This is a genomic window from Halopenitus salinus (assembly GCF_042662125.1).
In the GTDB taxonomy this organism is placed as follows: Archaea; Halobacteriota; Halobacteria; order Halobacteriales; family Haloferacaceae; genus Halopenitus; species Halopenitus salinus.
Map to the genome: position 1 here is coordinate 165,968 of NZ_JBHSXL010000006.1, position 53,921 is coordinate 219,888.

A 53,921-nucleotide genomic window follows, 5' to 3' on the forward strand; every position below is an offset into this window, starting at 1 on the left:
TGGGTCGACGGCGAGCGCGACGGGGAGGCGCTCGGTCGGCTCCGCGAGGGATCGTTCGCCATGCCCACGCTCGAGGAGGCGCTGGAGATGCTCGGAGCCGACTCCGAGGTGGCGACCGAGGCCGCTGCCGCGATGCGACGCGACCGATCGGACGCGGACGGGGCGTCGGTCCGCGGCGACGTCGTCTAGGAGCCGGCGTCCAACGGTCAACTCGGGACGCGGCCGACCGTCACCTCGAAGGGAACCACCTCGACGCGCTCGTACTCGCCGGCCTGCATGTCGTCGATCACCTCACGACCCATCGAGCGCCAGCGGCCCTTGAGGTCCTCGTAGGCCTCCGGGGAGAGCGCGGCCTCGAGTTCGGCGCGGTGCTCGTCCAGCCCGGACCCGCTCGCCTTCCGAACCGCCGCCTCCATCGACCGCTCGGAGTAGGGCGGCGCGACGCGCTTCTCGTGGAGGTACCGCCGAACGGTGACGTCCCGGAACCCCTCACGGCGGAACAGCTCGCGAACCCGGTCGCCGAGCGCGACGTTCGTTCCCACGCCATCGAGGTAGGCCTCTCGGGCCTCCCGTTCCAGTCGTTTTTCGCGTTCGACCGTCGAGGAGACGCCGACGTCGGCGTTGTTCGGCTCGACGGTCGCCACCAGGTCACTCGAGACGCGCGCAAACTCCCGAACCGCGGCTCGGGGGTCGGGAAGGTTGATGAGGAGCGCCTGGCAGGCGAGCAGATCGACGGAATCGTCTCGAAGGGGAATTCGGGTCGCATCGCCCACACACGTCGAGACCCGCTCCGGATTTCGGTCGCGGGCGACCCGAAGCAGGTCCCGGTCGGCGTCGATCCCGAGAAGCCGCGTCTCGGGGGACGTCTCCTCGGCGAGCACGCGGGTCAACTCGCCGGTCCCGCAGCCGACGTCGAGGACGGACTCCCGCGAGTCCAACTCGAGGTCCGAAAGCGCCTCGCGGTCGTCGGCCCACATGCCGCGGCGCGTGCGGTCGAGGTATTCGGGGGAGAACCGGCGCACGACCGGACGTTTTCGGGGCGGGGCGTTAAGCCCCGCGGATCGTCAGTTCCGAAGCTCGCGGACGCGCTCGATGTTCCACGCGTAGCTGCGGCCGTCCTCGGTGGGCGTCTCGAGCACGAAGGGCAGATTGCGGAGGTCCGGGTGGTTGACGATCCGCTCCATGCCCGCCTCGCCGATGTATCCCTCGCCGATGTGGGCGTGTTCGTCCTTGTTGGTGCCGCAGTCGTGTTTCGAGTCGTTGAGGTGGATACACCGCAGGTGCTCGAGGCCGACGACGTCGTCGAACTCCGCGACGGCGTCGTCGACGCCCGACGCCGTCGAGAGGTCGTAGCCGGCGGCGAAGGTGTGGGCGGTGTCGAGACAGACGTCGAGGTCGCGTTCGGTGAGATCGAGGACGGTCGCGAGGTGCTCGAACTGCCCGCCGAGCTTCGTGCCGGATCCGGCGTCTGACTCGACCAGGATCCGCACGCCTTCGGGTACTTCGAGTTCGTCGATGACGGACGCGGCGTTTTCGAGTCCCGCTTCGACCCCGGCGCCGGTGTGGGCGCCCAGGTGGACGTTGACGAACGGGATGTCGAGATCCGCCGCGGCCTCGAGTTCCCGCTGCATCGACTCGCGTGACTTCTCGCGGAGGTCCGGCTTCGGCGTACAGAGGTTCACGAGGTAGGAGGTGTGGATCACCCAGGGACCATCCAGCCGCTCCGCGGTTCCGGTTCGAAATCGTTCGGCCTCCTCGGAGTCGATGTTCGGGTCCTGCCAGACCTGCGGCGAGTGGGTGAATATCTGTCCGCAGGTGCCGCCGACCTCGATCTGGTTGTCGATCGCGTTGTCCACGCCGCCGGCGATCGACACGTGGGCTCCGACGTTCGGGCTCATGACGGAGGATGGACCGCGAGCGCAAAAGCCGCTTCGAACGGCGACGGACGGTGCGCGAACGGATCGGCCGGCGGACTCGGCCGAGCCGCTACCGCGACCCGGGTTGACGTCGGATCCACGAGCGGGAGCCGTATCGCTCGTCGACGAGTTCGCGCGCCCTGGCGAGTTCGGAGTCGCTCCAGGATCCCTCGTCGGCGTCGGCCCACTCGGCGAGGGTCGCCTCGAGGGCCCCGACTGCGGACTCGCGGTCGTGGTCGACGAGCTCGTCCATGCCCACGACGCGCTCGTGGAACCGGTCGGGAGTCGTCCGCGGGTCGTCGAAGACGCCGAGGTGGGTCTCGGCGTCGACGGCGTAGGTCAGCGAACCGTGCTGCAGGACCGCCTCGTTGCCGCGATGCTGTGCGTTGCCGGCGATCTTCCGTCGGTCGTCCGGCGGTCCGGCCACGAGGTCGTGTGCCGGATGGAGCTCGCGGAGGTAGCAGGCCGGCGTATGGATCGCCGGGCGGGACTCCTCGGCGTAGCCGGCGTCGATCCCGATCCGCGAGAGGAACGCGAGTATCGGCTCACAGAGCAGGTGATAGGAGTCGACGAGCTCGCCGGGGACCGCCCCGGCCGGGACGGCGATGGAGTAGGCGATGTCGCCGAGGAAGTCGTGGTAGATCCCGCCGCCGCCGGTCCGTCGGCGGGTCACGTCGATCCCCGACTCGCGACACCGGTCCCAGTCGACGGTTCCGGGGTCCTGGTGATACCCGAGCGTGAGACAGCTCGGGTCCCACCGGTAGACGCGAACGGTGTAGGGGCCGCCGTCGGCGGCGGTCTCGGCGGCGACCTCGTCAAGCGCCATCTGCATCGCCCCCGGCCGCGCCTCCTCGCGTATCAGACGCCACTCGCCGTCGGGTGCGTTCATGGGTCCCGTTCGGATCGAGACCGAAAAGCCGTTGCGTTCGCCCGGAGCCGACGGTGACATTCGCGTCGATTAGTGAGTTCTATATTGCATTATGGGATTTATCATGGCGATCGACCGGGATCGCATCGCCCTTTTAGGCGTCGCCGGAGTAGCCCCGACATGGTCACGAACATCGCGGGGGTGATGGCGGATCTCGAGCCCGAGGACTTCTATCTCCTCTCGGGCGTCGAGCAGGGGATGCGATTTTCGGAGTGGGTCCGCCGCGACAAGCTCCCCGAATACGCCGATCTCACGCCCGAGGAGGTCGACTACCGGATCGACCGATGCATGGACGAGGAGCTGATCGAGCGGCGGACGATGCAGTACGTGGGCTACCAGCTCACCTTCGAGGGCTACGACGCCCTCGCGTTGCGGACGTTCGCCGAACGAGAGACGCTCCAGGGGATCGGCGCACCGCTCGGGGTCGGCAAGGAAAGCGACGTCTACGAGGTGCGGTCGTTCAAGCCGCTGGCGTTGAAGTTCCATCGGGAGGGCTATACGAACTTCCGGGAGGTGATGAAGGAACGCGAGTACACCGCCGATCGCCAGCACGTCTCGTGGCTCTACACCGCGCGCAAGGCGGCCGAACGCGAACACGAGGCGCTCGAGACGCTGTATCCCGACGTCTCGGTGCCGCGGCCGGTCGATCAGAACCGCCACGCGATCGTGATGGACAAATTCGACGGGGTGGAACTGGCCCGCGCGAAACTGGAGTCCGAACAGGCCCTCGGCGTGTGCGATCTCGTGATCCGCGAGCTCGAAACGGCCCACGGGGAGGGTTGGATCCACGCCGACATGTCCGAACACAACGTCGCGGTCGCGGAGGGCGGGATCACGATCTTCGATTGGCCCCAGGCGGTCCGGCGGGACCACGAGAACGCCCGGGAGTTTCTCGAACGGGATCTCCGGAACCTCACCCGCTATTTCGTCCGGAAATATCCACGTGAGATGCCGGATTCCGTCGACGTAGCCGGGCTCGCCGACGCCGTCGCGGAGGGAACCTTCGAGACGGTCCGCGAGTTCGACGATTTATAAACCATATGGTGCGATAGAAAATCCGCCATAGCGAAAGTCCCGTTTTCACACCCGACGCGTCAGGTGGTCACGAACGGCCCGTTGACAGTCCCGACAGCGATCGACGAGGCGAGCGATCGTCGCCAACACCGGATGGGAGCTTTCGAAGTCCGCATAGAGGTGCTCGAGAAGTGACCGGTGGGTGATCCCGACGGAGCCGTCGTGGCTCGTCGTGCTCGCGATCAGCCGCTGGCGTTCGGCGGCGACGTGTTCACATCGCTCGCAGTGTCGATCGATGGCGTCGTGGCGGTCGGAGAGGGCATCGAAGTCGAGTCGAAGGAGCGGGGTTTCGTCGGCGCAAGCGATCCACTCGACGACGGCGTCGATCTCCTCGCGTGCGGCTCGAAGCGACCGACGCTCCCGGTCGAGGGCCGTCTCCATCGTTCGGAGCTTCTCGCGGCGGTCCGCGACGGCGGAGCGGATCGCCTGCTGGAGGTCTCGAGTCAACCGGTCGGGCGTGCCGGGAGCGAGGGCGAGCGCGACGCTATCGCCGAGCGACGAGCGAACTGCCGCATCCACGGAGTCGCCGTCGAGACCCGCGGTGGTATGGGGCGCGACGGTCTCGGCGAAGACCTCGCGAACTCGGGTCGTTCCGCCGGATCGAGCACCGGATTCGGCGGCCGCGCCCGGGATCGAGACGGTTCCACCGTCGGTCACACCGGCGGGGCTCGTGGTCGTGCCGGTTGGGGCGGGCGAGACGGGGTCCATCTCCCGAACGGTCGCGTCGAACCGCCCGAGCGCGCTCCGCTCTTTGGTGGCGCGGTCGCATTCAGACTCAACGCGATCGAGGGCCTCGTGGACGGGCGTTCGGACGGTCATCGATCGCCCCCCGACCGCTCGCAGACGATGAGGTCGTGGTGGGCGAGGCCGTCGTCGTACCGCCGAAGGGCCGAGCGATAGCGTTCGGCCTCGCGAGCGGCGTTGCGTGCGATCTCACGGCTCTCGAAGGAGAGACCGGCAACCGGGACGGGCGTCTCGCCGGTGCGCGCGCACACGAGACGATACCGCCCCACGTCACTTGCGAGCGATTCGATCCGATCCCGGACGTCACGGAGCGTGACCTGCATGATTTAGGTCGTCCTAAAACCCGAGAGTACAAGTAATTTAGGCATGCCTAAACGCCGGTCGGGCGTGCGCCGACCGTCGCCGGGGATCGGTTGATCCCTACGGCCGACCCGTTGGCACAAGGGCGCGTTTGAGCCTTCGGAACGGCTTTTGGTGGAACCCGAGTGGCCACACGTATGAACAGACCCTCCCGTCGGAGCTTTCTCGGTGGAAGCGCCCTGACGCTCGCCGCGTTGACCGGCACGCTCGATCCGGATCGCCACCTGCGACCGTCGGCGTCCGCGGGCGTCGCTGACCTGGCCGACGAGTACGATCTCCCGAGCGCGCTCGCGGACGCGCTCGAGGCGATCCCGGCCGAATCGGCCGTCGAGATGTCCTACCGGCTCGTCGTGGCCGAGGACGTCTCCGCGATCGACGAGGCCGAGAACCTCCCGCACCAGGCACGCGTCGCCGGACGCGAACTCGGCGTCGAGGCGGCCGACCTGGAGATGGTCGCAACGGCGATCGCACACGACTATCGCCGGCGGCTCACGGTGGCCGTCGGATCGATGGACCGCGAGGCGGACGGAGAGACGATCGAGACCGCCGAGGGATGGCGGCTCGCGGACGACGGCGAAACGACGGTCGCGAGCGTCGAGGGGCGGACCGCGTTCGTCGCCGGCGAGGACGCCGAGGAACGCCACGCCGACGCGCGGGCGGTCGCCGGAGCGGCGCGCGGCGAAGTCGACCGGCTGGTCGAAGCGGACGACCACGCCGGCGCGGCCTTCGAGCGACTCGTCGGGTTCTCGACGGTCCTCTTCGTCCCCGACGCCGCGGACTCCGGGTTCCGAACGCCCGCGATCGGGAGCCTCGAGGCGTTCGCGGGGGGATTCGAGGTGCATCCCGCGAATCTCGAGGATCGATCCGAGGCGGAGTACGTCCTGTTCACGGACGGAAGCGAACCGGACGAGGAGACGGTCCGGTCGCTGATCGAGGAGGTCGGCGCCGGTATCGTACGCGAGACGGCGATCGATCGTGAGTCGAGCGACGGGGACCTCGTCCACGTTCGGGCGGTCCTCGAGGCGCCGCCGGAGTACGACCGCGAGGCGGCCCCGGAGGTCCGCGTCCAGTCGTCGCTCGATCGCGACGAGGGGACGCTCGCCATCGAACACGTCGGCGGCGAGGCGGTCGAGGGCGAGGCCCTCTCCGAGCTGGAACTCTGGGTCGACGGGGAGCTCGTCGACGCCCAGCCGGGGGACCGGGTCGAGACGTTCGAGCCGGGGGACGCGATGGACGTTGCAGTCGACCCTCTCTCGCGCGTGATCCTCCGGTGGTTCGACGAGGACGGGAACCGCCAGTACGTCTACGTGAACGAGGCGATCGACGAGGAGGCGTTCAAGTTCGCATACGACCTGGAGGAGGGCGCCCTCGAGGTGACCTACGTCGGCGAGCGGGACGCCGACCCGGATCGCGTGGAGCTGGTACACCGCGGTTCCGACGGCGTTCGACTCCCGGACGGGTTCGAGGGTTCGACCCCGATCACGACGGGCGAAACCGCCACGGTCGAGGACGTCGCGGTGGACGACGTCGTCACGGTCGACATCGACGTTCCGGAGGTTCCCGGCGTCTCGGAGCGTCCCCTGCGTCGGTTCCACGTCACCCCGCCGCGGCTCCACCTGCACCGACGCGAGGGATCGGTGGCGGCCGTCTACCACGACGAGCGGGACCGGCCGGCCGCGGAGTTCCGGACGCTCGTCGACGGCGAGCCCGCCGACGTCCAACTCGAGGATCGAACGGAGACGCTCTCGGAGGGGGACGCGATCGATCTCGGCGAGATCCCGATCGGAAGCACGGTCGTCGTCGAGTGGCTGAAGCCGGAGGAGCCGGTGACGGTGGACGAACACCACGTGACCCCCGAGGCGTTCGTCGACGTGGAGTACGACGCGGAGTCCGGGACCGTTCGGGTTGAACACCGGGACGGCGACGTGATGGACGCGGAGAACGTCGAGCTTCGAATCGACGAGGAACTCGCCGAAACGCAGCCGAGCGACGAACACGACGAGTTCGGCCCCGGCGACGTCGTGACCGCCGAGGCGACGCCGTTCGCGACCGTCGAGGCCGTCTGGGTGGGCGAGGAGGCCGAGCGGGGACTCGGCGGGACGACGACCGCACGGAACGCGATCGAGGCGACCTACGACCCCGGAACCGGGGAGATGGAACTGACCTACGTCGGCGAACAGCCGGCCGATCCGGCGGGTCTCGAGGTGTCGATCGACGGTCCGAGCGGGTCCCGAACGGTCGTGGAAACCGGAACGAGCGCGAGCGGGAGTGGAGGCAGCAGCGGCGGAACGGAGAGCAGCAGCGGTGAGGAGAACGGCGACGGTGGGGGAGAAAGCGGTGAGGAGAACGGCGACGGCGGAAGCGGCGGTGACGCGAACGAAAGCGAAGGCGATGAGCCCGCGGAGCCGCCGTCCTTTGCCGAGGAGTACGAGGAGCTGACGGAGGGCGATTCGATCGTCCTCGAGGCGGAGATCGGCGACCGGGTGCGGGTGAGCGTGCGCCACGAGACGGCCAACACGGTCTCGGTCCGGTCGATCGGCCACTTCCCGACGCGACCCCGACACGCGTTCACCTTCCGACGGGGATCCGAAGGACCGATACCGGGAGTCAACCGTTCCGGCGACGGAGCCGAGTCGTCATCCGATCCGACTCCGGACTCGAGGAACCCGGACGAGCTGTACGCCGTCTACGTCGGCCGGGTCGACCGGGACGCATCGGAGTTCCGGCTGCTCGTCGACGACGAGCCCGCGGAGGACCAGCCGGCCGACGAACACGACATGCTCGAGGGCGGGGACGCGATCCCGGTCGGGAAACCGGAGGTGGGAACGACGCTCCGGGCCGAGTGGACGGTCCCCGACGAGCCCGTCGGGGTCGGAGCCGAGACCATCGCCCCGGAGGCGAGCTTCGAGGTGGAACGCGACGGCGACGACGGGGGACTGGTCGTTCGACACGCGGGCGGCCACCCGATCGACGCGGAGCGGCTCTCCGTACACGTTCCAGGGCACACCGAAGGGCCGATCCCGTGGAACGGCGAGGGGACGGTACGGGAGGGCGACTCGACGACGATCGACGCGGAGGACTCACCGGGAGAGGTGATCGTGCTCTTCGACGAGCGCGAGGTGCTCGATCACGCGACGATCGAATGACTCCGGTCGGGTGAGGCCGGTCGGGTGACGACAAGCGCCAGTCGGGACGACCGCGGACGGACGGTCCGTCACCGAAGGTGGCCGCTAAGGGGTTAGTCGTCCGCGGGGGCGACGCCGGCGGCACCGGCACCGCCGGAGCCGGCGTCGGCGGTGAGCGTGTGATAGAGCATGATGAGCATCGACACGATGAGCGCGCCGCCCCAAAGCAGCGTCGTCGGCATGAGGAACGTGAGCCCGGCGCCCTCGCCGATCCAGACCGTGAGCGGAACGCCCCACTGGCCCGCGACGAAGAGGACCGTCACGGCGGTCCGAAGGGTTCCGGCCACGCCGAGCGCCGGCACGGCAAAGCCCATCACGATGGCGAGGATGGAGAGGACGCCGAGGTGTGCGTGTCCGCCGATCATCCACGGCGGGACCGCGCCGCCGCTCGAGAGGATGATCGACTGGTGAAGCCCCACGGCCATCATCACGGCCAATCCGAGAAAACCGGACGATTTGAGCGCCTTCGTCATGGTTGGTCGGTACCACATGGCGAAACCTGTTAAATTTTGAGGAACTCGGGGAACGTGTTCGGGTCGACGGCCGCCCTCCGTGGTCGGCGTTCCTCACTGAAACCGGACGCCGAGCTCCGAGAGCCGCTCGTTGTGCATCGCGACGTTGACCAAAAGCGGCGTGAGCGACTCGACCTCGGCGGCGTTGTCGATCGATCCGGCGTCCAGCGCGCGGAGCCCGTCGATGGCCTCCGCGAGCATGGAGACGATGTCCTTCGCGTCGGGGTCGTCGCCGAGGATCAACGTGTCGATCCCGAGGTCGCGATCGAGGTTTGCCAGCCGACCGGCGGGGAGGTTGTGGAACGCGCCGACGACCGAAACGTCGTCGGGCGCCGCGTCCGCGGCGATCCGGGTGACGCTTCCGGCGCCGGGGCGGTGGTAGTGGAAGCCGTCGTCCTCGCGTTTCATCCCCACGGCCGGCGAGACGAGCACGTCGTCCGCCCCGAGACGATCGGCGACCTCCTCGACGGTGTCGCCGACGTGGTAGGGCGGAACGGCGAGGACGACCACGTCGGCGCGGTCGGCCGCCATGGCGTTCTCGAAGCCGCCGATCGACGCGTCGACGCCGCGGCTGTCGAGTTCGGTCTCGTACTCCCGGGCCTTCGAGCGCGCGCGCTCGGGGTCGCGCGAGCCGACGATGACGTCGTGGTTCGTGTGGAACGCCCACCGGAGCGCCAGGCCCTCCCCGACCTCCCCGGTTCCGCCGAGTATCGCGATTCGCATATCCACACTGGCGGCGGCGGCGTCTTAGGTGCGTCGCTCGAGGAGGTCGACGAGGGCGTTCACGTCCTCGACGACGGCGTCGGCGCCGGCCGAGGCGTAGGTCTCTCGCCCCGATTCGCCCGTGAGCCCGCCTGTCAACACGCCGATCCCGTAGTAGACGCGATCGGGGTCCGCCTCGTCGGCGTTGCGGGCCGTCCGAACGTCGTCGAGGGTGTCGCCGACGAACGCGACCACGTCGGCGTCGAACCGCTCGGCGAGCGTCCGAAGCGCGCGGGGGTGCGGCTTCCCCTCCTCCCAGTCGTCCATGGTGAACCGGCGGCTCGAGGGGAGATCGAGGCCGGCCCGGTCGAGCGCGATGTCGGCCTCGGAGGCGGGGCGACCGGTGAGAACGCCGACGTCGAAGCGCGATCGAAGCGTCGAGATCGTCCCGGGGCGAACGAGCACGGGCTCGTCGGCGATGAATCCGGACGTTTCGAACGGCGGCTCGCCGCCCTCCAGCTCGCGGTAGAGATCGGCGCCGAGATAGAGCGCCTGGAAGACCTCGCGGAGCCGGTCGGGATCCCACGCGTCGAGGACGGCCGCGCGCGACTCGTCGGGGAGCGTCTCGAGGACGGTTTTCGCGCCCTCGAGTCCGCCCCCGGCGTCCGCGATCCGGGCCGTGAACTCCTCGACGTCCAACTCGAGACCGTCCGCTCGCGCGAGCACGTAAAGCGCCGCGGCGTCCGTGAGCTCCCAGTCGTTGTTGAACCCGCCGGCGTTCTTGAACGCCTGGATGGCTCCGCGGTCGATGGTCCGCCCGTACACGCGCTCGATCGACTCCACGATCGCCCGCCGGTAGGAGTCGGCGACGTCGACGAGCACCCCGTCGACGTCGAGCACGACTGCGTCGACCTGCATACCCTCCCTCGCGCGGCGGCGCGAAAAACCGTTCCGACTGGCGCGTGCTCGCCGCGTGGCGAGCCGGTCACGACTGCCCGCGCGACTCGGAGACCACGTAGAGGGTGTCCGATCCGACGGTCCGCCGCTCGACGCGAAGCGAGGGCGAGGGATCCTCGAACCCGAGCGTCGTGAACGCGGCCGCGGCGTCGAGCCGTTCGGCGAGGCGGACGGTCGCCGGTTGGATCTCCGCCGGGAGGTTTCGACCGTAGACCAGGGCGACCGGGGCGGCGTCCGCGTCGGCCTCCGGGATCGGAAGCGACCGACGCGGCGACGCCGACATCGCGAGGTCGTGGACGTCGAGGCGAGCGAACGCGACCTCGTCGGGAACCGGCCGGTCGACGACGTCGATCGCGATCACCCGGTATCCGGTTCCCGCGAGCGCGCGGGCGACGTCCGGTCGACGTCCGATCCCGACCTCCAGGAGGACGGGAGAGTCCGAGAGGTTCCGAAACGAGTCACGGGCCGCCGAGCCGGTCGGTCCTCGGGGGTCCGACGCGGCGAGTTCGGCGAGCGCGTTCGGGAGCGAGCACGAGGGAGATCCGGTCACGCCGGGCCATTTATGCACCAGGGAGGCATAACGGCTTTCATGCTCGTGGACATCGTTCCCGTCGGGGAGGTGCCGGCCCGGGTCAAACGGGAGGCCTCCAGCGCGCTGCGGTCGGTCTACGACTGTGAAGTGACGGTACACGACGAGCAGTCGGTGCCGGCGAGCGGCTACGACGAGGGGCGCGACCAGTATCGCGCCGAGGACCTCATCGAGGTCGTAAGCCGGGTCGGAAGCGGCGAGAAGAACATCGGCATCACCGCGCGGGACCTCTTTTACCGCAGACGGAACTACGTCTTCGGGCTCGCCTACCTCAACGGGAACGGCTCGATCATCTCCACCTACCGGCTCCAGACGTCCTCGGACGGCGGCATCTCCTCGAAGCCGCAGACCGACGTCGTCGCCGACCGGGTCCGCAAGGAGGTCGTCCACGAGATCGGCCACACCCTCGGTCTGGAACACTGCGACAACAGCAAGTGCGTGATGTCCTTTTCGCCCACCGTCCGCGAGGTGGACCTCAAGGAGGAACACCTCTGTGGGTCCTGCTCGCGGAGCGTCCACTGACCGACGACGGAGTCGAAGACGCTCGCGGTCGGTCGAAGACGAGTCGAGGGATCGGAGCGTCCGTCGACCCGATCAGGCGGGGTCGATCGTCCGCTCGGTCCGTGACTCCGCGACGGCGAAGGTGAGCGTGCTCAACACGCCGAGAAGCGTCCCCGCCGCGAGCGCGAGCGCCAGATCGCCGAGCGTGAAGGTCGTGAGCCCCGCGATCGGCGGGAGGAAGAAGCCGGAGAGGGCGTACAACACGACCGCGATGGCGACGACGTAAAAGGGGGCGTTGAGGTAGCGCCACCGGAACTCGCCGGCGAGGTACTCGTCCGTGATCTGGCCGAGGCTGGAGGTGATTCCCGCCACCGCGGCCCACTGGACGAACCCCTGGACGAAGGCCGCGAGCGCGGTTCCGACCGTGATTGGACCGCCGTCACCGACCGCGGACCGGACGATCTCGAGCGTCTCGTAGCCCTGCACGCCGCCGACCACGAGGAGGGCGAGCGCGACGACGTGGGTGATGAGCATCACGCGACCCGCGTACAGCACGTTTCGAGCGCGGTCGGCCGTGGCGTCGATCGTCGACTCGAGCCCGAGGCCGCGAAACAGCGAGTAGAGACCGAGCAGCGCGGAGATGAGTCCGAGGACCATCGCGCCGGCGATCTCGAAGAGGTTCGCGAGGACGACGAGCGGGTAGATGAGGAGCAGGATGCCGAGCGGCACGAGGATCGTCCCGCGGGTCTCCGGGTCGGCGAGGACCTGCTTGATCGTGTAGTACATCGACTCAAGGTTCTGTGCCTGCCGAACGACGACGCGTCTGACCCCGTCGATCGGCATTCGCGAGCGGATCACGGGCAACACGGACTCGTCCTGCGCGCCGTCGGTGATGATCACGGCGCGGATCTCGTCGCTCGCCGACAGCTCCGCGAGCACGCGGTCGATCTCCTCGCCGACCTTTCGGTTGGCCTGCACGTCGGATCCGTCGACGCCGGTGACGGCGGCGATCTCGACCTCCTGGTCGCTCGTCCCCGACAGCTCCTCGTGGACGTTGATCCCCTGAAACAGGACGTTGACGTCGGAGTCCTCCGGGTCGACCGTCGCGAGATCCACGGCCGCCGCGGTCACCGCCTCGCGTCCGATGACCGGGGTCTCGCGGCCGGTCTTGCGACCGAGGTCGTCGTCGAGGTCGACACAGAGGACGAGCAGCATCGAGCGGGGCTACGCCACGGTCGGGCATATGCTTTCGGTCGCCGGCGGGCCGAAGAGTCCGGGAACGCGGGTGGAGACGGACCGGGGACGACGAACGAGCACACACTCGCTCGGACGGGCGGTCATTCGTTCGCGTGTTCGATCGCGTTCATCATCCGGCGCACGTTCTCGCCGTCGCCGAACGAGTCGGGATAGGCGGCCACCGGGACGACGAAGTCGCCGCCGGTCCCCACCGGATCGGCGACGTGAAGCTCCAGGTCGATCGAGATGTCGGTTCCCTGGACGTTCCCCTGGGCGGTGTAGACGACGACGGTCGCGTCGGTACCGAGGATGGACGTCGTGTACTCGGAGCCGCGCTCGGGGTCGGACGCGTCGTCGTATCGCGAGAGAACGACCTCGGCGAGTTCCGCGTTGTCCATGTCGGCGATCGGGTTGTAGGAGCGACCCAGAAGCTCGACGCGGGGCGTCGCGAGGGTCACGAAGACGGCCGCCTGATAGCGCTCGCCGAACAGATCGACGGCCTTGTCGTACTCGGCGACCCGGTTTTTCACCCGCACCGTACGCGTTCCGCCGGGGACGTCGACTTCGTGGGTCCGCGTCTCGGTCGTGACGTCGTTGAGCTCGTAGTCGGTCTCGGAGAGCGCGGCGTCGGCGACGGTCGCGGTGCCGGCCTCGAACTCGACCACCTCGCCGCGAGCGACGTCGAAGGTGGTACAGCCCGCGAGCCCGGCCATCCCGACCGCCCCGCCCGCGAGGAGGAACCGACGGCGAGAGGTTCCGCCGGAACGGTTCGAACGCCGATCGGAGTCGATCCGGGCGTCGTCGCGATCGGCAGAGGCGTCGTCGGGGTCGACCGAGGCGCCCTCGCGGTCGGTCGAAGCGTCCTCGCGGTCGATCGACGAATCGTGGCGGTCACTCATGAGGAGAGGCTTCCCCGTGGGAAGGTACATGCTTTGTGGGACGGGAAACGGACCGAGACGATGAGGACCCGTTCCGGAATTCCGGCCGCGACATCCGTTCGAGAGGGCGTGACACGCCGGAACGACGCTCCGCACGCTTTTTGAGTCCGGAGGCGGTAGTGTTCCGTAGATGATATCGAAGGGCTGTGAACAGTGCGCCAAGGGCGGGAAGATGGTGCTTTTCGTCTACGGCTACTGCGACCAGCGGGACTGCTTCTACTGTCCCCTCGGCGAGAACCGCAAGAACGTCACCGACGTCTACGCCAACGAGCGGCGCGTCGAGTCCGACGAGGACGTCATCGCCGAGGCCAAGCGGATGAGCGCGCTCGGGACCTCCATCACCGGCGGCGAGCCCCAGGAGGCCTTGGAGCGGACCTGCCGGTACCTCGAGCTCCTCAAAGACGAGTTCGGCGAGGACCACCACACTCACCTCTACACCGGGATCACGGGCGGTCGCGAGAACATGCGCCGGCTGAGCGAGGCGGGCCTCGACGAGATCCGATTTCACCCGCCGCTCGAGCTGTGGGGCGACATGCACGGCACCGAGTGGGAGGAGATCCTCCACGTCGCACGCGAGGAGGAGATCACTCCCGCCTTCGAGATCCCCGGGATCCGCGCGGAGCCCGAGTTCCTCGAGTTTCTGGACGAGGGGGCCGCGGAGTTCTGCAACGTCAACGAGTTCGAGATGTCCGACGGCAACTACCGGCGGATGCAGGAGGAGGGCTTCGAGCTGCAGGAGGGACACATGTCCGCCGTCGAGGGATCGAAGGACGACGCGATCCTCGAGGAGATGGCCTCCCACGAGAAGGTCTACTTCTGTACGAGCGTCTTCAAGGACGCCGCCCAACACCGCAACCGGCTGAAGCGGATGGCCCGGAACGTCCGTCGGGAGTTCGACGAGGTGACCGACGACGGCACGCTGGTCTACGGAAAGACGTACGCGTCCCCCGAGCGGTTCGAGGACCTCGGCGTCCCCGAGGAGTTCTACAGCGTCAAGTCGAACCACGTCGAGGTCGCCTGGTGGCTCCTCGAGGACATGATCGAGGACGACGACATCGAGGACGGCGAGATCGTCGAACAGTACCCGACCGTCGACGGGACCGTCGTCGAGCGGACTCCCGTCGCCTGAGGCTGGCCGTTCCTTTTGCCCGGGCGGATCCCCGTTCCCGCGAATCGCTATCGATCGGCGTCTTCCAGCAGCCGTGAGGCGTTCACGATCGACTCGAGGGTCACGTCGTGTTCGGCGAGCAGATCGCTCGCGCCCTCCTCGCGATCGACGACGACGAGCACGCGGTTCACCACGGCGCCGGCGTCCCGAAGCGCCTCGACCGCGTCGACGGCCGACCGTCCGGTCGTCGCGATGTCCTCGAGGACGATGACCTCCTCGCCCGCCTCGAGCCGCCCCTCGATCCGGTTCGCGGTGCCGTACTCCTTGGCCTTCTTGCGAGCGATGACGTAGGGGCGATCGAGTTCGGCGGCGGTCACCGCGACGAGCGGGACCGCGCCGAGGGCGACGCCCGCGAGCTTGGCGTCGGTGTCGGCGAGCCGGTCGGCGAAGGCCGCGGCGATGAGCCGGAGACACTCGGGGTCGGTCTCGAAGAGGTACTTGTCGACGTAGTACTCGCTCGTGCCGCCGTGCGAGAGCTCGAACTCGCCGAATCGAACGGCGTCGGCCTCCCGAAGCGCGTCGACGAGGGCTGCCGTGTCGTCGCGTCCGGCGGACGAATCCTCGGGATCGTTCATACCCGTGTGCTCGTCGCGGCGCGTATAAACCGGTCGGAACGGCACGCCCGAGACGGACGGCGTCGAACGGGGGTCGGTTCGCACCGAACGAAAGGTCTAAGTTAGTGGTACGCTATACCATACCGTGTATGTCGTCCGCACCCAGCACGAACGACGGCGTGTTCGACGAATTCCTCGAGGACCGCGGTCACGAAACCGACATCGTACGCTGGGAGCGATCGTATAACAAAAAGAAGTGTCCGGAGTGCGGCGGTCTCCACGACGAGTCCGCGCGCGAGTGTGGCGTCTGCGGCTGGACGCCGGCGGCTTGATCCCGGCAGTTTGACCCCGGCGACGGTTCGGCCCCGACGGGCCGTCCGAGACCGTCCCGGACCGGTCGCCCGAACGACTTCGATCGGACGGATCACGCGGGGGTTTTTAACCGATACCGAGCCACTTGGAAGCGATGGCTACGGGGAGACGACACGCGACGGTCGCCGAATCGAGGATCCGACGTATCGGTCGAAATCGGCCACGAAAACGGGCATACCGCCCGTTCGTCGAAGCGCGTGGAGCGGGTGGAGGACAACGCTTATGCGCGAAGTCGCCCTTCGGTGAGGTACCACCATGGGAGTGATCGAGGACGTCTACGCGGACCTCGAGGCCGACGTCGAACTCGAGGAGTTCGAGGCGGCCGTCGAGGACAAAGTCGAGCAGATGGGCGGCCTCGCGGACGAGGAGACGGCCGCGATGCTCATCGCCCACGAGCTTCGCGACGAGGAGGCCGAGACGATCGCCGACATCGAGCCGGGGATGGACGAGGTGAAATTCCTCGGAAAGGTCACCTCGATCGGCGAGATCAGGACCTTCGATCGCGACGACACGGAGGAGGACGGCCGGGTCTGTAACGTCGAGATCGCGGACGAGTCCGGCTCGGTCCGGGTCGCGCTGTGGGACGAGATGGCGACGGCCGCCCAAGAGCAGCTGGAGGTCGGCGACGTCCTCCGCGTGATGGGACGTCCAAAGGAGGGGTACAACGGGCTCGAGGTCAGCGCGAACAAGGTCGAGACGGACGAGGACGCCGAGGTCGACGTGCAGATCCTCGACACCTACCGGGTCGAGGATCTCACGCTCGGCGCCTCGGACGTGACCCTCGTCGGGAAGGTTCTCGATACCGACGCCGTTCGGACCTTCGATCGCGACGACGGCTCGGAGGGACGGGTCTCGAATCTCGTCCTCGGCGACGAGACCGGCCGCGTCCGCGTGACGCTTTGGGACGACCGGGCGGACCTCGCGGGGGAGTTCGACGCCGACGAGGTCGTCGAGGTCGTCGACGGCTACGTCCGCGAGCGGGACGGCTCCCTCGAGTTGCACGTCGGGTCCCGGGGATCGATCGAACGCGTCGAGGAGGACGTCGAATACGTCCCTGAGACGACCGACATCGCCGATCTGGAGATCGGCCGGACGGTCGACATCGCCGGCGGCGTGATAGAGACCGACCCGACACGGACCTTCGATCGCGACGACGGCTCGGAGGGGCAGGTTCGAAACGTCCGAATCAAGGACGAGACGGGCGAGATCCGCGTCGCGCTGTGGGGCGAGAAGGCCGACCGCGAGGTGGATCTGGCCGACGAGGTCGTCTTCACCGACGTGGAGATCCAGGAGGGATGGCAGGACGACCTCGAGGCGTCGGCGAACTGGCGGTCGACGGTCAGCGTCATCGAACGCGGCGACTCGCCGACCGCGGCCGGGAACCGCTCCGAGGGAGCCGCGCGCTCGAGCCCGTCGGATGCGTCGGGCCGATCCCCGGAGACGGGCCAAAGCGAGGGGCTCGGAGCCTTCGCCGACAACGGCGATGGCGTGGGTGAAAGCGCCACCGACAGCGATGGCGGGCCAGCCACGAACGGAGAGTCGTCGGGGGAGACGAACACGTCGGAGACCACGAAGACGCCGCAATCCCCGGAGGCGTCGGCGGACGGATCGCCCGGCGGCGCGACCGTGACGGCCGCCGCCGACGGCGCCGCGGTCGCCGAGAGCGTCGAGTTCACGGGAACGGTGGTTCAGGCCGGAAGCCCGGTGGTCCTCGACGACGGCGAGCGCACGAAGAGCGTGGAGACCGAGGCCGAACTCCGTCTCGGGGAGGAGATAACCGTCAGGGGAACCGAACGGGACGGCCGGATCGACGCCGACGAGGTCTTTTGAGGCCGGTTCGGAGCGCGATTCGGGACGGACGGCATCGTCGACGCGGATCCGGCTGGGGGACGGCTTGATGAGGCGGTTCGAAGAGGCGACTCGAGGAGAGCGGATATCGCTCCTCGTGGTCGGAGACGGCGGCTAACGGGCGCTAACGGAAAGCGTTATACCGGAAACGACCCCGAGTGTGTGTATGAGTGTCGAGTTGCCGTTCGCCCCGGTCGATCAGATCATCCGGCGGAACGCCGGCGACCTCAGGGTGAGCGCCGACGCGGCCGAGGCGCTCGCGCGCCGGGTGGAGGGACACGGCGCGTCGTTGGCCGAGGACGCGGCCGAGCACGCGACCGACGACGGGCGAAAGACGCTTATGGCCTCGGATTTCGGCGTCGAACAGGTCGTCGACCGCGAGGACCTCGTCTTGCCCGTGGCGCCGGTCGACCGGATCGCCAGGCTGGAGATCGACGACGGCTATCGGGTCGGCATGGACGCGCGGATCGCGCTCGCCGACGTTCTCGAGGACTACGCGGACAACGTCGCCGGCGCGGCGGCAACGCTCGCACGCCACGCGGATCGACGCACGATCCAGGCGGAAGACATCGAGACGTACTTCGCCCTCTTCGAGTGACATGCAGTTCGGATACAGCGAGGCCTGTCTGGAACACGACACCGGCGATCGACACCCCGAAAGCCCCGATCGCCTGCGAGCCATCCGCGAGGGACTCAAGCGGGAACACGGCGTCAGCTACGAGGAGGCCGCGCCCGCCGATCGCTCGGAGATCGAGGCCGTCCACGACGAGGAGTACGTAGAGGAGATCGAGGCGTTCTGTGCGGACGGCGGGGGGAACTGGGACCCCGACACCGTCGCCACGGCGGAAACCTTCGAGGCGGCCCTCACGTCCGCGGGGCTCGCGAGGTGGGCGGCGACGGAGGCGCTTTCGGGGTCGAACGGGCGTCGGACCCCGTTCGCGATCGGCCGTCCGCCGGGCCACCACGCGGTCGAGGACGACGCGATGGGGTTTTGTTTCTTCAACAACGCCGCCGTGGCCGCCCAGGCGATCATCGACGAGGGGGCGGCCGACCGCGTCGCGATCTTCGACTGGGACGTCCACCACGGAAACGGCACCCAGGACATCTTCTACGACCGGGACGACGTGTTCTACGCGTCCATCCACGAGCAGGGACTCTATCCGGGAACGGGGGCGATAGACGAGACGGGGACGGACGGCGCGGAGGGAACCACGCTGAACGTCCCTCTTTCCGCCGGTGCCGGCGATCCGGAGTACCAGTACGCGGTCGAGGAGACGCTTTCGCCCCTCCTCGAGCGGTTCGACCCGGAGCTCCTGTTCGTCTCGGCCGGCTTCGATGCCCACAGACACGACCCGATCTCGCGGATGCGCGTCTCGACGGAGGGATACGCGATGTTGACGGAGCAGGTTCGCGGGATCGCAGACCGCGTCGACGCCGGACTCGGGTTCGTCCTCGAGGGAGGATACGGCCTCGACACCCTCTCCGAGGGGGTCCGAACGGTCCACGAGACCTTCGACGGGCGCGATCCGATCGACGTCGAGGGAAAGATAAACGACTCGACTCGAGTGCTCGTCGACGACGTCAAAACGCAGTTCGACCTGTAGTCCGTCCCGTCACGGTCTCGGGTCGAAATACGACCGAAGCTCCGGACCGAACCCGTCTGCGAGGGTCGCCGTCTCGGCGCCGACGAGAACGTCCCGCTGCGACAGCGCGTCCGCGACGTGCGTCCCGAGACCGACGTCGAATATCGCGTCGCTCTCGAGGAACTCCGCGGCGCTCGTCACCTCGCGGTCGCGCTCGAGGACGTATCGATCGCCCTCGAGAAACGGACCGTAGGGCGGGCGCTCCTCGTCCGCGTAGGCCGCGTAAAATCCCTCGGCGTGTTCGCGGACCGCGACCGGCGGCCCCAGGTGTCTGGCGATCGAGGGGAGCGTCTCGACGAGCAGTTCGACGAACAGCACCGCCCGCCGGGGATCCGTTTCGGATCCGTCCTCGACCATCGCGGTCGATCGAAGCACCGGAAAGCCGTGATCCTCGAGCGCGCGGACGATCCCCGAACGCGACTTGCGAAGCTGCGGCCACAGCTGGTCGTCGACGAGGGAGGGCGCCTCGAAGACGACCGCCACGGGGGTCGTCCCGCGGCGCCGAAGGTGGTCGCGGACGCCATCCGAATCGAGCGGTTCGCGATCGGGCGGGAAGAAGACCTCCGTACGCGGCGTCTCGAGGAGGTCGCGCGCGTGGTGTTGGACTCGCGCGAGGTTTTCGGCCGAACAGACGGCGGCGACGTTCCGTTCCGGATCGGTCGGATCGATGACGACGAGCGGGTCGTCGAAGGCGGTCGCCGCGTGCGTCTCCGGATCGATCGTGATCGGCGGGCTCCAGTCCGCCGCCGCACGAAGCAGGGGCGCGAAGCCGCCGAACTCCACGACAAGCAGTTCGGTGAGATAGCCCGAGAAGCCGCGGGTCTTCAGGTCGCTGCCGTAGGCGCCGATGCCCTTGAGGAAGCGTTTCGCCAGCAGGACCTCCTCGGCCAGCGTCGGTGTGAGCCGCTCGGAGAGGTAGGCGTCATGAAAGGGGGTCCGATCGACGGCCGAGCGGATCTCGGTCGCATCCGAAACGGCATAACACGGGACGAGATCCACCTCGAAGCCGTCGACGGTCCCCTTGACGTAGGGGTGTTCGGCGTACTCCTCGTGGCCGTCGGGCAGAACGGCGTGGCCGATCGCCAGGCCGTACCGTTCGAGCTCCGATCGCGGGAGGTCGGTGGGAAAGCGAACGAAGAGGTCGATGTCACGATCGCCCGCGAGCCAGGTTCCCCGTGCCGTCGAGCCGACGCGAACGATGTCGACGTCGTCTTCGATGTCCGGATCCATCGCGAGATCGGAGAGCGCCTCGTGGACCCGATCGACGAGCCGTCCCGAGGTCGCCTCCAGCCGCTCGCGCTCGTCGGGTCCCGGTTTGACGCGGTCGAGAACCGACTCGCGGACCGCATCGAGCTCGCTCATGGGGACGGGTTCAGCGGGTCGACCCGAAAGGATGTCGGTCGAAAGCGGCGGGGCCGTGGCCGTCGACCTCGAGCGCGTCGATCGGTCGCGTCCGACGAACCGAGAACCCCGCCGTCGGGCGAAAACGAAAGCCCTATCAAAAGCAGCCGAATACCATAGGGTGCACGCCGAAGTAGCTCAGTTGGTAGAGCGCCTCGCTGTTAGGACGACCGGCTCGCCCGCTCGTCGCAGATACGAGGCGGTCCCAGGTTCGAGTCCTGGCTTCGGCGCCTCCTTCGTTTCGACGCCGACCCGGAAGCGACGCCGTCGGGCGTCCCGACGTCGAAACCGGCCGAACCCGATACGCTAAAGGGTCGCGCCGAGAGACCACCTCGTGAGGGCCCTTAGCTTAGTCCGGCTTAAAGCGACTCGCTCATAACGAGTTGAGCGCTGGTTCAAATCCGGCAGGGCCCATCCAGCGGACGAACGGGCTCTCGAGAATGTCGACGATCGCTCCCCGAGCCATCGGTATCGCGAACCGGCGGGCGATCCTATAAGGCGCCGCCCCACGAACCCGCCAGCATGGACCCGATCAACGTCACGGCCGACGCCGAGGAGTTCACCTGCAACGCCTATCTGGTTCCGGGCGAGGTGACGACCCTCGTCGACGCCGGAACAATGCCCGGCGTCGAGGACGTCATCGCGGAGCACGTGGAGGCGCTCGACCGCGTGGTGGTGACCCACCAGCACACGGACCACGTGGCGGAACTCGACGCGGTGCTCGACGCCTTCGACGCCGAACTCTACGCGTACGCGGAGCACCCTCGCCGCGACGTCGAACTGGTGGACGGATCGACGGTCGAGATCGGCGATGAGACCTGCGAGGTGGTCTACACCCCGGGTCACGCGTCCGATCACGTCTCGTTCGTCGGCGACGAGCGCCTCTACAGCGGCGACGTGGTGGTCTACAACGACGGAGCGTTCGAGGACGGATCGTTCGGCCGCACGGACATGGCGGGCCAGTCGCGCGAGCGGCTCATCGAGAGCCTGGAGGACCTCCTCGACCACCTGCCCGAGGGCGTCTCGGGAATGTACGCCGGCCACGGTGACGTCTACCGGCCGTCGGAAAACGAGGACGGCGTACGGGAGGTCATAGAGCGCGCGCTCGAGCGTGCGAAGCGGCGGCAGCCGAAATATCCCGAGTAGCCCTTGGGACCCGATCCGTCCGGAGACACGGCTCACCGGAAGACGCGTGATGGGGACGGAAGCGAACCCGACGATCTACGCCGCGCGGCGTTCCTTCGCCTTCGGGCGGAGGTTCCCGTAGCCGCACTTGCGGCATCGCTCGGCACGCTCGGAGTTGCGGGCGTTACAGCGCATGCACACCATCTTCTCGAGAAGTCGGTCCTCGGCGGCGTCGAACTTGGCCATACCGACACCAGAGCCGGCGTGCTGTAAAAGCTTGCGAGACGAACGCGCGCGGATCAGGCGCCGGCCTGCTCGATGGCGGCCTGGATGTCCTCCTTTTGTGTGACGCCGACGAACCGGTCGACGACCCCGTCGTCGGACTCGACGATGAGGGTGGGAAGCGAGCGCACCTGATACTGGTTGGCGACGTCCTGCTGTTCGTCGACGTCGATCTTCTCCAGCTCGAAGGCGTCGCCCAATTCCTCCTTGAGCTCGTCGAGGATCGGGTCCTGGGTCTTACACGGGCCACACCAGTCGGCGTGGAAATCGAGGAGTCGAACGGTCATTGCTCTACGCTCGGTTGTCGCGGCGAGCGGATAAGAGTTACCGACGCGGCCGACGTCGCCGACGATCGGCTCGGGATTACCGACGGAAGATCGCCAGTCGAAACGTTTAGGCGAGTGGACCGGCGAGTGGAACCATGAGCAGCGGACAGAACTCCGGCGGGCTGATGTCCAGCGCGGGGCTCGTTCGGTACTTCGACTCCGAGGACCGAAACGCGATCCTGATCGACCCGAAGACGGTCATCGCGTTCGCGGTGCTCTTCGGCGTGTTCGTCCAGATCATCTCGCTCACCGTGTGAGGACGGGACGTCCGAGGGAACCGAAGAGCGCGCACGCCGCGACGGATCGGCGCGCGTCCCGAAGAACGCGCACTTTTTCCGGACTGCACCCCCAGCTACGGGCATGAAGGCAGGCGTGATCGCCGTTCAGGGGGACGTCTCCGAGCACGCCGACGCGATCCGGCGCGTCGGCGCGCGACGCGGCGAGGAGACGACGGTCGTGGAGATCCGCGAGTCGGGAATCGTCCCGGAGTGTGACGTGTTGTTGGTCCCCGGCGGGGAGTCGACGACGATCTCCGGGCTCCTCCACCGGGAGGGCATCGCAGGGGAGATCCGATCACACGTCGCCGCGAACAAGCCGGTTCTCGCGACGTGTGCGGGGCTGATCGTGTGTTCGCGGGACGCCAAGGACGACCGCGTGGACACGCTTTCGGCGATCGACGTCAGCGTCGATCGGAACGCGTTCGGCCGCCAGCGCGACTCCTTCGAGGCCCCGCTCGACGTCGAGGGGCTCGAGGACCCGTTCCCCGCGGTGTTCATTCGGGCACCGGCGATCGACGAGGTGGGCGAGAGCGTCGAGGTGCTGGCCAGTTGGGACGGACGACCCGTCTGCGTTCGCGACGGACCGGTCGTGGGAAGCGCGTTCCACCCGGAACTCACCGACGATCCGCGGATCCACGAGCTCGCGTTCGCGCCCGAACGGGAGGTGGAGGCACGATGACGGACGAACCGACGGAACGACCGACGAGCGAGGCCGAAGCGGCAAGGGACGCCGATCCGGACGTTCTCGACGAGCTGTTCGAGACGATCGAGGATCGAAAGCGGGAGCTGCCGGAGGGATCCTACACGGCGTCGCTTTTCACCCACGAGAAGGGTGAAAACGCCGTCTTAGAGAAGATCGGCGAGGAGACGACGGAGGCGATCCTCGCCGCGAAGGACGACGACGACGAGGAGCTGCTGTATGAAAGCGGCGACCTCGTCTACCACCTGCTCGTGTTGTTGGCGATGAAGGACCTCGATCTCGAGGACCTCCGCGAGGAACTCGAGTCGCGGTTCGGCTAGCGGGCCGCAGGAACCACGGGCTCGGGGACGGACGGGCCGGTCCAACCACGAGGAACCCGTAGGTCAAAGCATACTTACCCCCAGCGCGGCGAGTGTTCCGTAATGAGTACCGAGACGGAAGAAACGAACGACGACCGTCGCAAATACGAGTTCCGGAAGGTGATAGAGGAACTCCAGGAGTACGAGGGCTCCGGAACCCAGCTCGTCACGATCTACATCCCCGAGGACAAACAGGTCGCCGACGTGGTGGCACACGTCACCCAGGAGCACAGCGAGGCGGCGAACATAAAGTCCAAACAGACGCGGACAAACGTCCAGGACGCGCTGACGAGCATCAAGGACCGCCTCCGGTATTACGACACCTTCCCGCCGGAGAACGGGATGGTCATCTTCTCGGGTGCGGTCGATTCGGGCGGCGGACGGACGGAGATGGTGACGAAGACCCTCGAGTCGCCGCCGGACCCCGTCGAGTCGTTCCGCTACCACTGCGATTCGGACTTCCTGACCGAGCCGTTAGAGCACATGCTCGCGGACAAGGGCCTCTTCGGGCTCATCGTCCTCGATCGCCGCGAGGCCAACGTCGGGTGGCTGAAGGGCAAACGCGTCGAGCCCGTCAAGTCCGCCTCCTCGCTCGTCCCGGGCAAACAGCGCAAGGGCGGACAGTCCGCCCAGCGGTTCGCCCGGCTTCGACTCGAGGCGATCGACAACTTCTACCAGGAGGTCGCGGAGATGGCCAACGACCTGTTCGTTCCCAAGCGCCACGAGCTCGACGGGATCCTCGTGGGGGGCCCCTCGCCGACGAAGGACGAGTTCCTCGACGGCGATTACCTCCACCACGAGCTGCAGGACAAGGTCCTCGGCAAGTTCGACGTCTCCTATACCGACGAGTCGGGACTCTACGACCTCGTCGACGCCGGCCAGGAGGCACTCTCCGATCAGGCGATCGTCGACGACAAAAACCAGATGGAGGAGTTCTTCGAGAACCTCCACACCGGCGAGCAGGCGACCTACGGGTTCGAACCGACCCGCCGGAACCTCGTGATGGGATCGGTCGACCGGCTGCTGCTCTCCGAGGATCTGCGGTCGGACGTCGTGATCTACGAGTGTCCGAACGGCCACGAGGAGTACGAGGTCGTCGACAGCCGTCACTCGACGCCCGACCACGAGTGTTCGGAGTGCGGCGAGGACGCGGAGATGCGGGAACGCGAGGACGTGATCGAACACCTGATGGAGATCGCGGACCAGCGCGGGACCGAGACGAAGTTCATCTCCACGGACTTCGAGAAGGGCGAGCAGTTCCAGGACGCCTTCGGCGGAATCGGCGGCATTCTGCGGTACTCGACCGGCGTCTGAGGCCGCACACGTCTCGGAAGGTCTGTACGTCTCAGAGATACTGCGCGAGTTGGCGAGCGCGGCGGTCGACGTCGAAGTGGGGATCCTCGAGTTCGTCTCCGAGTCGATCGAGAGCGAGCAGGACGTCGACGCCCTCGCGTTCGGCGTACTCCATCAGCTCGACGACCGCCGGACGGTTGACCGCGAGCGAATCGAGCTTGCCACAGGCCAACAGGAACGCGACGCCGCCGTTCCCGTCCGGGATCGCGTCGTTCACCGCGGAGGGATCGGCGGTCGGGTCGTGGTTCACGTCCGCCACGTCGCCAGCGGACGGGCGAACACACAGGCAGCCGGGACAGACCGCGACGACCGTTTCGGGGGCCGGATCGACGAACTCGCGCAGCTCGGGAGGCACGCGAACCGCGAGCGTCTCGCCGTCACAGTCGGGACAGTCCATGTCGGCGAGTGGATACGATGTGGGATAAAGGACCGCGATCGTGTAGCGGGACCGACTCGAACGACCCGGAGCCGGAGCGTCAGTCCGCGGAGACGGCTTCGGACGTCTCGGAGTCGGCTTTGGCCTCGGCTTCCGCCTCCTCCTCTTTTTCCTTCTTCGCTTTGATCTTCTTGAGCCGGAAGATCTCTTCGCGTTCCTGCTCCTCGAGCTTCTGTTCGATGTACTCCTGGTTCTCGTACAGCTGCGGGAGCAGCGTGAACTCGAGAGCGTTGACGCGGCGTTTGGTGGTCTCGATCTCCTCGAGCATCTTCTTCATCGCCGTCTCGACCTCCGCGGCGAGGATGATCGTCTCCAACAGCTCCTCGTAGGCGTCGGCCGCCTCGTCGATCCGCGCGGAGGAGCCGAGCAGACCGTACCCGCGCTCGTCGAGCGACTTCTTCACCTTCGAGGACTCGATCTGGGGGACCACGACGCCCATGATGTTCTTCGATCGCGTCGTGATCTCCGGGTGTTCCTTGAGCGCCGCGGCCGCGCCGCGGACCGCGACGTCGCCCTCCATCGCGCGGGCCATGTCGATCTTGCGTTGGGCGGTTTCGTAGTCGTCCGACAGGTCCGAGCGGACGTCCTGGGCCTGGTCGAGGATGTCCATGAACTCCATGATGAGGCCGTCGCGCTTCTGCTCGAGGGTGTCGTGTCCCCGCTCGGAGAGCTCGATGCGATCCTCGATCGCCATCAGGTTCTTCCGAGTGGGTTTGACGTCCTTGGCCATCTCTTGGGCGAACGTTGCTCCCCTAGGAGGTTAATAGTTGTCTGTTTGGCTCGTGTCGGGGGTCCGAGCGATGCGGACGGAGACACGAACCGCAGACTGGTGGAACGCGAAAACGAGCCGAGAACGGTCGAATCCGAAGGTGGAATCGAAACGAAGCGATCGGCGTCAGTCGGCCGCCTCGACGATCTTCCGCTCGGAGTCGTCCTCGCGGTAGTACTCCTCGATGAACTCCTCGTCGACGCGGTTGAGTTCGTCCTTCGGCAGCATCGAGAGGAGGTCCCAGCCGATCTCCAGGGTGTCCTCGAGATCGCGGTTCGTCTCGAAGCCCTGGTCGACGAACTCCGTCTCGAAGGCGTCCGCGAAGTCAAGGTACTTGTTGTCGCGGTCGGAGAGCGCCTCGCGACCGACGATGTTCACGAGGTCGCGCAGGTCCTCGCCCTCCGCGTATGCCGCGTACATCTGGTCGGAGACGTCGCCGTGGTCCTCGCGGGTGAGGCCCTCGCCGATGCCGTCGTCCATCAGCCGCGAGAGGCTGGGCAGGACGTTCACCGGGGGTTGCAGGCCCTGACTGTTGAGGTCGGGGTCGACGTAGATCTGGCCCTCGGTGATGTAGCCGGTCAGATCCGGGATCGGGTGGGTGTCGTCGTCGCCCGGCATCGTGAGGATCGGGATCTGCGTGACCGAACCCTCACGCCCCTCGATCCGGCCGGCACGCTCGTAGAGCTGTGCCAGGTCGGTGTACATGTATCCGGGATAGCCACGTCGCCCCGGAACCTCCTCGCGGGCGGCGCCGATCTCGCGGAGCGCCTCACAGTAGTTCGTCATGTCCGTGAGGATGACGAGGACGTGGTAGTCCTTCTCGAAGGCGAGGTACTCGGCGGTGGTGAGCACCATCCGCGGCGTGACCGTCCGCTCGACGGCGGGGTCGTCCGCGAGGTTCATGAAGACGACCGAACGCTCGAGTGCGCCGGTACGCTCGAAGTCCTGCATGAACTCGTTGGCCTCCTCCTGGGTGATGCCCATCGCGCCGAAGATGACGGCGAACTCCGAGCCCTCGTCGTCGTCGCCGTCCTCCTCCTCCTCGGGCACGCTCGCCTGGCGGGCGATCTGCATCGCGAGCTCGCTGTGGGGCTGGCCCGAACTCGAGAAGATGGGAAGCTTCTGTCCGCGAACGAGCGTGTTCATGCCGTCGATGGCGGAGACGCCCGTCTCGATGAACTCCTCGGGGTACTCCCGGGAGTAGGGATTGATCGCCGCGCCGACGATGTCCTGTCGCTCCTCGGGGACGATCTCCGGGCCGCCGTCGATCGGCCGACCGGAGCCGTCGAGCACCCGACCGAGGAGGTCCTCGGTGACGGGCATCTTCATGGTCTCGCCGAGGAAGCGAACCGACGCGTCCTGGTCGATGCCGGAGGTGCCCTCGAACACCTGGATGGCCACGAGGCCCTCCGAGGATTCGAGCACCTGACCGCGCAGCGTCTCCCCCTGTGCCGTCTCGATCTCGACGATCTCGTCGTATCCGATCGCCTCGTCGACCTCGGCGTACACGAGCGGGCCGCTGATCTCGGTGATCGTTTGGTATTCTTTCATGGTTAGTAGAGACTCCGGAGTTCCTCGGCGATGTCGGCTTTGAGCTCCTCGACGTACTCCTCGTAGTCCTCCTGGACGCCGATCCGGTTGATTCGGGGAGCGGACTCGATGTCGATGATCTCCTCGACCGGGACGCCGGCCTCCAGCGCGGAGAACGCCTCGTCGTTGAACGTCTCGATGGTCGTCAACATGAGGTAGGTCTTCTCCGGCGGACAGTAGGTGTCGACCGGGTGGAACGCGTTCTGCTGGAGGTAGGCCTCACGCAGGTAGCGTGCGACCTCCAGGGTGAGCTGCTGGTCGTCCGGCAGCGCGTCCTTGCCGACGAGCTGGACGATCTCCTGCAGCTCGGTCTCCTCGTCGAGGACGTCGACGGCCCACTGGCGCTTTTCGGGCCAGTCCTCCGAGACGTTCTCCTGGAACCAGGGGTCGAGCTGGTCTTTGTACAGCGAGTAGGACTCGTTCCAGTTGATCGACGGGAAGTGGCGGCGCTCCGCCAGGTCCGCATCGAGCGCCCAGAACGTCTTGACGATGCGAAGCGTGTTCTGGGTGACCGGCTCGGAGAAGTCGCCGCCGGGGGGGCTGACCGCGCCGATCGCGGAGACGGAGCCCTCGGTCCCGTTGACGTTCTCGAAGTAGCCGGCGCGCTCGTAGAACTGCGCGAGCCGGGCGGCGAGGTACGCGGGGTACCCCTCCTCGCCGGGCATCTCCTCGAGCCGCGAGGAGATCTCGCGCATGGCCTCGGCCCACCGCGAGGTGGAGTCGGCCATCAACGCGACGTCGTAGCCCATGTCCCGGTAGTACTCGGCGATGGTGATCCCCGTGTATATGCAGGACTCACGCGCCGCGACCGGCATGTTCGAGGTGTTGGCGATGAGCGAGGTCCGGGCCATGAGCGGGTTGCCGTTGGCCGGGTCCTCGAGCTCCGGGAAGTCCTCGATGACCTCGGTCATCTCGTTGCCGCGCTCGCCGCAGCCGACGTAGACGATGATGTCGGCGTCGGCGTACTTCGCGAGCTGGTGTTGGGTGACCGTCTTGCCGGACCCGAACGGACCCGGAATGGCGGCCGTCCCGCCCTTCGCGATCGGGAAGAGTCCGTCGAGGATGCGCTGGCCCGAAACGAGCGGCTGTCGGGGCGTGCGCTTCTCGACGGTGGGCCGCGCCTCGCGGACCGGCCACTCCTGTCGCATCGTGACCTCGACGCCGTTGTCGAGCTCGGCGACGGTCTCGGTCACGTCGAAGGAGCCGGCCTCGATGGAGACGACCTCCGCGGTCTCGCCCTCCTCGAGGGCGTCCGGCGGCACCATGACCTTGTGGTCGATGGTGACCGTCTCCTCGACGACTCCGACGACGTCGCCGCGGCCGACCTCGTCGCCCTCGTCGACGGCGGGTTCGAACTCCCACGTCTCCTCGAGGTCGATGCCGGGCGCGTCGACCCCGCGATCGAGGTACGGACTGCCCATCTTGCCCTCCAGGACGTCCAGGGGACGCTGGACGCCGTCGTAGATGGCGTCCAGCATTCCCGGACCCAGGTCGACCGACAGCGGCTCGCCCGTGTTCTCGACGGGCTCGCCGGGGCCGACCCCGGAGGTCTCCTCGTACACCTGAATGGTCGTGATGTTACCCTCGATCTCGATGACCTCGCCCATGAGGCCTTCCTCGCCCACGTAGACGACGTCGTTCATGCGGGCATCGAGGTCTCGGGCGCTCACGACCGGACCGCTCACGCTCTGGATGACACCGTGTTCGGTGGTCTCCGTTGTGTCTGCTTTGCTCATGTTAATCGTCCTCCTCCATCAGGTCGATCCCGATGGCTCGTTTGATCTGATCGCGCAGCCCGCCGCTTCCGGCGCCCGATGCGCCGAGCGTCACGAGGACGGGCTCGATGCTTCCCTCGACGCGCTCGCGAACGGGACGCGAGAGGTGCGAGAGGTCCTCCTCGTGCATCACGATGATGCCGACGCTCTCGTCCTCGAGGGTCCGCTCGACGGCGTCGTCGAGCGCCTCGTCCTTCTCGTCGTCCGGCACGTTCTCGAAGGCCCTGACGCCGGCCAGCCGGAATCCGGTCGTGAAGTCCGGACTGCCGATGACGGCGATCTCCTGGCTCATGTTATCACCAGCTCCTCCTCGATGTCCGCGTCGCTCAACCCGGCCTCCTTCCCGCGAGCGATCGCGCGGATGTTCTCCACCTCGCGCTCCTTGGCGAGGATGTAGGAGATGACCGGCGTGACCGAGACGGGGTGGATCGTCCCCAGCTGGTCGCCGTAGGCCAGAAGCGCCGCGTCGGTGGCGTGTTCGAACGCGATGAGGCTGTCGGCCTCCTCGAGCTCGCGAAGCGCGGGTCCGAGGTCGTCGCCGTACTGACTCTCGGCGACGTACTCGACGAGCTCGTCGAGGTCGCGGGCGAGCCGCGCCAGCGTGTCGCGATCGAAGAGGTCGCCCCCCTCGATGAAGTACTCCGCCGGATCGAGGTCGGCGCCAGAACGCGCGAGCCGGAGCGCGTTCCGGGCGTTTCGGAGGTCGATCTCGGCAGTCAAGAAGGACTCGTACTGGCGGGTCGGCTCGTCCCGACCGAGATCGGCGAGCAGGCGCTCGTAGAACGCCCGGTCGACCGCGTTCTCGAGGGGCACGAGCACGTCGGACTCCTCGTAGTCGGCGTAGGCGTCCTCGAGGGCCGGGCCGTAGATGGTGTCCTCGAGGACCTCCACGACGCCCTCGATCGATTCCGCTTCGAGGAGCCGCCGGATCCGACGGTCGTCGAACTCGCCCGCGCGGATGAGGTCGACCTCGACCGCCTCGGTCTCGGCGCCGGCGTAGATGCCGCGGATCACGGTCTTGACGTTCCAGGCGTCGAACTTCCGGAGGTAGCGGGCGATGAGCTCGTAGAGACGCCCTTCGCTCCACTCGAGGATCTCCTCGAATTGCTTGGCGAGGTTCCGGTTCAACGCGTACTCGATCAGGTCGACGCCGCCGTGGCGGCTGCCGAGCGCGTTGATCTCCGCCTCGTAGGTCGACTCCTCCATGAAGCGGGCGATCTCCGCCGGGCCCATCCGGGTGAGCTTGCGGTACTCCTCGTCGCTGTACAGCATGCCGCGGCGGGCGCGAACCCTCGCCACGACGTACTCCGGGTTCGAGCTGCCGACGGCACTCATTGGTCGAACAGTCGCTCCGAGAGGTTCTTCAACTCGTCGTCCCAGACGGTCTCCAGGACGGAGTCGAAGGTGTTGTTCACGCGAACGCGGGAGGTCTCGCTCTCGCCGACGACCCCGCCGAGACAGTCGACGTCCTCGCCGACCTCGGCGTCGCGGTCAGCGACCAGATCGGCGAGGAGGTCGGCATCGGCCGACCGGGTCGAGACGACCACGTCCTCCCCGTCGTCGAACTCCGCGAGGGTCGCATCCAGAAGCGTCTCGGTCAGATCGCGGCGTCGGTCCTCCTCGAGGGAGGCGATCGACTCCTCGACGCGGTCGCGAACGTCCTCGAGGACGTCGCGGCGAGCGGCGAGTCGCTCCTGTTTGGCCTCGAGCTTGGCGGACGAGAGCGCCTGTTCGCGCTCCCGTTCGATCTCGCGTTCGGCCTCCTCGAGCCGCTGTTCGCGGATGCGCTCGGCGTCGGCCTCCGCCTCGGAGACGATCTCCTCGGCCTCGGCCTCGGCGTTTTCACGGATCTCCTCCGCACGCGCGCGGGCCTCGTCTCGTATGTCCTCAACGACGGTGTCCAGACTCATTGTAAAAGGGGAAGTCGTTGTTACAGGAACAGGAAGACGACGACCAGTGCGAGGATAACGATGGTCTCAGGCAGCACCGTCAGAATGAGACCGTTAACGAACAGGTCTTCGTCCTCAGCCATCGCGCCGACGGCGGCGGAACCGATACCGCGTTCCGCATAGCCCGCACCGAGCGCCGCGAGCCCGACCGCGAGCGCGGCGGCGGCCGCCGGGTTCGTGAGCGTGCCCTGACCTTCCTGCAGTACGACGTTCCCGAGTTCGCTGGTAGCTTCAAACATTGGTAGTAGTTGCGGTTGCTCGTCTCCGAACAGTTGGTGTTCTCCCTACTGGAGACATAAAACTTCCCAAAACGAACGAGGAAAACGACCGCGAGAAACCCTCAAAGCGACGGTTGTGAGGGTTACACACACCCACCAGTTCAATCGGGACACCGGTAGCGATCCGGGTCAGACAGATCAAGGAAATAGCCGAAGAGACGGACGGAAGAGCACTCAAAAACGATGCAGAGAAGCTCCAAACGGACGGCAGCGATCGGTTATTCGTTCGCCGTGTACTCCCGATCGTAGCCGAACGGAGAGTACGCTTCGCCGCCGCCATTGTAGAACTTACCAAAGAACTCGACGTACTCGAGACGAACGCTCTGGATGCCAGCGGACGTGATTCCGAGCAACAGAACTACGATATGGCCCACGACCGCGATGAGGACTCCGGCGATCAGTGCGACCACGCCGATCGCACTCGGCTCGAACGCGGTCGTCATTCCTGCGAAGATGATGTCGTACGACTCGGGGTTCGATTGGACATACGCGAGGTACTCCGGCGTGAAGATGAAGTGGAAGTACCCGTCGTTGTCCATATACGCGCCGAACGCAAGCAGATTCACCGCGAGCGCCATCCCGGCCTTCGCGAGCAGGACGGCCATAATCCGGGCGTACGAGACGACGTTGACGAGGGGTTCGAGAACCTCAGCGATCTCAGTCGGTTGGCCGATCGCGAGCAGGAGGAAGCCGAGGACGGCAAGCGCGATCCCGAGGTATCCAACGGCAACCGGGAGCCCGGAGAACGACACCATCCCCAGCGTCAGCACTCCCACGGAATCGAAGAGGAACCCCGGCTTCGGCCCCTGAACGTGCTGGCTGAAGATCCACAGCCAGGTCCCATTGAGCAGCAGCAGCCACGAGCCGCTCTCGTAGAGCGCGTGCTTCAGGTCGTGGATCTGGAAGTTCTTCACAAACGAGAGCACGTAGCCGACGTTGAGGTGCACGATTCCGAACAGCACAGACAGCACCAAGTACGCCAGCGCCCAGTGGGAATCGCCGGGGCTCAGCCCCTTCGCGACCGGCCAGTGTTCGAAGAACAGCTGGTACCCGTGGTAACCGAACACGTCGATCCCGTAGTAGAGCCCGAACAGAACCGTGAAGAGTCCAGACCAAATCGCGATTGCGCCGAGTTCGCGAAGCGTATCATCGAATCGGCGGTACATAAACGCTCCAATGCCGACGTACAGGATCCCGTACCCGACGTCCCCGATCATGAAGCCGAACATGAGCGGGAAGGTGAGGAAGACGAGGAGCGTCGGGTCGAACTCCGAGTACTGCGGCCGGCCGAAGCTCTTGACGAGCAGCTCGAAGGGGCCGGCCACGTCGCCGTTGTTCTGGACGACCGGCGGGGTCTCGTTGCTCGCCTCGTGGCCGCCGTCGGTGGCGGCCTCGTGGCCCTCGGCGTCGACGGCCGCGTTGTGGTGGCCGTTCGGGGTGAACTCCGCGCGTTCGAGCTCCTCGACGTCGGCGTGGTCGCCGACGGTCTCCTCGATGGCGGCCGCGAACTCGTCGTACGTCGAGGTCGGGATCCAGCCCTCGGCGACGAAGGCGTTCTCCGTCGTCGCGAACGAGAGCGGTGCCTGTTTCTTTTCGGCCTCGATGGTGAGCTGTTCTTCCGCACGCAACAGGAACCCGGCGGCGTCCTGTTTGACCGACTCCAGCTCCGATTCGACGGTCTCGAGTTCGGACTCCAGCTCGGCGCGTTCGGACTCCAGCTCGCTTACGTACTCCGCAGGGCTGGCGTCGGCGTCGGGCACCTCGAGCAGGGCGATGTCGACTCCGACGAGGGCGTCCTGTAACACGCCCTCCTCGGCGTCATCGGCCGGATACGCGAAGGCCGCGACGACGCCATTGCCGGAGAAGACCTCGTATTCGCGAACGCCCGCGGCCTCCGCGAGCGCGTCCTCGACGGCGTCGGCCTTGGCCTCGCCGACGACGACCTCGAGGGAGTCGTACCCGCGCAGGAGGTCGAGTTCGATCCCGAGGTCGGCGAACGGTTCGATGCGGTCGATCTCGTCGTCGATCTCGCGGATCCGGTCGCGCAGATCGTCGCGCTCGTCGGTGAGATCGTTGACGCGCTCGCGGACGGTCTCGAGTTCGGCCTCGAGCTCCTCGTCGTCGAGAACGCCCGTCGGTCCCGCGTCGCCGTCGTCGACCTCGAGGATGCTCTCGAGGGAACGCACGGTGACGAGCCGCTCGTTGACGTCCTCCGCGCCCTCGAGGGACGAGCCGGGGTCGAACCCCTGGAAGTCGCCCTCGTAGTCGGTGACGTGAAGCGAGTGGTGCTCGTAGGCCGTCTCGATGACCTCGTCGATGACGCGTTTCGAACCCGTCACCGACACCTTGCTCATCCGCTCAGGCCTGAGCATTCACCGCCTCCTCGAACCGATCGATGGCGTATTCGACCGCCTCGTCGATGCGATCCCGTGCGTCGGACTCGAGCGCCTCGCGGTCGGCGCGGCCCTCCGCGATGATCTCCTCGCGCCGGGACTCGATCTCCTCGCGGGCGGACTCGAGCCGCTCTTCCGCCTCCGCCGCGGCCTCCTCCTCGGCGGTGGCGCGGATCTCCTCGGCCCGCTTTCGGGCCTCCGCGAGGGTCTCCTCGGCGTCGGCTTCCGCCTCGGCGACGATGTCGTCCGCCTCGCGTTCGGCCTCCGTCACTCGTTCGAGCACCTCTGGTCTCGGCATACTCACTAATCGTTGGAGAATCCCACAGCGACGTATAAGGTGTTTGCGAAAGTCGACGGAACGACCACGACGGGCGCGGACGTCGACGAGCCGGATCGAGGGAGCACGAGGACGAAATCGGTCGATCCTCGCGTACCTTTAAGTGGTCGCTGGCGGTCCAACGAGGTATGACAACGGTCTATGCGATCGCTTCGGCAAAGGGGGGCGTCGGGAAGACGACGACGACCGCGGCGCTTTCGACCCACCTGGCGGACGCCGGCGAGGACGTCGTCGCCGTCGACGCCGACATCGGGATGGCGAACCTCGCCGGCGCGCTCGGGATCGACGTCGGCGAGACCACGATCCACGACGTTCTCGCCGGGCGGGCGGAGCCCGAGGACGCAGTCCACGAGGGGCCGAACGGCCTGTCCGTCCTGCCGGGCGAGACGGATCTCGACGCCTACGCGGAGGCGGATCCCGCCGGCCTGCGGGACGTGATCGCGGCCTTCGAGGACGCCGATTTCCTGTTGATCGACGCGGGCGCCGGTCTCTCACACGACTCCGCGCTGCCGCTCGGGCTCGCCGACGAGACGCTGCTCGTCTCGACGACGGGGACCGAGGCCCTGCGCGATACGCGAAAGACGGGCGAGCTGGCCGAACGTCTCGGCGGGACGGTCGCCGGCGCGGCGATCACTCGAGTCGACCCCGACGACCCGCCGTCGGACGACGGGAGGATCGCGGAGCTGATCGGCGAACCCATCCTGGGACGGATTCCCGAGGACGCGGCCGTTCCGGACGCGGTCGAGGCCGGCGAGCCGCTCTCGACGTTCGCCCCGACCGCGCCCGCCACCCGCGCCTATCGATCGCTCGCGAGCGAACTGACCGGGGTGGATGTTCCGGAGGTGGACCCCGACGTGCTGGAGGCGGACGAAGAGCCGGGGTCGACGGAGGATGAGGGGGACGAAGGAAAAGCGGAAGCGGAGGACGACGACTCGGAAGCGAAAGCGGCAGACGACGGATCGGAGGCCGAAGCTGACTCGCCGGCCGCCGATCCCGAGAACGGATCGACCGCCCACGTCGAGATGACGAGCGGGGATCTGAGCGACAGGGCGGAGGAGGGAGAGAGCGCCGAGGAGACGGGCGATCCGGACCCGGGCGTACCGCCGATCGACGAGGCCGAGCCCGACGGGAGCGAGGAGGCGAACGACGACGAGAACGACGAGAGCACCGAAGGTTCGGACGACACGGGCGAATCCGACGACATGGACGACATGCCGAACGACGGGTCGGGGGAAGTCGAAAGCGTACCCTTCCAGACGGCCGGCGGGGACGAGAAGTCCGACGACGAAGTCGGCGTCGATGAGGATGACGATGGATCCGAAAGTGAGGATGTATCGGAAGATAGCGACGGCGGAGCGGAGGACGACGACGGAGCGGAGGACGAGTCGACGGGGACCGAACCGAAAGCGGAGCCGGAGGACGGAACGGAAGGGGACGACGAGACGGAAACGACGACCGGGGGCGGCGACGAAACGGACACGGCGTCCGAGAGGGACGAATCCGACGGCGGTGAAGACGACGAATCCGACGACGGGAACGAGCGTAAGGGGTTCTTCAGCCGACTGTTGGGGCGGTGACGCCGGGGGGTGTCGGAAGGGCGGTGTTGTTGCGGTTCGATCCCGCTCGCGCGTCGGTGACCTAACGGAGGGAGCGGACGGTCACATCGACTCGGGCGCTTCGACGCCGAGGACCGAAAGCGCGTTCGCGACCGCGTGCTTCGAGGCGCAAACGAGCGCGAGCCGGGCGTGGCGCAGCTCATCGGTCTCGGCCGAGAGGACGGGACACTCGCGGTAAAAGGAGTTGTAGGCGTCGGCGAGCTCGCGGGTGTAAGTGGCGACGACGTGGGGTTTGAGGTCGCTCGCGGACTCCTCGATCACGGCGGGGAATCGGGCGATCTCACGGAGGAGGGTTCGGGCCTCGTCGGTCTCGAGGGCGGCGGCGTCGAAGGACTCGTCGCCCGTCGGTGACGGAACCGAAACGCCCTCGGCGTCCGCCTCCTCGAGGATGCCACAACAGCGCGCGTGGACGTACTGGACGTACGGAGCGGACTGGGCCTCGAAGTCGAGCGCGCGGTCCCACTCGAAGGTGATCGCCTTCGCGGGCTGTTTCGAGACGACGTCGTATCGGACGGCGCCGATGCCGACCTGGTGGGCGATGCGTTCGACGTCCTCCTCGGTGAGGTCGTCGTCGCGGATGCGGTCGTCGAGGCGGGTCTCGACCTCCTCGCGGGCGCGGTCGATCGCCTCGTCAAGGAGGTCGTCGAGCATCACGCCGGTACCGCGGCGCGTCGACATCTTGCCCTCGGGCAGGTTGACGTACGAGTAGATGACGTTCTCGAGCCGGGAGACGTCGTTTCCGAGGATCTCGAGGGTCGCGTTGAGCTGGTTGGCCTGGAGCTTGTGGTCCTCGCCGAGGACCGTGACCGCCCGGTCGTAGTTCTCAAACTTCCACTCGTGGTGGGCCAGATCCCGGGTCGTATAAAGCGAGGTGCCGTCCGAGCGGAGGAAGACGAGGTTCTTGTCGATCCCCCACTCGTCGAGCTCCAGCTGCCAGGCGTCCTCCTCGTAGACGGCGTGGTCGCTTTCGCGGAGGCGTTCAGCGATCTCGTCGGTCGATCCGTCGCGCATGAACCGCGTCTCCTTGACGAACTCGTCGAAGTCGGCGGGCAGGCGCGCGAGACACTCCTTCATCCCCGAGAGGACCTGGTCGACGACGGTCCCGACGCGCTCGTAGGTCTCCTCGTCGCCCGCCTCGAGCCCCTGGAGGATCGACTGGATCTCGGCTTCGGCCGCCTCCACGTCCTCGGGGTCGGCCTCCTCGAGGTAGCTGTTGCCCTTGCGGTAGTACCGCACGAGATCGTACTCGATGCGGTCGCGAGCCGGAGGATCCTCGAGGTCGTCCTCGTCGAACGTCTCGAAGGCCCAGGTGAACACGGCCATCTGGCGGCCGGCGTCGTTGACGTAGTAGTGACGCTCGACGTCGTAGCCGGCCAGCTCGAGGACGTTCGCGACCGCGTCCCCGACGATCGGGTTCCGGGCGCGCCCGACGTGGACCGGCCCGGTCGGGTTCGCGCTCGTGTGCTCGACGACCACGGACGTGTCGCGGTCCTCGAGCGCGCCGTACTCCTCGTCGACTCCCGCAGCGAGGGTGTCGTGCAGGTACGCGTCCGTCGTCTCGAAGTTGAGATACGGGCCGGCGACGGCGACGTCGGCCAGATACTCGAAGTCGCCGTCGTCGATCGTCGCCTCGACGGCGGCCGCGAGCTCCTCGGCCACCTGGGGCGGAGCGGCACCGAGCTCGCCCGCGAGTCGGAAGGACGCGCTGGAGGCCAGGGTCGCGTCCATCTCCTCGGGCGGCTCCTCGACGCCGAGATCGTCGGTCGGGAGGTCCAGGCTCGCCAGCGCGTCGGCGAGCGCGGTCTCGACCTCCGACCGGAACTGTCGGAACATGCCCGCCCGTTCAGGGGCCGTCTAAAAGGCCCTTGCGAAGCGACACGTCGGTGGGGTCGGCCGGCGTGCGACCGACGCGTCTTTGTAGGGCGCGGCGGTGGATCGAACACGGACGGTTCACGATCACGGTCCGAATCCCGATCTCGATACGCACCGTCACGATTTCGTGACGTATTCCGTATTCGTTATGCTTTTACGCGAACGGGTCGAATCCGTCGTGTATGTCAGAGACGGCGCCCCCGGACGCGCGGACGGGACCCGACGAGCTCGCGGCGCTCAAGGCGGTCGCGCTCGCCGGCGGGCTGCACGAGACGAAGGTGTCGTGTGCGGCCCTCGGCGAGGACCTCGACGCGTCGGCACAGACGGCCTCCAGGCGGCTCCAGCGGCTCGAGGAGGCCGGGCTGATCGACCGCGAGGTCGTCGGCGACGGCCAGTGGGTCTCAGTTACGGAGGCCGGGGAGTCGCGGCTCCGCGGCGAGTACGCGGACTACCGGCGCCTCTTCGAGGAGGAGAGCGACCTCACGCTCGCGGGCGTCGTCACGAGCGGGATGGGCGAGGGACGACACTACATCACCCTCGAGGGATACATGGAACAGTTCCGAACCCGGCTCGGGTACGAGCCCTTCCCCGGAACCCTCAACGTCGAACTCGAGGAGGCCAGCGTTCGACGACGCGGCGAACTCGTCGGGATCGAGGCGATCGACATCGACGAGTGGGCGGACGAGGACCGCACCTACGGCGCGGCCACCTGTTACGGCGTCACCGTGATCACCGAGTCGAACGCTGACGGCGACGAGGCCAACGACGCCGACGCCAACGACGCTGACGCCGACGACGCCGCCGAGCGCGAGTACGGCGGCGCACACGTGATCGTCCCGGATCGCACCCACCACGACGACTCGCAACTCGAGGTGATCGCGCCCGTGAAGCTGCGGGACGAGCTGGACCTGGTCGACGGCGAGACGGTCCGGCTCCGCGTCGAGCCGACGAGCCGCGCGGACGAGCGGGCGCCGGAGGCCGATCGCTGATGCGCGTGGATCCGGATGCGGACGTCGAGCCGGCGCTCGAGGCCTTCCGATCCGGGGGGCCGATCTGCGTCCACGACTTCGCGGACAGGGAGGGAGAGACCGACATGATCTATCCGGCGACCGCGGTCACCCCGGCGGCCGTCTCGCGGATGCGAAACGACGCCGGCGGGCTGGTCTGTGTGGCGGTCGGCCACCGGGTCGCCGAGGCGTTCGAGCTGCCGTTTCTCGCCGACGCGCTCGATCACCCCGCGATCGACGACGACCCCGCATACGACGACCGGTCGTCGTTCTCGCTTCCGGTGAACCACCACGAGACGTTCACGGGGATCACGGACGTCGACCGGGCGCGCACGATCACGGAACTCGGCAACGCGGCGGCGGCCGTCGACCGCGATCCCGACGCCTACACCGCCGAGGACTTCGCGGCCGAGTTCCACACTCCCGGACACGTCCACCTTCTCCGGGGCGCCGCCGAGGGGTTGCGCGAGCGGACCGGCCACACGGAGTTCGGGCTCGCGCTGGCCGAGGCGACCGACATGCCGCCGGCCGCCGTCGTCTGCGAGATGCTCGACGACGAGAGCGGCGCGGCGCTTTCGCCCGCCGACGCGAGGGCGTACGCGGAGCGACAGGGGATCCCGTACGTGGAGGGCGAGACGTTGGTGGACGCGCTCGCGTGAATCAGGTGGGGTCGAAGCGGCCCACACGAGCGGAAGCCGGAGGGGCCGAAGCGGCCGTCGCGTCCGGACGCGAATTCCCCCTGATTTATGACCGGCGGCGACGACCGGGGAGGTATGAGCTTCGAGGAGATGGACGTCGACACCATCTGGAAGAACGGCGAGTTCGTCGATTGGGAGGACGCGACGACCCACGTCCTCACCCACGCGCTCCACTACGGGACGGGCGTCTTCGAGGGCGTGCGGTGTTACGACACGGAGAACGGCCCGGCGATCTTCCGGTGGGATGAACACCTCGATCGACTCTTCGACTCGGCGAAGCTGTACGATCTCGACATCGACCACTCGCGCGAGGAGTTGACCGAGGCGACCATGGACCTCCTGCGGCGCCAGGACCTCGAGAGCGGCTACATTCGACCGATCGCCTACTACGGCTATCACTCGCTCGGCGTCTCGCCGAAGGACTGTCCGACGGACGTCGCGATCGCGGCCTGGCCGTGGGGCACCTACCTCGGAGAGGAGGCGCTCAACGAGGGCGTCGACGTGATGGTCTCCTCCTGGCGGAAACACGCCTCCTCGCAGATCCCGACGAACGTGAAGACGACCGGGCTGTACGTCAACTCCATGCTGGCCGGCGAGGAGGCCCGCCGGAACGGCTACGTGGAGGCGATCGTCTTGAACAAGGAGGGCAACGTCGCGGAGGGCCCCGGCGAGAACGTCTTCCTCGTCGAGGACGGCGAGATCTACACCACCGGACGCGCCCAGTCGATCCTCGAGGGGATCACCCGGGACACCGTCATCACGCTGGCGCGCGAGCGGGGCTACACGGTCCACGACGAGGCCGTGCTGTCGCGGGGACAGCTGTACACCGCCGACGAGCTCTTCTTCACCGGGTCGGCCGCCGAGGTGACGCCGATCCGGTCGGTCGACGACACCGAGATCGGCGCCGGCACTCGCGGCCCCGTGACCGAGGAGCTCCAGCAGGCGTTCTTCGATCTCGTCGAGCGCCAGACCGACGAGCACGACGACTGGTTCACGTATCTCTAGGCGCGATCGGTCACTCCGTGTTGGCGCGATCGCCGTCAGCGGCGTCCTCACGGCCGCCACCGCGAGCGCTCCCTTGACCGTCGCCACGAGCGTCCCCTTGATCCCCACCGCGGGCGTCCTCTCGACCGTCACCACGAGCGTCTCCCCGATCGACGGCGTCGGCGATCGACTCCTCCTCGACGGGGACCTGGTGGGCCGATTCGGCGAACCCGGCGGAGAGGACCCGAGTCATGGCCTCCTCGACGCTCTCGCCCGTCTCGGTGACGCGTTCGGGTTCGACCTCGATGACGAATCCCGTGGTGATGTTCGGCGCCGTCGGCATGAACAACACGAGCCGGCCGTCCCGGGTCTTCTTGCCGGTCTTGAACGCGGTCATCCGGATCCCCTGCCAGGTCTCGAGGTGGACCGGTTTCTGTAGGTCGTCCGTCCCCGAGAGGGCGGTCTCGACGGCGAGCTTCGAGGCGTTGTAGACGACCCGCAACGCGGGCAGGTGGTTGATCGCGTCGTCGAGTCTGGCCTCGAGAAACCGGCCGAGGGTGGTCCGCATGAAGTAGCCGACCGCGAGGACGAGCGTGGTGAAAAGCGCGAGGGCGATGAGCACGCGGTAAAGCGGGAGGGCGGGCGCCACGAGCCACTCGGGCTCCAGGGTGTCGATGAGCGGAAGCGCGACGATGTGGCGATAGATCCATCCGACGACGAGAAGCAGGACGATGAGCGGGACGAGAACGATGAGCCCGCTCGCGAAGTCGCGTTTCCACGTTGACATCCGATGTGGGAACATGCGGCGGCCGCGCTTAAAAGGTTACAGACCCGCCGGGAGGGCGGACGACGCAGCTCGTCCGGAGCGTCCCGCGCCCGGTCCGCCGGGAGCCTCACCGTCCCAGGATCGCCCGGATCGCGAAGGTCGCGTTTGCCCGACGTTCGCGAACGCGGCGCCAGAAGTAGTCGGCCCATCGGGTCCCGTAGGGGGCGTACTGGGCGACGTCGACGCCCTGCTCCGCGAGATCGCGTTGGGCGTCCTCGCGAACGCCCATCAGCATCTGGATCTGGTAGTCGGTTCCATGCTCGTCCGCGAGCCGACGCGCGAGCCCGATCATCGCCGGATCGTGGGTGCCCACGGCGACGCCGCGATCGCGGTTCGAGAGGAGGAACTCGACGTCCCGCCGATACGCCTCGTCGACGCGCTCGCGGTCGACGTAGGCGATCGACGACGGCTCGTCGTAGGCGCCCTTGACGATCCGGATCCGACCGGGGACCGCGAGGAGGGCCTCCAGATCCGCTCGCGTGCGTTTCAGGTTCGACTGGAGACACTGGCCGACCGACCAGGGGTATTCCGCCGCGATCTCCCGGAAGGCGTCGAGGGTGTCGTCGGTCGTCGCGGACCCCTCCATGTCACACCACACGAAGACGTCCCGGTCGCTGGCGTATTCGACGACGGACCGGAGGGTCTCGACGTAGCGGTCCGCCGAGAGGTCGAGGCCGACCTGGGTGGGCTTGATCGACAGGCACGCGTCGAGTCCCCGACGGTCGATGGCGTCGGCGAGCGAGCGATAGGCGGCGGCGTCGGATTCGACGTCCTCGGGAGTCGTATGGTGCTCCCCGAGCCGGTTGAGGATGACGGAGATGCCCTCGTCGTTCACGCCGCGAGCGTGCGAGAGGGCGGAAGCCGAGGTATCGCCGGCGACGAATCGGCGCGCGATCGGCGGGATCATTCGATCGAGTATCCGGGGGCGAACGCCATCAGCGTTGTCCCCGAACCCGAGGGACGACAACACCACAGGAGCTAACACGGCCACCCCCGTCGGGCCGGTATGGTCGGATCACTCGTCGCGACCGCCCTGTGGGCCATGCTGCCGGCGTACGTCCCGAACAACGTCGCGGTGTTGGCCGGCGGCGGACGGCCGATCGACGGCGGGCGAACGTGGAACGAAAAGCGGGTGCTCGGCGACGGCAAGACCTGGCGGGGGACCGCCGCGGGCACCGTCGCCGGCGTCCTGCTCGCGGTGGGGCTGAACGCGATCAACGGCCCCGCGTCGTCGGCGATCGGCGTCGAGCTGCCGACCTTCCCCTATCACGCCGCGTTCGCGCTCGCGTTCGGCGCGATGTGTGGCGACATCGCGGCGTCGTTCCTCAAACGGCGGTCGGGCCGCGAGCGCGGGGCGTCGTTTCCCGGGCTCGATCAGCTCGATTTCGTCGTCGTCGCGCTGCTTTTCGCGTGCCTCGTCGCGCCCGGCTGGTTCGGCGAGTGGTTCACGCTTCCCGCCATCGCGGTCGTGCTCGTGATCACGCCGGTATTGCACGTCGTCACGAACGTGATCGCGTTCGCGATCGGCGCGAAGAACGAGCCGTGGTGAACTCGAGGAACGAACTGTGGGGAACCTGAAGGGCGAGCCCTGGTGACGTCGATTCCGACGGGTCGATCCCTCGCTCCTACGGCGTGGCGATCCCTCTCCTCTACGGCGTGGCGATCCCTCTCCCCTACGGCGAGACGTCGTACAGCTCGCCGTACTTCGACTCGACGTAGTCCGTAAACGCCGCCGCCGAGAGCGGCTCGCCGGTCGCACGGCGCACGAGTTCGTCGGTCTCGTAGCGTGCGCCGTGTCGGTGGACGTTCTCGTGGAGCCACTCGTGGAGGGCCTCGAAGTCGCCGGCGGCGACGCGCGCGTCGAGATCCGGACCCTCACCGGCGTCGATCTCGGCCTCGGCCGCCGCGTACAGCTGGGCGGCCATCACGGATCCGAGCGAGTAGGTCGGGAAGTAGCCGAAGTTGCCGTGGCTCCAGTGGACGTCCTGGAGACAGCCCTCGGCGTCGTTTTCGGGGCGGATGCCGAGGTACTCCTCGTAGCCCTCGTTCCACCGTTCGGGGACGTCCGCGACGTCGAGGTCGCCCCGAACGAGGTCGCGTTCGATCTCGAAGCGGACGAGGACGTGCAGGTGGTAGGTGAGCTCGTCGGCCTCGACGCGGATGCGGTTGTCCGGGTGGACCTGGTTGACCGCCTCGTAGGCGTCCTCGACGGTCGCGTCCGACGCGTCCGGGAAGTGCTCGCGGAACGTCGGCAGGAACCGCTCCCAGAAGGCGCGACTGCGGCCGACGTGATTCTCGAAGAGCCGCGACTGGGACTCGTGGACCGAGAGGTCCCGGGAGTCCCCGAGCGGCGTCCCGAAGTGCTCCCGTGGAAGCCCGTGGGTGTACCGCGCGTGACCGAACTCGTGGATCGTCGATCCGACCGCGGAGAGCGGGTCCGACTCGTCGAACCGGGTCGTGATCCGGCAGTCGAACTGGTTGCCCGCGGTGAAGGGATGTGCGGAGACGTCGAGGCGGCCTCGTTCGAAGTCGTATCCGAGGAGATCGAGCGCCTCCCGCGCGAGGTCCTCCTGGCGTTCCTCCGGAAAGGTCCCCTCGAAGGTGTCGACCGCGAGGTCGACGTCCGACTCCCGAATGGCGTCGATCAGCGGGACGAGCGTCCCGCGAAGCTCCTCGAGGATCGCCTCCGCCCGCTCGATCGGGAGACACGGCTCGTACGCCTCGAAGAGCACGGCGTAGGGATCCCGGTCGGGATCGACGTGTTCGGCGTACTCGCGTTTGAGCTCGACGAGACGCTCGAGGTGGGGCGCGAAGGCGTCGAAGTCGTCGTCGGCCCGCGCGCGTTCCCAGACGGAGAGCGCCTCCGAGGAGGCTTCCGAGATCTCCTCGACGAGATCGCGCGGCACCGCGTCAGCGCGCTCGTACGGTCGCCGGATCTCGCGGACGACCGCGGCCTGCTCCGCGGAGAGGGTCTCGCCGCGATCGTCGCTCCGGTCGGCGGCGTGGTCACCGCTCCGCTCGTCGATCTCCTCAAGGAGGTCACCCGTCTCCTCGGCGGTGAGGAGGTCGTGCTCGAGCGAGGAGAGCGCGGAGAGCTGTTTCGACCGGGCGGGCGTGCCGCCCTCGGGCATCATCACCTGTTGGTCCCACGAGAGCACGCCGGAGGCGCTCGAGACGGCGTTCCACCGGCGACAGCGGTCGAGCAGCGCGTCGTAGGCGTCCTCGAGGCTCCGATCGGAGCCGGGATCGTCGGGGCGTTCGTCCGAGTCGGCCGGGGTGGCCGGGTCCGTGTCCATGCGCGACGTACCACGCCGAGGCTAAAGAACGCCGTGGCTCCGGCGACGGCTCCGGGAAGCGCGGCCCTGGAGAGAGCGGCCCCGAGGAGTGCGCACCCGGGGATCACGGGGGTTCTCCGCCGTGCCCGTCACGCACGTGCGCCGCGAACTCGCGCTCGGCGAGCGTGCGGTAGAGCCGTCGACACCGTTCGAGGACCGGGATCGAGACGCTCTCATCGTCCGTGTGTGCCTCCCCGGGCTCGGCGGGACCACAGACCACGCAGGCGGTCCCCGCGGCCGCCAGCCAGCCCGCGTCGGTCGCGTGTGGTTTGGTGACGCGTTCGGGCGTGCCGACGTCGGAGGAACCGGTCGAACCGCCGGCGGAGGAGGTCGCTTCCCGCTCGTGGGCCGCTCGGGCGGCGGCGACCGCGGCATCGGCGAAGGGCTCGCTCGAGCACGCCATCGGCGGGAGGTCCCCGTCGACCGTCCACTCGACGCCGTCCATCGCCTCGACGCGCTCGAGACGGGCGCGCTCGTCCGGGACGGTCCGCTCGTCGACGGTGACGGTACAGCGGTCCGGAACCACGTTCATCGCCGTTCCGCCCTCGATCTCGGTGACCGCGAGCGAGCCGGAGAGGGGCGTTCCGAGAACCGTGGTCTCGGGGACGGAGAGGTCGCGAACGACGTCCACGGCGTCGCAGGCGCGGTAGACGGCGTTCACTCCGGCGCCGGACTCGGAGGCGTGTGCGGACTCGCCGGAGGCGACGATCGTCGATCCCCGGCGACCCCGGTGGGCCACCGCGACGTCCGTGACGGTGGCCGACGGTCGATCGTCGGGCGCCGAGTAGCCGGTCGACCCCTCGGCGACGACGGCGAACTCCGGAGCGAACCCGCGGTCGATCGCGGCCCTGGCGCCGATGCCGCCCTGCTCCTCGCCGACGAAGGAGGCGAACACGAACTCGAGATCGGGCGGGAGGTCGGCGTCCCGAAACGCCAGCAGACAGGCGGCGACCGCACCCTTCATGTCCGCGGTCCCCCGCCCGTGGAGCCGGCCGTCGCGCTCCTCGAGGACGTACCCGCCGTCGTCGGTGAGCTGTCGGTCCGCCGGAGGGACGACGTCGTGATGGCCGACGAGGGCAAGGGCTGTCGACCCACTAGGGTTCCGTCGAGCGATCACGTTGCCGTCGGGGTCGCGCTCGACCGCGGCATCCGTCTCGGAGCGGAGCCACGACTCGATCGCGTCGCCCGCGGCGGTCTCGTCCTCGTGGCTCGGGATCGTGACGAGCCGCCGCGTGAGATCACGGAGTTCGCGCTCGCTCATGGTGACGTCTGGCGTCGTCCTCCGGTAAAAACGCGAGGGTCGATGTGGGCGTTGGGCGCGAGGGATCGAGCGGGCGTCGCCGGGAGGGTGGAAGCGGGCGCCCGTCCCCGAGCATGTCGGTCGATCGGGGACGATCCGCGGTCGAACACGCTTATACGCGTCCCGACCCCAGGTCGCGTATGAACGTTGTACCGGACACCAGTTCGGTCATCGACGGCCGCGTGTCCGAGCGCGTCGAGGACGGGTCCTACGAGGGGGCGACGGTCCTCGTGCCGGAGGCGGTCGTCGGCGAGCTGGAGGCGCAGGCCAACGACGGCCACGACGCCGGCTGGGACGGCCTCTCCGAGCTCCAGCGGCTCGCCGAGTTCGCCGACGCGGGGACGATCGAGTTGACCTACGTCGGCCGGCGGCCGGAGCCGGCCGAGAAGGGGGCCGCGAGCGAGGGCGACATCGACGCGATCATCCGCGACGTCGCCGAGGATCACGACGCCACCCTCCTGACGAGCGACGTCGTGCAGTCGGAGGTGGCCCGCGCGAAGGGGATCGCCGTCGAGTACGTCGAGCCGGTGACCCGCGGCGTGGTCGAGGAGCTGCCGATAGCCGACTACTTCACGGAGGAGACGATGTCGGTCCACCTGAAGGCGGGGACGAAGCCGAAGGCCAAACGCGGCACCCTCGGCGAGATGCGCTATGAGGTGATCGAAGAGGAGGTAACGAGCGACGAGCGGATGAACGAGTGGGCGACCGCCATCGTCAACCTCGCGCGGGGATCGAACGAGGGCTTCGTCGAACTCTCCGACGAGGGGATGGACATCGTCCAGTACCGCAACTACCGGATCGCCGTCGCGCGGCCGCCGTTCGCGGACGGGATCGAGATCACGGCGGTCCGGCCCATCGCGAAGACGACCCTCGACGACTACGAGTCGGCGGACGAACTCCGCGAGCGCTTCCTGGAGTCGAAGCGCGGCGTCCTGATCTCGGGGTCACCCGGGGCCGGCAAGTCGACGTTCGCGCAGGCGGTCGCGGAGTTCCTCAACGACAACGACTACGCGGTCAAGACGATGGAGAAGCCGCGGGACCTGCAGGTCGGCCCGGAGATCACCCAGTACGGCGCTCTCGGCGGGGACATGGCGAACACCGCCGACTCGCTGCTTCTCGTCCGGCCGGACTACACGATCTACGACGAGGTCAGAAAGACCGCGGACTTCGAGGTGTTCTCGGACATGCGGATGGCCGGCGTCGGCATGGTCGGCGTGGTCCACGCCTCGCGGGCGATCGATGCGCTCCAGCGGCTCGTCGGCCGCGTCGAGCTCGGGATGATCCCACAGATCGTCGACACCGTGGTCTACATCGAGGCCGGCGAGGTCCACACGGTCTACGACGTCGACACGGAGGTGAAGGTCCCCGAGGGACTCACCGCCGAGGACCTCGCGCGACCGGTCATCCGGGTCCGCGACTTCGAGACGGGCCGTGCCGACTACGAGATCTACACGTTCAACCGCCAGGTCGTGACGGTCCCGATCGGCGACGACGACGGCGAGCGCGAAAGCGGCGTCTCGCGGATCGCGAAAAAGGAGATCGAACGCGAGATCCGCTCCGTCGCGCGCGGACACGTCGACGTGGAGCTGCAGGGACGCGAGACGGCGATCGTCTACGTCGAGGAGGACGACATCTCCTACGTCATCGGCAAGGGCGGCGGACGGATCTCGGACATCGAGGACCGCCTCGGGATCGACATCGACGTCCGGACCCACTCCGAGCGGCCCGACCGCTCGGGCGGATCGGACGGTGGCGCCAACGGGAGCGGAACCACGAGCACGGCGGGGTCCGTCCCCACGAACGGCGGCGATCGCGGGACGGTCGTCGAGCCCGAGATCACCTCCAGACACGTCGTCATCCCGGTCGAAGAACAGGTCGGCGAGACCGTCGAGGTGCGGGCGGGCGACGACTACCTCTTCACCGCGACCGTCGGACGGGGCGGCGAGGTGCAGGTGTCCCGCGGGTCGGCGATCGCCGAGGAGCTCGAGGACGCGATCGACCGCAAGCGACCGATCTCGGTGGTTCCGGCCAGGGGATGAGCGGTCGGAACGAATCCGAATGACGTCGTAGATGAGTTCGACGATCGTCGTTACGAAACCCTCCCAAACGACAACGCTTTTTTTCGGGTGGATGGAAGGCTTCCCATATGTCAAACGAGCTGAAGCGGGGTTTGGAGGGCGTTCTCGTCGCCGAATCCGATCTGAGCTACATCGACGGGAGCGTCGGAAAGCTCGTCTACCGCGGATACGCGATCGAGGACCTGGCACGGGAGGCGAGCTACGAGGAGGTGCTGTACCTGCTGTGGCACGGCGAGTTGCCGACCCGCGAGGAGCTCACGGAGTTCGAGGCGCGGCTGGCGGAGGAGCGTCACGTCGACGACGACGTACTCGAGACCATAGCGGTCCTCGCCGAGGCCGACGAGGAGCCGATGGCCGCGCTCCGAACCGCGGTGTCGATGCTTTCGGCCTATGAACCGGAGCCCGACGCCGACCCCGAGGACCTCGACGCGACCCTTCGACAGGGTCGTCGGATCACGGCGAAGATCCCGACGATCCTCGCCGCCTTCGATCGGGTCCGTCAGGGCGAAGAGCCGATCGAACCCGACGAGTCGCTGAGTTACGCGGGGAACTTCCTGTACATGCTGACCGGCGTCGAGCCGGACGCGGTCGCGGAGGAGACCTTCGACATGGCGTTGACGCTGCACGCCGACCACGGGCTCAACGCCTCGACGTTCACGGCGATGGTGATCGGTTCGACGATGGCCGACATCTACTCCGCGGTGACCGGCGGGATCGGCGCGCTGTCGGGATCGCTTCACGGCGGCGCCAACGAGGACGTCATGCGGACGCTTCGCGAGGTCGACGCCTCGAGCAAGGACCCGCTGCAGTGGGCCAAGGACGCCCGCGAGGAGGGGCGGCGCATCCCGGGATTCGGCCACCGGGTCTACGAGGTGAAGGATCCGCGCGCCGTCATCCTCGAGGAGAAGCTGCGCGACCTCTCGGCCTCGAACGGCGACGACACGTGGCTCGAGTACACGACCACGATCGAGTCGTACCTCGAGGACGAGGGGCTCACGGAGAAGGGGATCGCGCCGAACGTCGACTTCTACTCGGGGTCCGTCTACGACCACCTCGGGATCCCGATGGACATGTTCACGCCCATCTTCGCGATGGCGCGCGCCGGCGGCTGGATCGCCCACGTGCTCGAGTATCAGGAGGACAACCGCCTGATCCGGCCCCGAGCGCGCTACACGGGCCCCCAGGACGCGGAGTTCGTCCCGATCGACGAGCGGTGAGAACGCCCCTCCGAGACGCGCGGGGAGGGGCATCCCTCGAGGGGTGCCGATCGCGTACCGTCGAGGGGATCATCTATCGGACGTTAGACGACCGCCGATCGGACGTTAGACGACCGCCGATCGAACGTTAAAGGAACGGCCGGAAGTAGTACGGGCTCAAGAACCCCTCGATCAGCCCCGCGAGGAACAGGAGGATCCCGACGCCGACGAGAACTCGGATCGCGTAGACGAGATCCTCCGCGAGCGACTCCCGTGATGCGCGCCCGCGCCAGGTGCGCCAGCCCGAGCGGGCGAGGTGGAGCCCGAGCGCGCCGGAGACGATCAGGGCAGGGATCTCGAGGACGCCGTGCGGGAGGACGAACGCGAGGAGCGCCGGGAGCTCCACCTCCAGCCGGAAGATGATGCCGAAGGCGAACCCGTTGAACCAGATCGCGACGATCGAGGGGACTCCGAGGGCGACGCCGGCCAGAGCCGTCCCGAGCGCGACCGTCAGGTTGTTCGCGAAGAACTCGAGGGCCGCGACCGGCGGCACGTGGCCCGAGAGCCGATCGAGAATGGATGCGGTCACGACGCCCGCGAGCGGTTCGGCGGCGTTCCAGCCGGTCGCGAACCCCGCGACGCCGACGAGGAGCACGAGGGCGTGGAGTCCGGGAGCCGCCCGGACGAATCCGAGCACCTCCGAGAGTCCGTTTCGAACTCCCCCGCGGACCGCGACGAGGGGCGGATCGGACCGGGTCGAGCTATCGACGGGTGAGTTCGGATCGGGGAAGCCGACGACGCCACGCCACCGGCCGAGGAGACCGGTCTTGATCAGGTCGAGTCCGGGCGCGAGCACGAGCAGGCTGGCGAGCCCGACGACGCTCGGGGCGCCGACGAACGAGGCGACCCCGGCGGCCGACGCCAGGAGGAACAGAGACGCGACGGCGAGGGCGTAGTAGCCGAGCGCCTCCGCGGGGTTCGCCCCAATGAACGCCATTGCGCCGGCCACGCCGTCCAGTGGACCGACGTCGTCGACGACGACGGAGACGGGCGCGAACGCGAGAACCGCCCGGGTCGCGAGCAGGAGGACGGTCCAGACGAGAAACGCGACCAGACCGACGAGCACGGCGAGGATCGGGTGGACGACGGCCGCGACGGCGATCGCGACCCCGGCAACGAGCGTCACCGCGATCCAGACGGCGAACTCCAGAAGGGAGAGAACGAGGATCGAGAGCCAGTGGGATCGGACGCCACCGATCCCCGCGAGGGTCGCGCGTTCGTCACGTAATCGGGCGAGACAGACCGCGTACTGCCCCGCGGCGACGCCGGCGTGTAGGAGGACGGTTACGGCAAGCGCGAGGACGATCGTGACGGCGAGGAGCACGGCCACGACGGGATCGAAGAGCGGCTCGAGAACGGCACCGACCTCGCTCGCCCACCGTCCGAAGGCTTCGGGCTCCGTCTCCGGGTCGGGCATCGCGGGGAGATCGCGATCGGCGAGCGCGGATCGAACCCGCTCGGTCCGGCCGGTGAAGGAGAGGTACGCGTAGATCGCGGCGAATCCGACGAACGAGACGGTCCTCGCGATGACGGGGATCGCGGCCGCGAGGACGTAGAACGGGAGGAGGTCGGCGGGTCGGCGTCGGGCGGCGAGGACCGCGTCCCGGAGGGCGGCTGACAGGTCCATGCCGATTGATCGAGCGATGATCACATAAAGCACGGCGGCGGGCCATCCGACGGAGGAAGACGACGGGATCCGGCCGGGAGATCGATCGGACATCCGTCAGACGGCGACGGATCGGTCGACGCAGTCATGCGGTTACACTTTCACTCCGCCAGCCGCAGCTTTTTATGACCGGACGTGCTGGATTCAGGTGCACGTCACACGCGTGCATTCCCCCTTTCCCCATTTCCTCGAGACGTCGAGCCGCGCTGCCCGCCGCGCGTACCGGGTCGCGTCGTCCCCGAGACGCGGCGACCGCGAAGGAGAACCCGACGAACGCCCTGGAGACGGAGCGACGCGAGCGGAACCGAAACGATTAGCCGCCGGAGCGGCGAGGAACGCGTATGGTGTCGCTTTCGGACGTCGAGGCCGCCCGGGGACGGATCGAGTCGGTCGTCCGGCGGACGCCGCTCGAGCGGTCCCGGACGTTCTCGGAGATGACGGGCGCCGACGTCCACCTCAAACTGGAGAACTTCCAGCGCACGGGCGCGTTCAAGATCCGCGGCGCGATGAACCGGATCGCGACGCTCACCCCCGAGGAGCGGGAGGCAGGCGTGGTGACAGCGAGCGCCGGCAACCACGCGCAGGGCGTGGCGCTGGCGGCGACCCGCGCGGGCGTCGACTCGACCATCGTGATGCCGAAGCACGCGCCGGTCTCGAAGGTGAAGGCCACCCGCGGGTACGGCGGTCGAGTCGTCCTGGAGGGGATCGACTACGAGGAGGCGCAGGCGCACGCCCACGAGATCGAACGGAACGAGGGGCGGACCTACGTCCACGCGTTCGACGACGAGGCGGTGATGGCCGGGCAGGGGACGATCGGCTTGGAGATCGTCGAGGACCGCCCGGACGTGGAGACGGTCGTGGTTCCGATCGGCGGCGGCGGACTCATCGCGGGGATCGCCACGGCGATCAAAACGCAGTTGGAGGACGTCCGCGTCGTCGGCGTGCAGGCGGAGGGAGCGGACTCGGCGGCCCGATCGCTGGAGCTCGGTCGCGTCGAGACGATAGACAGCGTCGACACGATCGCGGACGGGATCGCGACCCGATCGATCGGCGAGCGGACCTTCGAGGTGATCGAAGAGCGCGTCGACGAGGTCGTGACGGTCTCCGATCGGGAGATCGCCCACGCGCTCACGCTGCTCCTCGAACGGTCGAAGACGCTCGTCGAGGGGGCGGGCGCGGTGCCGCTCGCGGCGGTGCTCTCGGAGGCCTTCGAGTACGGGGACGACGAGACGATCGTGGCGGCGCTTTGTGGCGGCAACATCGACATGAACCGGCTGACGACCGTGATCATGCGCGGGCTCATCGAGATGGGCCGGTACCTGAAGGTGAAGATGGCGCTCAAGGACCGCCCGGGCGAGCTCGAGTCCATCGCACACATCGTGGCCGACCACGGCGCGAACGTCTACGCGGTTCACCACGACCGGACCTCGCGGGACGTCGCCGTCAACGCCGCGGAGCTGGAAGTCGAGATGGAAACGCACGACGACGCACACGCGGCGGAGATCGTTGCGAGCCTCGAGGACCACGGCTACGAGGTCGAGATCCTCGCGTGAGCGGGGACAGAGCGGGACGGGTCGGAACCGGCGATCGAGTCTTTAAGTGATCGCGCGGCGCAGGCGTCCACATGAAGGAGATCATCGAGACGGACGCGGCGCCGGCGGCGGTCGGCGCCTACAGCCAGGCGACGGCGACCGGGGACCTCGTGTTCACCGCCGGTCAGATCCCCTTGACGCCCGAGGGGGATCTGCTGTCGGGTGCGGACATCGACGTCCAGACGCAGCAGGCGCTGGACAACCTCGTCGCGGTGCTCGCCGAGGCCGGCGCGGAGCCGAGCGACGTCTGTAAGGTGACCGTTTTCCTCGCCGACATCGACGACTTCGAGGCGATGAACCGGACGTACGCGGACTACTTCGAGGAGGATCCGCCGGCGCGGTCGGCCGTCCAGGCGGGCGCGCTGCCGAAGGGCGTCGGCGTGGAGATCGAGGCGATCGCGGTCCGCGAGTAGATGTCGGCGGACGAGGAGACGTCCGAGGAGTCGACGACGGAACGGCCGGACTCCCCGAACGATCGCCCCGGCGTCCCGGCGACGCCGCGAACCCGTGCCAGATCGGCGCTGCTCTGGGGCGCGGTCGGAACGCTCGCGTTCCTCGTGGGGCTGCAGGGATACCTGCTCGTCGGGGCGGGTGAGCTTCCGGTGGGGTACCCGATCGCGGTCGCGATCGGCGTCGGCGTCGGCGTGATCGTCGTCGCGATCGCCTACCTGAGTGAACATCGCCTGCGGGCGAAGAGAAGGGTTTAACAGTCGCACCGAAGTAGGATCGGCTAAGCCGGGATGGCCGAGTGGCAAGGCGCACGCCTGGAAAGCGTGTTCCCTCACGGGATCGAGGGTTCAAATCCCTCTCCCGGCGCTTCTTCGACGATCGTTCCGTCGGCTATCCATCCACGATCCGCTTTTTCGGCGATCGATCGCCGCGAGAGCCGTCCGTTAGGCTCATTTGGGCCGCGGGCGGAACTCGGGCGTGTACTGGCTCGAACTGGCCGGGGAGACGGACGCCTTCGCGACCTACGAGGCCGCGAGCGTCGCCGCCGGCGTCGAGGTGATGGCCCCCGGGATCGCCCGCGCGGAGGCGGTCGGAACCGGCATCCCGAGGCTCGCGTACACCCACGCCGCCCTCGAGTCGATCGGTCGGTGCGATCCGACCGTC

Annotated in this window: 56 protein-coding genes and 3 tRNA genes (2 of these 59 running past the window's edge); 28 read left to right on the forward strand and 31 right to left on the reverse strand. The window is 67.9% G+C overall.

The genetic code is table 11. The annotated features are described in order from the left end of the window. Window positions 1-189, forward strand: the final stretch of a protein-coding gene (locus ACFQE9_RS07030; RefSeq protein WP_379742395.1) for a DUF7095 family protein. Its footprint begins 480 nt before the window's first position; only the last 189 of its 669 coding nucleotides appear in the window; the start codon falls outside the window, past its left edge; it ends in the stop codon at window positions 187-189. Between the two features lie 17 nt (window positions 190-206). Here the strand turns inward: ACFQE9_RS07030 and ACFQE9_RS07035 are convergent, their stop codons facing one another. From ACFQE9_RS07035 to ACFQE9_RS07045, 3 genes are all read right to left on the reverse strand, one after another. Next, window positions 207-1,022, reverse strand: coding sequence for a class I SAM-dependent methyltransferase (locus tag ACFQE9_RS07035; protein WP_379742398.1), 816 nt, complete (start codon window positions 1,020-1,022; stop codon window positions 207-209). Window positions 1,023-1,064: 42 nt separating this feature from the next. Further along, complete coding sequence (locus ACFQE9_RS07040; protein WP_379742401.1) at window positions 1,065-1,898, reverse strand: deoxyribonuclease IV; 834 nt, start codon at window positions 1,896-1,898, stop codon at window positions 1,065-1,067. 88 nt (window positions 1,899-1,986) lie between these two features. Further along, window positions 1,987-2,805, reverse strand: coding sequence for a lipoate--protein ligase family protein (locus ACFQE9_RS07045; RefSeq protein ID WP_379742404.1), 819 nt, complete (start codon window positions 2,803-2,805; stop codon window positions 1,987-1,989). 159 nt (window positions 2,806-2,964) lie between these two features. Between ACFQE9_RS07045 and ACFQE9_RS07050 the strand changes: the two genes are divergently transcribed. Further along, window positions 2,965-3,879: an RIO1 family regulatory kinase/ATPase domain-containing protein gene (locus ACFQE9_RS07050; protein ID WP_379742407.1), complete on the forward strand. Its 915-nt coding sequence runs from the start codon at window positions 2,965-2,967 to the stop codon at window positions 3,877-3,879. Window positions 3,880-3,924: 45 nt separating this feature from the next. Here the strand turns inward: ACFQE9_RS07050 and ACFQE9_RS07055 are convergent, their stop codons facing one another. Together ACFQE9_RS07055 and ACFQE9_RS07060 are read right to left on the reverse strand one after the other, a co-directional pair. Further along, on the reverse strand, window positions 3,925-4,737 hold the full coding sequence (locus ACFQE9_RS07055; protein ID WP_379742410.1) for a DUF7260 family protein: 813 nt from the start codon (window positions 4,735-4,737) through the stop codon (window positions 3,925-3,927). Next, window positions 4,734-4,985: a DUF7552 domain-containing protein gene (locus ACFQE9_RS07060; RefSeq protein WP_379742413.1), complete on the reverse strand. Its 252-nt coding sequence runs from the start codon at window positions 4,983-4,985 to the stop codon at window positions 4,734-4,736. The genes ACFQE9_RS07055 and ACFQE9_RS07060 overlap by 4 nt, the downstream gene beginning before the upstream one ends. A 174-nt stretch (window positions 4,986-5,159) precedes the next feature. Between ACFQE9_RS07060 and ACFQE9_RS07065 the strand changes: the two genes are divergently transcribed. After that, window positions 5,160-8,168, forward strand: a complete 3,009-nt coding sequence (locus ACFQE9_RS07065; protein ID WP_379742416.1) for a hypothetical protein — start codon at window positions 5,160-5,162, stop codon at window positions 8,166-8,168. A 92-nt stretch (window positions 8,169-8,260) separates the two neighbouring features. Here the strand turns inward: ACFQE9_RS07065 and ACFQE9_RS07070 are convergent, their stop codons facing one another. The 4 genes from ACFQE9_RS07070 to ACFQE9_RS07085 all read right to left on the reverse strand — a co-directional run bounded on the left by ACFQE9_RS07070 (window position 8,261) and on the right by ACFQE9_RS07085 (window position 10,928). After that, window positions 8,261-8,680, reverse strand: a complete 420-nt coding sequence (locus tag ACFQE9_RS07070) for a DUF8059 family membrane protein (protein WP_379742419.1) — start codon at window positions 8,678-8,680, stop codon at window positions 8,261-8,263. A 93-nt stretch (window positions 8,681-8,773) separates the two neighbouring features. Beyond that, window positions 8,774-9,442, reverse strand: a complete 669-nt coding sequence (npdG, locus tag ACFQE9_RS07075; RefSeq protein WP_379742422.1) for an NADPH-dependent F420 reductase — start codon at window positions 9,440-9,442, stop codon at window positions 8,774-8,776. Window positions 9,443-9,466: 24 nt separating this feature from the next. Continuing rightward, entirely contained in the window at window positions 9,467-10,339 is an 873-nt protein-coding gene (locus ACFQE9_RS07080; protein WP_379742425.1) for a TIGR01548 family HAD-type hydrolase, read from the reverse strand. A gap of 67 nt (window positions 10,340-10,406) precedes the next feature. Continuing rightward, on the reverse strand, window positions 10,407-10,928 hold the full coding sequence (locus ACFQE9_RS07085; protein WP_379742428.1) for a UPF0146 family protein: 522 nt from the start codon (window positions 10,926-10,928) through the stop codon (window positions 10,407-10,409). Between the two features lie 39 nt (window positions 10,929-10,967). Between ACFQE9_RS07085 and ACFQE9_RS07090 the strand changes: the two genes are divergently transcribed. Further along, window positions 10,968-11,489: an archaemetzincin family Zn-dependent metalloprotease gene (locus ACFQE9_RS07090; RefSeq protein ID WP_379742430.1), complete on the forward strand. Its 522-nt coding sequence runs from the start codon at window positions 10,968-10,970 to the stop codon at window positions 11,487-11,489. A gap of 72 nt (window positions 11,490-11,561) precedes the next feature. On the opposite strand, the gene ACFQE9_RS07095 is transcribed toward ACFQE9_RS07090, so the two are convergent. Both ACFQE9_RS07095 and ACFQE9_RS07100 read right to left on the reverse strand, forming a co-directional pair. Beyond that, complete coding sequence (locus ACFQE9_RS07095; RefSeq protein WP_379742433.1) at window positions 11,562-12,683, reverse strand: DUF373 family protein; 1,122 nt, start codon at window positions 12,681-12,683, stop codon at window positions 11,562-11,564. Window positions 12,684-12,805: 122 nt separating this feature from the next. Beyond that, window positions 12,806-13,603 (reverse strand): DUF6517 family protein, encoded by a 798-nt coding sequence (locus ACFQE9_RS07100; protein ID WP_379742436.1) that lies wholly within the window; start codon window positions 13,601-13,603, stop codon window positions 12,806-12,808. Window positions 13,604-13,772: 169 nt separating this feature from the next. Here ACFQE9_RS07100 and ACFQE9_RS07105 point away from each other — a divergent pair, with 169 nt between their 5' ends. Beyond that, window positions 13,773-14,771, forward strand: a complete 999-nt coding sequence (locus tag ACFQE9_RS07105) for a radical SAM protein (protein WP_379742439.1) — start codon at window positions 13,773-13,775, stop codon at window positions 14,769-14,771. A gap of 47 nt (window positions 14,772-14,818) precedes the next feature. On the opposite strand, the gene pyrE is transcribed toward ACFQE9_RS07105, so the two are convergent. Then, a complete protein-coding gene (gene pyrE, locus ACFQE9_RS07110; protein WP_379742442.1) occupies window positions 14,819-15,385 on the reverse strand; it encodes an orotate phosphoribosyltransferase in 567 nt (188 codons plus the stop codon). Window positions 15,386-15,513: 128 nt separating this feature from the next. Between pyrE and ACFQE9_RS07115 the strand changes: the two genes are divergently transcribed. The 4 genes from ACFQE9_RS07115 (at window position 15,514) to ACFQE9_RS07130 (ending at window position 19,188) form a co-directional block, all read left to right on the forward strand. After that, complete coding sequence (locus ACFQE9_RS07115) at window positions 15,514-15,696, forward strand: HVO_0416 family zinc finger protein (protein ID WP_379742445.1); 183 nt, start codon at window positions 15,514-15,516, stop codon at window positions 15,694-15,696. A 295-nt stretch (window positions 15,697-15,991) separates the two neighbouring features. Beyond that, the gene (locus ACFQE9_RS07120; protein WP_379742448.1) at window positions 15,992-17,566 is read left to right on the forward strand and encodes a single-stranded DNA binding protein; all 1,575 of its coding nucleotides are present in this window, start codon (window positions 15,992-15,994) and stop codon (window positions 17,564-17,566) included. Between the two features lie 184 nt (window positions 17,567-17,750). After that, window positions 17,751-18,182: a histone gene (locus ACFQE9_RS07125; RefSeq protein WP_379742451.1), complete on the forward strand. Its 432-nt coding sequence runs from the start codon at window positions 17,751-17,753 to the stop codon at window positions 18,180-18,182. Between the two features lies 1 nt (window position 18,183). Further along, window positions 18,184-19,188 (forward strand): histone deacetylase family protein, encoded by a 1,005-nt coding sequence (locus tag ACFQE9_RS07130; protein WP_379742454.1) that lies wholly within the window; start codon window positions 18,184-18,186, stop codon window positions 19,186-19,188. Window positions 19,189-19,197: 9 nt separating this feature from the next. On the opposite strand, the gene cca is transcribed toward ACFQE9_RS07130, so the two are convergent. After that, window positions 19,198-20,589, reverse strand: a complete 1,392-nt coding sequence (gene cca / locus ACFQE9_RS07135; protein ID WP_379742457.1) for a CCA tRNA nucleotidyltransferase — start codon at window positions 20,587-20,589, stop codon at window positions 19,198-19,200. Between the two features lie 166 nt (window positions 20,590-20,755). Between cca and ACFQE9_RS07140 the strand changes: the two genes are divergently transcribed. The 3 genes from ACFQE9_RS07140 to ACFQE9_RS07150 all read left to right on the forward strand — a co-directional run bounded on the left by ACFQE9_RS07140 (window position 20,756) and on the right by ACFQE9_RS07150 (window position 21,774). Further along, window positions 20,756-20,858: transfer RNA gene (locus tag ACFQE9_RS07140), tRNA-Asn, on the forward strand. 108 nt (window positions 20,859-20,966) lie between these two features. Then, window positions 20,967-21,042, forward strand: a tRNA-Ile gene (locus ACFQE9_RS07145). Between the two features lie 108 nt (window positions 21,043-21,150). Further along, window positions 21,151-21,774, forward strand: coding sequence for an MBL fold metallo-hydrolase (locus tag ACFQE9_RS07150; protein WP_379742460.1), 624 nt, complete (start codon window positions 21,151-21,153; stop codon window positions 21,772-21,774). Between the two features lie 75 nt (window positions 21,775-21,849). On the opposite strand, the gene ACFQE9_RS07155 is transcribed toward ACFQE9_RS07150, so the two are convergent. Then, window positions 21,850-21,999 (reverse strand): 50S ribosomal protein L40e, encoded by a 150-nt coding sequence (locus tag ACFQE9_RS07155; RefSeq protein ID WP_379742463.1) that lies wholly within the window; start codon window positions 21,997-21,999, stop codon window positions 21,850-21,852. Window positions 22,000-22,052: 53 nt separating this feature from the next. Next, window positions 22,053-22,322, reverse strand: a complete 270-nt coding sequence (locus ACFQE9_RS07160) for a thioredoxin family protein (protein WP_379742466.1) — start codon at window positions 22,320-22,322, stop codon at window positions 22,053-22,055. Between the two features lie 134 nt (window positions 22,323-22,456). Here ACFQE9_RS07160 and ACFQE9_RS07165 point away from each other — a divergent pair, with 134 nt between their 5' ends. The 4 genes from ACFQE9_RS07165 to prf1 all read left to right on the forward strand — a co-directional run bounded on the left by ACFQE9_RS07165 (window position 22,457) and on the right by prf1 (window position 25,012). Then, a complete protein-coding gene (locus tag ACFQE9_RS07165; protein WP_379742469.1) occupies window positions 22,457-22,618 on the forward strand; it encodes a preprotein translocase subunit Sec61beta in 162 nt (53 codons plus the stop codon). 103 nt (window positions 22,619-22,721) lie between these two features. Beyond that, window positions 22,722-23,318 (forward strand): pyridoxal 5'-phosphate synthase glutaminase subunit PdxT, encoded by a 597-nt coding sequence (gene pdxT / locus ACFQE9_RS07170; protein ID WP_379742472.1) that lies wholly within the window; start codon window positions 22,722-22,724, stop codon window positions 23,316-23,318. Beyond that, the gene (hisE, locus tag ACFQE9_RS07175; RefSeq protein WP_379742475.1) at window positions 23,315-23,659 is read left to right on the forward strand and encodes a phosphoribosyl-ATP diphosphatase; all 345 of its coding nucleotides are present in this window, start codon (window positions 23,315-23,317) and stop codon (window positions 23,657-23,659) included. The genes pdxT and hisE overlap by 4 nt, the downstream gene beginning before the upstream one ends. Before the next feature lie 102 nt (window positions 23,660-23,761). Next, window positions 23,762-25,012, forward strand: coding sequence for a peptide chain release factor aRF-1 (gene prf1, locus ACFQE9_RS07180; protein WP_379742478.1), 1,251 nt, complete (start codon window positions 23,762-23,764; stop codon window positions 25,010-25,012). 31 nt (window positions 25,013-25,043) lie between these two features. Here prf1 and ACFQE9_RS07185 read toward each other — a convergent pair whose 3' ends face one another. The 10 genes from ACFQE9_RS07185 to ahaH form a co-directional block, all read right to left on the reverse strand. Further along, a complete protein-coding gene (locus tag ACFQE9_RS07185) occupies window positions 25,044-25,448 on the reverse strand; it encodes a DUF6276 family protein (protein ID WP_379742481.1) in 405 nt (134 codons plus the stop codon). Between the two features lie 79 nt (window positions 25,449-25,527). Then, window positions 25,528-26,217, reverse strand: coding sequence for a V-type ATP synthase subunit D (locus ACFQE9_RS07190; protein ID WP_379742483.1), 690 nt, complete (start codon window positions 26,215-26,217; stop codon window positions 25,528-25,530). Window positions 26,218-26,382: 165 nt separating this feature from the next. Beyond that, on the reverse strand, window positions 26,383-27,807 hold the full coding sequence (locus ACFQE9_RS07195) for a V-type ATP synthase subunit B (RefSeq protein ID WP_379742486.1): 1,425 nt from the start codon (window positions 27,805-27,807) through the stop codon (window positions 26,383-26,385). 2 nt (window positions 27,808-27,809) lie between these two features. Continuing rightward, window positions 27,810-29,582 carry an ATP synthase subunit A gene (locus ACFQE9_RS07200; protein WP_379742489.1) on the reverse strand — a complete coding sequence of 591 codons (1,773 nt, stop codon included), beginning with the start codon at window positions 29,580-29,582 and terminating at the stop codon, window positions 27,810-27,812. Between the two features lies 1 nt (window position 29,583). Further along, window positions 29,584-29,913, reverse strand: coding sequence for a V-type ATP synthase subunit F (locus ACFQE9_RS07205; protein WP_379742492.1), 330 nt, complete (start codon window positions 29,911-29,913; stop codon window positions 29,584-29,586). After that, window positions 29,910-30,956: a V-type ATP synthase subunit C gene (locus ACFQE9_RS07210; protein WP_379742495.1), complete on the reverse strand. Its 1,047-nt coding sequence runs from the start codon at window positions 30,954-30,956 to the stop codon at window positions 29,910-29,912. Before ACFQE9_RS07210 ends, ACFQE9_RS07205 begins: the two co-directional genes overlap by 4 nt. Further along, window positions 30,953-31,531 carry a V-type ATP synthase subunit E gene (locus ACFQE9_RS07215; RefSeq protein WP_379742498.1) on the reverse strand — a complete coding sequence of 193 codons (579 nt, stop codon included), beginning with the start codon at window positions 31,529-31,531 and terminating at the stop codon, window positions 30,953-30,955. The genes ACFQE9_RS07210 and ACFQE9_RS07215 overlap by 4 nt, the downstream gene beginning before the upstream one ends. Before the next feature lie 20 nt (window positions 31,532-31,551). Continuing rightward, window positions 31,552-31,809: a hypothetical protein gene (locus ACFQE9_RS07220; RefSeq protein ID WP_379742501.1), complete on the reverse strand. Its 258-nt coding sequence runs from the start codon at window positions 31,807-31,809 to the stop codon at window positions 31,552-31,554. A 257-nt stretch (window positions 31,810-32,066) separates the two neighbouring features. After that, complete coding sequence (locus tag ACFQE9_RS07225) at window positions 32,067-34,220, reverse strand: V-type ATP synthase subunit I (RefSeq protein ID WP_379742504.1); 2,154 nt, start codon at window positions 34,218-34,220, stop codon at window positions 32,067-32,069. After that, window positions 34,207-34,539 (reverse strand): ATP synthase archaeal subunit H, encoded by a 333-nt coding sequence (gene ahaH / locus ACFQE9_RS07230; protein WP_379742507.1) that lies wholly within the window; start codon window positions 34,537-34,539, stop codon window positions 34,207-34,209. The genes ACFQE9_RS07225 and ahaH overlap by 14 nt, the downstream gene beginning before the upstream one ends. 167 nt (window positions 34,540-34,706) lie before the next feature. Here ahaH and ACFQE9_RS07235 point away from each other — a divergent pair, with 167 nt between their 5' ends. Next, window positions 34,707-36,155 (forward strand): nucleotide-binding protein, encoded by a 1,449-nt coding sequence (locus ACFQE9_RS07235; RefSeq protein ID WP_379742510.1) that lies wholly within the window; start codon window positions 34,707-34,709, stop codon window positions 36,153-36,155. A gap of 81 nt (window positions 36,156-36,236) precedes the next feature. Here the strand turns inward: ACFQE9_RS07235 and argS are convergent, their stop codons facing one another. Beyond that, window positions 36,237-38,027: an arginine--tRNA ligase gene (argS, locus tag ACFQE9_RS07240; RefSeq protein WP_379742513.1), complete on the reverse strand. Its 1,791-nt coding sequence runs from the start codon at window positions 38,025-38,027 to the stop codon at window positions 36,237-36,239. A 221-nt stretch (window positions 38,028-38,248) separates the two neighbouring features. On the opposite strand from argS, the gene ACFQE9_RS07245 reads away from it, so the two are divergent. The 3 genes from ACFQE9_RS07245 (at window position 38,249) to ACFQE9_RS07255 (ending at window position 40,776) form a co-directional block, all read left to right on the forward strand. Next, window positions 38,249-39,055, forward strand: coding sequence for a DUF120 domain-containing protein (locus tag ACFQE9_RS07245; RefSeq protein WP_379742516.1), 807 nt, complete (start codon window positions 38,249-38,251; stop codon window positions 39,053-39,055). Next, the gene (gene ribB / locus ACFQE9_RS07250; RefSeq protein ID WP_379742520.1) at window positions 39,055-39,732 is read left to right on the forward strand and encodes a 3,4-dihydroxy-2-butanone-4-phosphate synthase; all 678 of its coding nucleotides are present in this window, start codon (window positions 39,055-39,057) and stop codon (window positions 39,730-39,732) included. The genes ACFQE9_RS07245 and ribB overlap by 1 nt, the downstream gene beginning before the upstream one ends. A gap of 114 nt (window positions 39,733-39,846) precedes the next feature. Then, window positions 39,847-40,776 carry a branched-chain amino acid transaminase gene (locus tag ACFQE9_RS07255; protein WP_379742523.1) on the forward strand — a complete coding sequence of 310 codons (930 nt, stop codon included), beginning with the start codon at window positions 39,847-39,849 and terminating at the stop codon, window positions 40,774-40,776. Between the two features lie 10 nt (window positions 40,777-40,786). On the opposite strand, the gene ACFQE9_RS07260 is transcribed toward ACFQE9_RS07255, so the two are convergent. Both ACFQE9_RS07260 and ACFQE9_RS07265 read right to left on the reverse strand, forming a co-directional pair. Next, window positions 40,787-41,542 carry a DUF502 domain-containing protein gene (locus tag ACFQE9_RS07260; protein ID WP_379742526.1) on the reverse strand — a complete coding sequence of 252 codons (756 nt, stop codon included), beginning with the start codon at window positions 41,540-41,542 and terminating at the stop codon, window positions 40,787-40,789. A 106-nt stretch (window positions 41,543-41,648) separates the two neighbouring features. Then, on the reverse strand, window positions 41,649-42,488 hold the full coding sequence (locus ACFQE9_RS07265) for a proline dehydrogenase family protein (RefSeq protein ID WP_379742529.1): 840 nt from the start codon (window positions 42,486-42,488) through the stop codon (window positions 41,649-41,651). A gap of 99 nt (window positions 42,489-42,587) precedes the next feature. Here ACFQE9_RS07265 and ACFQE9_RS07270 point away from each other — a divergent pair, with 99 nt between their 5' ends. Next, a complete protein-coding gene (locus tag ACFQE9_RS07270) occupies window positions 42,588-43,130 on the forward strand; it encodes a CDP-2,3-bis-(O-geranylgeranyl)-sn-glycerol synthase (protein ID WP_379742532.1) in 543 nt (180 codons plus the stop codon). A gap of 124 nt (window positions 43,131-43,254) precedes the next feature. Here the strand turns inward: ACFQE9_RS07270 and ACFQE9_RS07275 are convergent, their stop codons facing one another. Both ACFQE9_RS07275 and ACFQE9_RS07280 read right to left on the reverse strand, forming a co-directional pair. After that, window positions 43,255-44,877, reverse strand: coding sequence for a carboxypeptidase M32 (locus ACFQE9_RS07275; RefSeq protein ID WP_379742535.1), 1,623 nt, complete (start codon window positions 44,875-44,877; stop codon window positions 43,255-43,257). A 103-nt stretch (window positions 44,878-44,980) separates the two neighbouring features. Then, window positions 44,981-46,177: a M20 family metallopeptidase gene (locus ACFQE9_RS07280; protein ID WP_379742538.1), complete on the reverse strand. Its 1,197-nt coding sequence runs from the start codon at window positions 46,175-46,177 to the stop codon at window positions 44,981-44,983. A 179-nt stretch (window positions 46,178-46,356) separates the two neighbouring features. Between ACFQE9_RS07280 and ACFQE9_RS07285 the strand changes: the two genes are divergently transcribed. Together ACFQE9_RS07285 and citZ are read left to right on the forward strand one after the other, a co-directional pair. Next, window positions 46,357-48,255 (forward strand): PINc/VapC family ATPase, encoded by a 1,899-nt coding sequence (locus ACFQE9_RS07285; protein WP_379742541.1) that lies wholly within the window; start codon window positions 46,357-46,359, stop codon window positions 48,253-48,255. Window positions 48,256-48,362: 107 nt separating this feature from the next. Continuing rightward, window positions 48,363-49,511: a citrate synthase gene (gene citZ / locus ACFQE9_RS07290; RefSeq protein ID WP_379742544.1), complete on the forward strand. Its 1,149-nt coding sequence runs from the start codon at window positions 48,363-48,365 to the stop codon at window positions 49,509-49,511. 127 nt (window positions 49,512-49,638) lie between these two features. Here citZ and ACFQE9_RS07295 read toward each other — a convergent pair whose 3' ends face one another. Next, on the reverse strand, window positions 49,639-51,177 hold the full coding sequence (locus ACFQE9_RS07295) for a stage II sporulation protein M (RefSeq protein ID WP_379742547.1): 1,539 nt from the start codon (window positions 51,175-51,177) through the stop codon (window positions 49,639-49,641). A 380-nt stretch (window positions 51,178-51,557) separates the two neighbouring features. Here ACFQE9_RS07295 and ilvA point away from each other — a divergent pair, with 380 nt between their 5' ends. The 5 genes from ilvA to ACFQE9_RS07320 all read left to right on the forward strand — a co-directional run. Then, complete coding sequence (ilvA, locus tag ACFQE9_RS07300; RefSeq protein ID WP_379742550.1) at window positions 51,558-52,769, forward strand: threonine ammonia-lyase; 1,212 nt, start codon at window positions 51,558-51,560, stop codon at window positions 52,767-52,769. A 71-nt stretch (window positions 52,770-52,840) separates the two neighbouring features. Further along, entirely contained in the window at window positions 52,841-53,221 is a 381-nt protein-coding gene (locus tag ACFQE9_RS07305) for a Rid family detoxifying hydrolase (RefSeq protein ID WP_379742553.1), read from the forward strand. After that, window positions 53,222-53,515: a hypothetical protein gene (locus tag ACFQE9_RS07310; protein ID WP_379742556.1), complete on the forward strand. Its 294-nt coding sequence runs from the start codon at window positions 53,222-53,224 to the stop codon at window positions 53,513-53,515. 27 nt (window positions 53,516-53,542) lie between these two features. Continuing rightward, window positions 53,543-53,624, forward strand: a tRNA-Ser gene (locus tag ACFQE9_RS07315). Between the two features lie 111 nt (window positions 53,625-53,735). After that, window positions 53,736-53,921: the 5' end (the start) of a methyltransferase domain-containing protein gene (locus tag ACFQE9_RS07320; protein WP_379742559.1), read on the forward strand. It continues 942 nt past the right edge of the window; the window shows 186 of its 1,128 coding nt (coding positions 1-186); the start codon lies at window positions 53,736-53,738; the stop codon falls past the right edge of the window.

What these genes read in the sequence shown, in the direction of transcription:
- ACFQE9_RS07200 (WP_379742489.1), bottom strand. Translation starts at nt 29,582, where the DNA reads ATGAGCAAAGCAGACACAACGGAGACCACCGAACACGGTGTCATCCAG.
- ACFQE9_RS07310 (WP_379742556.1), top strand. Translation starts at nt 53,222, where the DNA reads ATGTCGGCGGACGAGGAGACGTCCGAGGAGTCGACGACGGAACGGCCG.
- ACFQE9_RS07245 (WP_379742516.1), top strand. Translation starts at nt 38,249, where the DNA reads ATGTCAGAGACGGCGCCCCCGGACGCGCGGACGGGACCCGACGAGCTC.
- ACFQE9_RS07155 (WP_379742463.1), bottom strand. Translation starts at nt 21,999, where the DNA reads ATGGCCAAGTTCGACGCCGCCGAGGACCGACTTCTCGAGAAGATGGTG.
- ACFQE9_RS07105 (WP_379742439.1), top strand. Translation starts at nt 13,773, where the DNA reads ATGATATCGAAGGGCTGTGAACAGTGCGCCAAGGGCGGGAAGATGGTG.
- ACFQE9_RS07305 (WP_379742553.1), top strand. Translation starts at nt 52,841, where the DNA reads ATGAAGGAGATCATCGAGACGGACGCGGCGCCGGCGGCGGTCGGCGCC.
- prf1 (WP_379742478.1), top strand. Translation starts at nt 23,762, where the DNA reads ATGAGTACCGAGACGGAAGAAACGAACGACGACCGTCGCAAATACGAG.
- ACFQE9_RS07100 (WP_379742436.1), bottom strand. Translation starts at nt 13,603, where the DNA reads ATGAGTGACCGCCACGATTCGTCGATCGACCGCGAGGACGCTTCGACC.
- ACFQE9_RS07065 (WP_379742416.1), top strand. Translation starts at nt 5,160, where the DNA reads ATGAACAGACCCTCCCGTCGGAGCTTTCTCGGTGGAAGCGCCCTGACG.
- cca (WP_379742457.1), bottom strand. Translation starts at nt 20,589, where the DNA reads ATGAGCGAGCTCGATGCGGTCCGCGAGTCGGTTCTCGACCGCGTCAAA.
- ACFQE9_RS07190 (WP_379742483.1), bottom strand. Translation starts at nt 26,217, where the DNA reads ATGGCCAAGGACGTCAAACCCACTCGGAAGAACCTGATGGCGATCGAG.
- ribB (WP_379742520.1), top strand. Translation starts at nt 39,055, where the DNA reads ATGCGCGTGGATCCGGATGCGGACGTCGAGCCGGCGCTCGAGGCCTTC.
- ACFQE9_RS07095 (WP_379742433.1), bottom strand. Translation starts at nt 12,683, where the DNA reads ATGCTGCTCGTCCTCTGTGTCGACCTCGACGACGACCTCGGTCGCAAG.
- ACFQE9_RS07285 (WP_379742541.1), top strand. Translation starts at nt 46,357, where the DNA reads ATGAACGTTGTACCGGACACCAGTTCGGTCATCGACGGCCGCGTGTCC.
- ACFQE9_RS07235 (WP_379742510.1), top strand. Translation starts at nt 34,707, where the DNA reads ATGACAACGGTCTATGCGATCGCTTCGGCAAAGGGGGGCGTCGGGAAG.
- ACFQE9_RS07270 (WP_379742532.1), top strand. Translation starts at nt 42,588, where the DNA reads ATGGTCGGATCACTCGTCGCGACCGCCCTGTGGGCCATGCTGCCGGCG.
- pdxT (WP_379742472.1), top strand. Translation starts at nt 22,722, where the DNA reads ATGAAGGCAGGCGTGATCGCCGTTCAGGGGGACGTCTCCGAGCACGCC.
- ACFQE9_RS07060 (WP_379742413.1), bottom strand. Translation starts at nt 4,985, where the DNA reads ATGCAGGTCACGCTCCGTGACGTCCGGGATCGGATCGAATCGCTCGCA.
- ACFQE9_RS07220 (WP_379742501.1), bottom strand. Translation starts at nt 31,809, where the DNA reads ATGTTTGAAGCTACCAGCGAACTCGGGAACGTCGTACTGCAGGAAGGT.
- ACFQE9_RS07210 (WP_379742495.1), bottom strand. Translation starts at nt 30,956, where the DNA reads ATGAGTGCCGTCGGCAGCTCGAACCCGGAGTACGTCGTGGCGAGGGTT.
- ACFQE9_RS07070 (WP_379742419.1), bottom strand. Translation starts at nt 8,680, where the DNA reads ATGACGAAGGCGCTCAAATCGTCCGGTTTTCTCGGATTGGCCGTGATG.
- ACFQE9_RS07150 (WP_379742460.1), top strand. Translation starts at nt 21,151, where the DNA reads ATGGACCCGATCAACGTCACGGCCGACGCCGAGGAGTTCACCTGCAAC.
- ACFQE9_RS07040 (WP_379742401.1), bottom strand. Translation starts at nt 1,898, where the DNA reads ATGAGCCCGAACGTCGGAGCCCACGTGTCGATCGCCGGCGGCGTGGAC.
- ACFQE9_RS07215 (WP_379742498.1), bottom strand. Translation starts at nt 31,531, where the DNA reads ATGAGTCTGGACACCGTCGTTGAGGACATACGAGACGAGGCCCGCGCG.
- ACFQE9_RS07255 (WP_379742523.1), top strand. Translation starts at nt 39,847, where the DNA reads ATGAGCTTCGAGGAGATGGACGTCGACACCATCTGGAAGAACGGCGAG.
- ACFQE9_RS07050 (WP_379742407.1), top strand. Translation starts at nt 2,965, where the DNA reads ATGGTCACGAACATCGCGGGGGTGATGGCGGATCTCGAGCCCGAGGAC.
- npdG (WP_379742422.1), bottom strand. Translation starts at nt 9,442, where the DNA reads ATGCGAATCGCGATACTCGGCGGAACCGGGGAGGTCGGGGAGGGCCTG.
- ACFQE9_RS07205 (WP_379742492.1), bottom strand. Translation starts at nt 29,913, where the DNA reads ATGAGCCAGGAGATCGCCGTCATCGGCAGTCCGGACTTCACGACCGGA.
- ACFQE9_RS07165 (WP_379742469.1), top strand. Translation starts at nt 22,457, where the DNA reads ATGAGCAGCGGACAGAACTCCGGCGGGCTGATGTCCAGCGCGGGGCTC.
- ACFQE9_RS07265 (WP_379742529.1), bottom strand. Translation starts at nt 42,488, where the DNA reads ATGATCCCGCCGATCGCGCGCCGATTCGTCGCCGGCGATACCTCGGCT.
- ACFQE9_RS07280 (WP_379742538.1), bottom strand. Translation starts at nt 46,177, where the DNA reads ATGAGCGAGCGCGAACTCCGTGATCTCACGCGGCGGCTCGTCACGATC.
- pyrE (WP_379742442.1), bottom strand. Translation starts at nt 15,385, where the DNA reads ATGAACGATCCCGAGGATTCGTCCGCCGGACGCGACGACACGGCAGCC.
- ACFQE9_RS07115 (WP_379742445.1), top strand. Translation starts at nt 15,514, where the DNA reads ATGTCGTCCGCACCCAGCACGAACGACGGCGTGTTCGACGAATTCCTC.
- ACFQE9_RS07275 (WP_379742535.1), bottom strand. Translation starts at nt 44,877, where the DNA reads ATGGACACGGACCCGGCCACCCCGGCCGACTCGGACGAACGCCCCGAC.
- citZ (WP_379742544.1), top strand. Translation starts at nt 48,363, where the DNA reads ATGTCAAACGAGCTGAAGCGGGGTTTGGAGGGCGTTCTCGTCGCCGAA.
- ilvA (WP_379742550.1), top strand. Translation starts at nt 51,558, where the DNA reads ATGGTGTCGCTTTCGGACGTCGAGGCCGCCCGGGGACGGATCGAGTCG.
- ACFQE9_RS07130 (WP_379742454.1), top strand. Translation starts at nt 18,184, where the DNA reads ATGCAGTTCGGATACAGCGAGGCCTGTCTGGAACACGACACCGGCGAT.
- ahaH (WP_379742507.1), bottom strand. Translation starts at nt 34,539, where the DNA reads ATGCCGAGACCAGAGGTGCTCGAACGAGTGACGGAGGCCGAACGCGAG.
- ACFQE9_RS07160 (WP_379742466.1), bottom strand. Translation starts at nt 22,322, where the DNA reads ATGACCGTTCGACTCCTCGATTTCCACGCCGACTGGTGTGGCCCGTGT.
- ACFQE9_RS07260 (WP_379742526.1), bottom strand. Translation starts at nt 41,542, where the DNA reads ATGTCAACGTGGAAACGCGACTTCGCGAGCGGGCTCATCGTTCTCGTC.
- ACFQE9_RS07225 (WP_379742504.1), bottom strand. Translation starts at nt 34,220, where the DNA reads ATGCTCAGGCCTGAGCGGATGAGCAAGGTGTCGGTGACGGGTTCGAAA.
- argS (WP_379742513.1), bottom strand. Translation starts at nt 38,027, where the DNA reads ATGTTCCGACAGTTCCGGTCGGAGGTCGAGACCGCGCTCGCCGACGCG.
- ACFQE9_RS07120 (WP_379742448.1), top strand. Translation starts at nt 15,992, where the DNA reads ATGGGAGTGATCGAGGACGTCTACGCGGACCTCGAGGCCGACGTCGAA.
- ACFQE9_RS07295 (WP_379742547.1), bottom strand. Translation starts at nt 51,177, where the DNA reads ATGGACCTGTCAGCCGCCCTCCGGGACGCGGTCCTCGCCGCCCGACGC.
- ACFQE9_RS07090 (WP_379742430.1), top strand. Translation starts at nt 10,968, where the DNA reads ATGCTCGTGGACATCGTTCCCGTCGGGGAGGTGCCGGCCCGGGTCAAA.
- hisE (WP_379742475.1), top strand. Translation starts at nt 23,315, where the DNA reads ATGACGGACGAACCGACGGAACGACCGACGAGCGAGGCCGAAGCGGCA.
- ACFQE9_RS07185 (WP_379742481.1), bottom strand. Translation starts at nt 25,448, where the DNA reads ATGGACTGTCCCGACTGTGACGGCGAGACGCTCGCGGTTCGCGTGCCT.
- ACFQE9_RS07195 (WP_379742486.1), bottom strand. Translation starts at nt 27,807, where the DNA reads ATGAAAGAATACCAAACGATCACCGAGATCAGCGGCCCGCTCGTGTAC.
- ACFQE9_RS07080 (WP_379742425.1), bottom strand. Translation starts at nt 10,339, where the DNA reads ATGCAGGTCGACGCAGTCGTGCTCGACGTCGACGGGGTGCTCGTCGAC.
- ACFQE9_RS07055 (WP_379742410.1), bottom strand. Translation starts at nt 4,737, where the DNA reads ATGACCGTCCGAACGCCCGTCCACGAGGCCCTCGATCGCGTTGAGTCT.
- ACFQE9_RS07045 (WP_379742404.1), bottom strand. Translation starts at nt 2,805, where the DNA reads ATGAACGCACCCGACGGCGAGTGGCGTCTGATACGCGAGGAGGCGCGG.
- ACFQE9_RS07125 (WP_379742451.1), top strand. Translation starts at nt 17,751, where the DNA reads ATGAGTGTCGAGTTGCCGTTCGCCCCGGTCGATCAGATCATCCGGCGG.